Origin of the sequence: Amycolatopsis halotolerans (assembly GCF_042647905.1) — a bacterium.
GTDB classification, from domain to species: Bacteria; Actinomycetota; Actinomycetes; order Mycobacteriales; family Pseudonocardiaceae; genus Amycolatopsis; species Amycolatopsis halotolerans.
This window is the reverse complement of the sequence record NZ_JBHRWI010000048.1, coordinates 1-56,406: the sequence shown is the minus strand read 5'-3', so window position 1 is coordinate 56,406 and position 56,406 is coordinate 1. Positions and strand designations below refer to the sequence as shown.

Genomic DNA, 56,406 nt, shown 5'->3' with positions numbered 1-56,406 from the left:
CCAGCCACCGCACCCACCACGACAGCACAACCCAGAGCAGCCTAAGTTCCTGGCATTGTGACTCAGCGTCCGTGAGGGTTCCCCTCACGGACTCGGCGATGCGGGCTTGGGCGACGCAGCTTGGGCTTTGGTCAGGACAAGCCGAGGTGGTCCCGCAGAGTAGGCCCGCTGTAGTCCTCCCGGAAAACCCCACGCTCTTGCAGCCTCGGCACCACCTCGTCGGCGAACCGGTCCAGCCCGCCCGGCGTCACATGCGGGACCAGGATGAACCCGTCCGACGCGTCCGCCTGCACGAGTTCGTTCATCGTCGACGCGACAGTCTCGGCAGAACCGATGAAGTTCTGCCTTCCGGTGACCTCGATGATCAGCTCCCGGCTCGACAGGTGCTTCGCCTCCGCCAGCTGGCGCCACTCATGAGCGGTCGCGACCGGGTCGCGGTGCATGCGGACGCTCGCGCGGCCCTTCGAGATCAGATCGCCGACCGTCGGGTCGAAGGACGGGAGCGGGCCGTTCGGGTCGTGGTCGCTGAGGTCGGTGTTCCAGAGCTGTTCGAGGAACTTGATCGCGGTCTGCTCGCTGACCTGCTGCAACCGGACCTCGTGGGCGAGTTCGTGTGCTTCGGCGTCGGTGTCGCCTAGGACGAAGGTGGCGGCGGGCAGGATGACCAGCTCGTGCGGGGCGCGGCCGTATTTCGCCAGGCGGCCCTTGACGTCCTGGTAGAACGCTTGGCCCGCTTCGAGAGTGCCGTGGCGGGTGAAGATGGCGTCGGCGGTCGCGGCGGCGAATTCTCGGCCTTCTTCGGAGTCACCGGCCTGGATGGTGACTGGACGGCCTTGCGGGCTGCGCGGGACCGGGAAGCGGCCGGAGATGGCGAAGTGGTCGTCGTGGTGGGCGAAGTCGCCGCCGTCGGCCAGGAAGCGGCCGGATTCCTTGTCCGCCAGGAGTTCGTCGCCGCGCCAGGAGTCGAAGAGTTCCCACGCCGTGCGCAGGAAGGTTTCGGCGCGCGAGTAGCGCTGGTCTTGCGGCAGGAAGCCGCCGCGGCGGAAGTTTTCGCCGGTGAAGGCGTCCCAGGACGTGACGACGTTCCAGGCGGCCCGGCCGGCGGAAAGGTGGTCCAGGGAGGCGAATTGTCGGGCCACCTCGAACGGTTCGTTGAAGGTGGAGTTGATGGTTCCGGCCAGGCCCAGGCGGTCGGTGACGGCCGCCAAGGCGGACAGCACGGTGAAGGTGTCGGGGCGGCCGACGACGTCGAGGTCGTAGATTTCGCCGCCCTGTTCCCGCAGCCGCAGGCCTTCGGCGAGGAAGAAGAAGTCGAACTTCGCGCGTTCGGCGGTCTGGGCCAGCTTGACGAACGAGCTGAACTCGATGTGGCTGCCCGCTTCGGGATCGCTCCACACGGTGGTGTTGTTGACCCCGGGGAAGTGCGCGGCGAGGTGGATGTGCTTGGCAGTCATGGAGAATCTCCCGGGAATCAGGCGGCGTAGCGGTTGGCCGGGCGCGGCAGGCCGAGCAGCTCGCGCAGGGTCGAGGCCTCGTATCCGGAGCGGAACGCGCCCCGGTCGCGCAGTTCGGGGACCAGCGCGCGGGTGATGGCGGTGAGGTCGTGCGGCAGGGCCCCGGGGCGGAGCCGGAAACCGGTCAGCCCGGCGGCGTGCCAGTCGAGCAGGAGGTCGGCGAGCTGGGCCGGGGTGCCGGTGAAGACGTGCGCGTCGGAGGCGAACTCGGCGCGGTCGTCCAGCCGGGCCTTGCGGTCGGCGGCGGCCTGCGAGATCTCGTCGAGGAAGACCACCAGGTCGGCGAAAACCTGAACGGGCGCACCGATTTCGTCGATGATCGACGCGGCGTGCGCGCGGTCGTTCGGGGTCACGTACACGACGTCGGCCTGGCGGGCGGCGAGGCGGTAGGCGTCGGGACCGTGCGCGAGTGCGGCGACGATCGGCTGGCCCTGCGGCGGACGCGGCGTGATGGACGGGCCTTTGACGGAGAACCAGCGGCCCTCGAAGTCGATGTAGTGCAGTTTCTCCCGGTCGATGAACCGGCCGGTGGCGACGTCGCGGATCTCGGCGCCGTCCTCCCAGCTGTCCCACAGCCGGCGCAGCACCTCGACGTAATCGGCGGCTTCCTCGAACAGGTCCGCGACCTCGGGCGGCGTGCGGCGGCCGAAGTGCTGGAACTCCTCCGGACTTCCGGAAACCTGCACGCGGACGCCTGCGCGGCCGGTGCTCACGTAGTCCAGCGTCGCGATCGCCTTCGACAGGTGGAACGGCTCCGTGTGGGTGACCACGGCGGTCGGGATCAGGCCGATGTTCGACGTCAGCGGCGCGATCCGCGAGGCGAGCAGCACCGCGTCGAGCCGGGTTTGCGCGCGGTCGGCGCGAGCAGCCGGTTCGGCGGGGTCGCGCAGGGAGAGGAAGTCCTCGAAGGTGACGAAGTCCAGGTGCGCGGCTTCGGCTTCTTGGACCAGCTCAGCCCAGTATCCGGCGGTGAGCAGGTCGGCCGGGCGGGCGTCCGGTTCGCGCCACGCGGCCGGATGCCAGCCGGCGCCTTCCAGCGCGACGGCGAGCCGTGGTCCGGTGAGCCCTGTCATGCTGCGTCCTTTCCCCGTGGATGCCAGCAGTGTGGCGCGGGAGCCGGGACCGGGGCGACGGTAACCAGCGTCTGGGACAGTCGGCGGGAACGGGAATAAACCGGTTGCCCGCTGTCGCGCGGACGCGGTTTGCTCGATGCCGATGAATCGGATGCACGCGGACGAAGCGGAAATCGACGACGACCTCGTTCGTCGCCTCGTCGCGGCCCAGTTTCCCCGGTGGGCCGGACTGGCGGTCTCGCGGGTCGCTTCGTCGGGGACGGAAAACGCGATGTTCCGGCTCGGCGACGAACTGGTGGTCCGGTTGCCCCGGCTGGAACGCGGGGCCGCCGAGATCGGCCACGAGCAGCGCTGGCTGCGGTGGCTCGCGCCTCGGCTGCCGGTCGCGGTGCCGGAAGTGCTCGGCGAGGGACGGCCTGGCGAGGGCTTCGAGTGGGACTGGTCGGTGCTGCGTTGGCTGCCCGGCGTCAACCCGGATTTCGGCGACGCTCAGGTGGCGCGGGATCTGGGCGGATTCGTGAAAGCGTTGCGCGGCCTGGACATTTCCGGTGCGCCGGAGGTCAGCCGGGGGCGTCCGCTGCGCACGCGCGACGCGCCGACCCGGGACGCGATCGCACAGCTCGGTGGTGATCCGGCGTATGTCGCGGCGTGGGAGAAGGCTCTTGCGGCACCGGAGTGGGCGGGGGGACCGGTGTGGCTGCACGCGGATCTGTCGCCGGGGAATGTGCTGGTCGACGACGGCGGGCTGACTGCGGTGCTGGACTTCGCGGGGGTAGGGATCGGCGATCCGGCGGTGGACGTGATCCCGGCGTGGAACACGTTCGCGGCGGCTGAGCGGGAGGTCTTCCGGGAGGCGGTGGAGGTGGATGACGCGACCTGGGAGCGCGGCCGGGGCTGGGCGTTGTCGATCGCGCTGATCCAGCTGCCGTACTACCGCGAGACTAATCCGGCGCTGGTGGCGAATTCGCGGCGCACGATCGAGGCCGTGTTGTCCGACGGCTAGCCGAGGTCGATCCGGATCGTCAGCAGGTCGGTGCCGAACGCCTGCACCGCGGTGCTGTTGAAGCGCGGCAACGACTTCAGCCGCGCCCGGGCGTCGTCCTCCGGAAGCAGGTGCGCGACCCCGCGCAGCCAGTGGCCGTGCAGGCGCAGCCGGACGTTCGGGTCGGCCTGGATGTTGCGCACGTACTGCGACCGCTCGCCGAATTCGGACACCAGCCAGAACTCCTGGCCGACCCGCCGGCCGCCGATCGGGGTCTGGCGGGGGAGACCCGAGGTGCGGCCGGTGGTTTCGAGCAGGGTCTGGCCGGGGAGCCGCGACAGGACGGGGTTGCCGAGCCGTCGCTGGAAGGTCGTGACGAGCTGGTGCTGCAGATCGCCGGGCCGCGAGGCACCGGCCGCGTGTCGTAACCGGGCCGGGATGACGAGTTCGTGGATCGGCACCGCCAGCGCCCACAGCTGGCGGGCCGGGAACCGGTCGTAGCTGACTTCGGTGGTCCAGTACACCCGGTCCGCGTCGAGGCGCACGATGTTGCGCGTCGTCATCAGCGGCGACGGGGCTTCGAGCACGACCCGGTCCGGCGTGGCCGAAGCGACCGTCCAGCCCAGCACCCGGTCGGGAGCCAGGCGAGTGGTCAGGCCGAGGCCCAGCCACCCCGCGCGCAGGAACGTCCGCATCGGCGGCGGAGCTTCTTCCCAGACCGCGCGGGCCCACTGCAGTGCGTCGCGCTGGTCCCCGGCGGGACGGGCAATGTCCACTGTGGACGTGAAATCCGGCACCCTGCCACGCTAGCACTCGCCGCCGGTCACGACGCCGGTTTCCAGCCCAGCTCCGGGCCCAGCCGGGTGGCCAGGTCGGTGAGGATCTGCACGTAGTCCTCGTGCTCGAAGGTGAACGGGAGCGCGAAGGCGACCTCGTCGATCTCCCGGAAGGCGGCGTGCTGGTACAGCTGCGAGGCGATTTCGGCAGAAGTGCCGACGTAGTCGCGCGAGAACAGCAAACCACCCGGACCTTGCGGGGTTTTCGTGCGCGGCAGGCGTTTTGCCGCATAATCCTCGTACTTCGCGCGCTGCTCAGCCGTCGCGCTGTCGGTCGGAATCACCACCAGGCCTTGCGAAACCCGAGCCTGCGCGCCGTCGGGATGATGCTCGCGAAACGCCCGCACATGCGAGAGCTGGATCTTCTCGAAGTCCGTCGAGCCCTCCTCGGCGCGGACGACGCTGCTGGTCAGGTAGTTCATCCCGGCTTGCCCGGCCCAGACCGCCGACCGGGTGCTCGCGCCGCCGTACCAGACGCGGCTGGCGAGGCCGGGCGAATGCGGCTGCACGCGGTCGGAGAACGTTTCGATGCCTTCGACCCCGCTGAATGTCGACGCGCGCTCGCCGCGGACCAGCGACAACAGCCGCGAGACCCGGTCGTAGCCGAAGTCTTCCTGGTCGCCGGTGTCCGGGTAGAGCGCGCCCCGCACGTCGTCGTAGTGCATCGGCGGGCTGACGCTGACGCCCGGGTTGAGCCGTCCGCCGGACAGCACGTCGACGGTCGCCAGGTCTTCGGCGAGGCGCAGCGGGTTTTCCCAGCCGAGCGGGATCACCGCGGTGCCGAGTTCGATCCGGCTGGTGCGCTGGGTGGCCGCGGCGAGCACCGCGACCGGCGACGAGATGCCGTACTGCAGGTGCCGGTGGCGCACCCACGCGCTGTCGAACCCGAGTTGCTCGCCGAGTTCGAGCACCCGCAGCGTGGATTCGTGCCCCGGGCGCGGGTCGTCGCCGTCGAACAGGCCGATCGTCAGGAAACCCAGTTTGCGCAGCGATTGCGTTTCGGTCGGCACGGCGCGTCCTTCCTCGGGTGAACTAAGCCGGAATAACCGCCGCGTGGCGTAGGTTGTTCCGGCTCGCTGAAACAAACGCAGAACACTGGGGAGTACGCACGATGCGCGCTTTGTCCATCACTCGCTACGGCGGTCCCGAGGTCCTCGAGGAGATCGAGGTGCCCGAGCCCGTTCCGGGGCCGGGCGAAGTGACCATCACGGTCTCGCACGCGTCCGTCGGGCTGATCGACGCGCTGATCCGCCGCGGCACGCTCGCCGAGTACGACTACGCGCCGAAGCCGCCGCTCGTGCCCGGGCTCGAGGTAGCGGGCACGATCCGCGCGGCCGGTCCGGACAGCGGCTTCTCGGTCGGGGACGAGGTCGTCACGCTCACGCTGCCCGGAATGGGCGGTTACGCCGACGTCAAGCTCGCGCCCGCCGCTCTCGTCGTGCCGCTGACCGGTACCGGAGTGGAGCGCGCGCAGGCGGTCGCCGGACTGGCGAACACCGTGACGGCCTACCTTTCGCTCACCGAGGCGGTGCGGCTGCCGAAGGACGCGCGCGTGCTCGTGCACGGTGCGCTCGGCGGTCTCGCCTCGGTGTATCCCGAGGTGGCGCGGCTGCTCGGCGCGCGCGAGGTCGTCGGCACGGTCCGGCGGCCCGAGCAGGTCGAGGCGGCGAAGCAACTCGGCTTCGACCGCGTCGTGCTGTCCGGGGAGCTCAGTGGCCTGGGCGAGGAGCGGTTCGAGGTCATCGTCGACCCGGTGGGCGGCGACCTGCGCATCGAGTCGCTGGACCTGCTCGCGCCGATGGGCCGGATGCTGGTCGTCGGCAGCGCGGGCAGCGAGACCGCGCCGCTGGTGGACTCGAACGCCGTGTGGGGCAAGAACATCGGCGTGATCGGCTTCAACGTGGGCGGTTTCCTGGCCGCCGGCCCCGCGCCCGCCCGCCCCGCCGCGGACGCCGTGCTCCCGCTCTACACCGACGGCCGGATCCGGCTGCCGGTCACCGTCCTGCCGATGGCGCAGGCGCGCGAGGCGCACCGCCGGATGGACGCGGGCGAGGCCGTCGGACGGCTGGTGCTCGCCAACTAAGGCTGATGCCAGGACCTGAAGCCGCGTCGCTTCCCGGCGGTTCGTGAGGGGAACCCTGAGGGACTCTGAGTCCCTCAGGGTTCCCCTCACGGACGGCACCTCCGCTCCACCTGCCCGCTGGCCGGGAGCGCGGTCTCGGGTGTCCGGCAAAGCGGCTGACCTCACGCGCGCACCTGCTCGCCGCCGGGGATCGCGGCCAGCAGGTCGCGGGTGTACTGCTCGCGAGGACGCAGCAGGACGTCGTCGGCCGGGCCGAGTTCGAGCAGCTTGCCCTGGCGCATCACCCCGACCTGGTCGGCGATCTCCCGCACCACGGCCAGGTCGTGGGTGATGAACAGGTACGTCAGGCCGAGTTCGTCCTGCAGTCGTACGAGCAGGTTCAGGATCTGCGCCTGCACCGAAACGTCCAAAGCGGACACCGGTTCGTCCAGCACGACGAGATCCGGGCGGAGCGCCAGTGCGCGAGCGATCGCCGCGCGCTGGCGCTGGCCGCCGGACAGTTCTGCGGGCTTGCGGCGCAGCACTGACGACGGCAGTGCGACCTGGTCCGCCAGCTCGGCGACTCGTGAGGCCCGGCCGCCGACGCGGAACGCGCGCAGCGGTTCGCCGATCACGTCGGCGACGGAAAAGCGCGGGTTCAGCGAGGCGTACGGGTTCTGGTAGACGAGCTGGAACCGGCGGCGGAGCCTGCGCAGTTCGGCGGCCGGGAGCCGGGTGACGTCCTGGCCGTCGAAGCTGACCGTGCCCGCGGTCGGGGTTTCGAGGCCGACCGCCATCCGTGCGGTGGTCGTCTTGCCGGAGCCGGATTCGCCGACCAGCGCCAGGGTTCGGCCGCGAGTGAGCTGGAACGACACGTCGTCCACGGCTCGCACCGAACCGGCCCGGGACGAGGCGAAGGTCTTCGAGACCGAGTCGACGGACAGCAGGACTTCCGGGCCTTCCGCGCGGCGAGGCCGGAGCGGTTCGCGGCTGAGGCTCGGTGCGGCGGCGAGAAGCCGTCGCGTGTAGTCCTGCGCCGGGGCGGCGAGGAGTTCTCGGGCCGGTCCTTCTTCGACCAGGCGTCCTTCGGACATGACGGCGATCCGCGCGGCCCGGTCGGCGGCCACGCCCAAATCGTGCGTGATGAGCAGGACCGCGGTGCCGTCGTCGGCGGCCAGTTCCGCCAGATGGTCGAGGATTTCCTTCTGCACGGTCACATCGAGCGCGCTGGTGGGCTCGTCGGCGATGATCAGCCGCGGTTCGCCCGCGAGCGCGATGGCGATCAGCACTCTTTGCCGGAGACCGCCGGACAGCTCGTGCGGATACTGCCGCGCGCGCAGCTCCGGCCGGTCGACGCCGGCCCTTCGCAGCAGCTCCGCCGCGCGGGCGGCGACCTCGCTCCGGGCCGCGAGCCGGTGGATCAGCAGCACCTCGGCCACCTGCTCGCCGATCCGCCGGACCGGGTTGAGCGACACCGTCGGATCCTGCGGCACGAGGGCGATCCCGGTGCCGCGCACCTTCCGCCAGTCCTTTTCGGACAGTGTCGTCAGGTCGCGTCCGTCGAAGACGATCCGTCCCCGACGGACCAGCCCGCCGCGCGGCAGCAGCCCGATCGCGGCGTGCGCGGTGGTGCTCTTCCCGGAGCCGGATTCGCCGACCACCGCGACGATCTCGCCCGCCCCGACCCGCAGGCTCACGTCCCGGACGGCCGGCACCACGCCGCCCGAGGTGCGGTATGAGACCGCCAGTTCGCTGATCTCCAGCACTTGTCAGCTCCGTTCGCCGTCGAGAGCCCGGGACACGCGGTTCGCGGCCAGCACGACGGCCGCGACGGTCAAGCCCGGGAACGTGGTCATCCACCAAGCGGTGGCCAGGAAATTGCGTCCGCCCGCCACGAGCGCGCCCCATTCCGGCGTCGGCGGGCTCGCGCCGAACCCGAGGAAACTGAGCGCGGACACTTCGAGCACCGCGATCCCGACCGTCACCGTGGCCAGCACCAGCACCGGTCCGAGCGCGTTGGGCAGCACGTGCCGCCCGAGCACCCCGGCCCAGCGCACGCCGGACGCCCGGGCCGCTTCGACGAACACGCCGGAGCGCACGCGCAGCACCTCGGCGCGCATCAGCCGGGCGAACGAGGCGAGGTGCGCGACCCCGACGGCGATCGCGACGTTCGTGGTGCCGAATCCGAGCGCGGTCACCAGCGCCAGCGACAGCAGGATCGGCGGGACTGCCTGGAGGACGTCGACGATCCGCATCACGACCGAGTCGAGCCAGCCGCCGCGGAACCCGGCGAGCAGCCCCAACGCGGACCCGGCGACGAAAGCGACGAGCACCGCGAGCACTGTTGCGCGCAAGGACAATCCGGCGCCGTGGACGACGCGGGCGTAGACGTCGCGGCCGGTTTCATCGGTGCCGAAAAGGTGCGCGAGCGAGGGACCTTGGAGCCGTTCGGACGGGACGCCGGTGATGGGGTCTTGGCCGGTGAACAGGGTGGGTGCGAAGGCGGCGATCAGTACCGCGGTGAGTACGAGCACGGAGAGGAGCAGGCCTGGTCGGCGGATGAGGAACCGTTGGGGCAGCACAGCTTCAGACATGCGCGGGCACCTCCTTGCGCACGGACACCCGCGGGTCGAGCAGCGGGTACACGAGGTCGACGGCCAGGTTGAGCACCACGAAGAAGAACGCGGCGAGCACGATCACCGCCTGCACCACCGGCACGTCCTGCGCGGTCACTGCCGACGCGGTGACCCGGCCGAGACCGTCGCGCGAGAACACGGTTTCGGTCACCACCGAGCCGGCCAGCAGGTTGCCCGCGACTACGCCTACCAGCGTGAGCGCGGGCAGTCCGGCGTTGCGCAGCGCGTGTCCGAAGTGGACTCGACGGCGGCTCGCGCCCTTCGCCCGCACCACCTCGATGTACGGCTCGGCGAGCTGCGTTTGCAGGCTCTTCGCCAGCACCTGCCCGATGATCGCGCCGGTCGGCAGGGCGAGCGTGACCGCCGGAAGGACCAGCGACGCGAAGCCGGTCGACCCGAGCGCGGGGAACAGTCGCAGCTGGAACGAGAACAGCTGGATCAGCAGCAGTCCGACCCAGAACGTCGGCAGCGAAGTGCCCAGCGGCGGCAGCGAAAGCAGCAGTTGGCTCACCCAGCGGGTGCGGGTGAAGGTGCCCAGCACGGCGATCCCGCCGCCGAAGACGATCGCGAGCACCAAGGCCAGTCCGGAGACGGCGAGCGTCGGCGGCAACGCGGTGAGGACCTGGTGCGTCGCGTCGTCGCCGGTGGCCACCGAGGTGCCGAAGTCGCCGTGCAGCGCGGCGAGGAGGTGCTTGCCGTACTGCACGATGACCGGATCGTTCAGCCCGTACTCGGCGCGCAGGGCGGCGATCTGCTCCGGCGAAGCGCTGGGACCGCCCTCGGCCGAGCCGAGTTTGGTCAGCACGGCGTCGCCGGGCAGCAGGTACAGGATGACGAACGACAGCGTGAACGCCGCCCACAGCACCACTACCGCCTGCAGGATGCGGCGAAGCAGCGGAAACCCTTTCACGAGCCCGAAACCCAGGCGTCGGACAACTGCAGCCGCGAGGAAGCCTCGAAGCCGACGTCATGCGCGTTCGGGCCGACGCCGAGCACCTGTGTCAGCTCGAACACCGGGATCGAGTAGGCCTGCTCCACAATGGTCCGCTGCGCCTTTTCGGCCGCTGGCTTGCGCTTCGCGGCATCGACGGTGGCCGACTGTTCGGTCAGCGACGCGTCGAGCGGGTTGTCCGCGGGCAGCTTGCTCCGGTTGTTCGTCTTCGTCGAGAACTGCTGGCGGAGGATGTCCGGGTCGGCGCGGGTGACGTTGTACCAGAGGAAGTCGTAGTCGCCGGCCTGCTGCAGGCGGGTGACCTCGGCGTTGGTGTGCAGCTCGATCTTCAGGTCGAAACCGATCTTGCGCAGCTGCTGCTGGAGCAGCTCCAGCACGCTCTGATTCTGGTTGAACACCGCGGAGAACAGCACGGACGCCGACAGCCGCTGCCCGTTCTTCGTCCGGATGCCGTCCGGGCCGGGGACCCAGCCGTCGGACTGCAGCAGCGCCTGCGCGCCCGCCGGGTCGTAGGCGAGTTCCTTGGACAGATCGGTATACAGCGGGGTCGCGGAGCCGAGGATGCTCGTGGCGGGCTTGTAGTTCGGGGTGAGCACGGTGCTGGTGACCTCGGGCCGGTTCACGCCCTTCGACACCGCCTGGCGCACCTTCTGGTCGGTGAGCACGCCGCGGGTCACGTTCGCGTGCAGGTTGAACACGATGCCGGGGTTCGGCCGCACCGGTTCGGCGAACCCGTTGCCGGAGAACTGCGGTTCGTCGACCGGCTGCACGTCGGTGATCGCGTCGAGCTGCCCGGACGTCAGGCTGCCGGACCGCACGCCCGGCTCCGGCACCACGCGGAAGTCGATCTTGTCGACGTACGCCTCGCCCTGGTGCCGCCACAACGGCGAACCCCAGCGGTAGCCGGTTCGCTTGCCGAGCACGATGTTCTGGTTCGGCTTCAGGCTGGTGAACACGAACGGACCGGAGCCGATCAGGCCGGTGCCCTGGCAGCGCTGTTCGGCGGTGTGCCTGAACGCGGCCGGCGCGAGCACGCCGAGCGACATCGTGGAGCTGGCCTGCAGGAACTGTGCGCTGGGCTGGCTGAAGTCGAGTCGGACGGTCGCCGGGTCGACGTCGGTCGCACCGCGGTAGGCGGCCAGGTAGCTGGACCCGAGCAGGGCCTTCGCGCCGAGGGCCTTGATGCCGTCGAAGCTGGTCTTCACCGCGGCGGCGTCCACGGGGGAGCCGTCGGAGAAGGTCGCGCCGGACCGGAGGTGGAAGGTGAAGCTCGTCGAATCGGGGCTGACCGTCCAGCGGTCGGCGAGCCACGGCGTGATCGCGCCGGTTTTCGGGTCCTGGTCGGTGAGCGAATCGACCAGCTGACGGCCGACGTTCACCGAGGCGTTCGTGCTGACCTGCTGCGGGTCGATGCAGTCCGGGTTGGACGAGATGCCGAGGCGCAGCGTGCCGCCCGGGCGCGGGGGACCGGCGTCCTGCGGGCTCGCGCCGCCCGCCGTGCCGCAGGCGGCGAGCAGCAGCGGAAGGGCCAGCGCGAAGGCGAAACGGGACCGCGCGCGGGCAGGACGGCCGAGTCGGGGCGGGGTGTGGCGGGGCACGGAGTTCCTCCAGCGGGGACGGATCGGATGCGTTCAGCTCAACCGTTCGGAGCGGTTCGCTGAAGCCCGTCCCAGCAGGTGAGCGGCTGTCCCGCGATCCGGCCGGGAGGATGGATTCCGGTTGACGCGCAAGGGAAAGCGTGGCCCGCGCCCGCGTGATAACCGGCGCGGTTTTGTTCGGCGAGAATGTCCGGAGAGCGGGAGCGCACGGCGGTGTGCTGGGGAAAACCGGTTGCGCGGCGGGGGACACTGGCGGACATGGCGGGGTGGGGTGGGAGCGGGTCGGCTTGGGTCCGCCTGCAGGCGGTGGCTGTGTCCGGTTCAACCGGTGAAGGGCTTTTGCTTGCCGCGCTGCCCTTGTTGGCCGTCTCGATCACCACCGATCCGCGGGCGGTGTCCCTGGTGAACGTCGCCGGGCAAGCGCCGTGGCTGCTGCTTTCGCTGTTCGCCGGAGTGGTGATCGACCGGGTCCGGCGGACGACCGTGCTGGCTTACGCGTACGCGGTGCAGATCGTCGCCGCGCTTTCCTTGGCGCTGCTGGGTTCCACCGGTTCGCTGAGCCTTCCCGCGCTGCTGGTGGTGGCGTTCGTGCTCACCACGGCGCAGGTCTTCGGCGACGGCGCGGCCGGCTCGGTGGTCCCCGAGGTCGTCGCGCCGGATCAGCTCAATATGGCCAATTCCCGGTTGCAGGTGATCGACCGCGGCATGGTCCAGTTCGTAGTGCCGCCCGCGACAGGGTTGCTGATCGGGATCAGCGCGGGACTGCCTGCGTGGCTGGCGGCCGTCGCCGCGCTCGTCGCGTTGCTGCTCGCGCGCGGGATCCCGTCCGCGAAGCCGGTGCACACGCCCGCGCATCCGTTGAAGGACGTCACGGCCGGACTGCGCTACCTGGTCGGGACGCCGTTGCTGCGGTCGATCACCTTCACAGTCGCGCTGGGATCGTTCGCGGCGGCCGCGGGAAACTCGATGCTCGTCCTTTACGCCACGAAGGAACTGCATCTCGCGCCGTTCGGCTACGGCGTGCTGCTGGCCTGTCTGGCCGTCGGGTGGGTGGCGTCGTCGTTCTTCGTGGACCGGTTCGTACGGCGGTTCGGCTACTCGACGGCCATGCGGATCGCGCAGGTGTGCGGGGTGGTGAGCCAGCTGCTGATCGCGATCGTGCCGCCGTGGCCGGTGCTCGTCGGTGCGGTGCTGATCTTCCTGACCGGGACGACGTTGATCTGGAACGTGTGCTCGCAGTCGAGCCGCCAGCGGTTCACGCCGTCGGAGCTGCTGGGGCGGGTGCTGACCAGTCACCGCGCGCTGGCTTGGGGATTGACTCCGCTGGGCGCCCTCGCCGGTGGGTTTGTGGCGGTGCACTGGAGCTTGCGCGGCGTCTGGGTGATGGCGGCGGCGGTGCAGTTGCTGGGGACGGCGCTTGTGTGGCGTCAGTTGTCCCCGGCGGCGTTCCGCGACGCCGAGGCCGCGATGGCGCGCTGAGCGCCAATGCCAGCAACTTAAGGCTGTGACGTGGACGCGCTGCTGGCGTGTTTCCGCAGCTCGGCTGGTTCGGTCCGGTCGAGCGCAGGTCGCCGCAGGCCCCGGACCCGGAAGCCGGGTTGTGGTACGTGAGGGGAACCCTGAGGGAATCTGATTCCCTCAGGGTTCCCCTCACGTACTTCAAGTCCCGCTCACATGGTGGCAAATCGGGCATTTCGATGCCGTCGGCGTCCTTTGTGGACGATCAGCGGGCTGAGGCCGACGCGGCTTAAGTTTCCTGGCATTGGCGCTGAGCGCGTCAGGCGCGCTTCGGCAGCTTCCAGCCGGGGCGCGGGAAGTGGCACGTGTACCCGTTGGGGTAGTGCTGGAGGTAGTCCTGGTGCTCCGGTTCGGCTTCCCAGAAGTCGCCGGCAGGGGTGACCTCGGTGACGACTTTGCCGGGCCAGAGGCCGGAGGCGTCGACGTCGGCGATGGTGTCTTCGGCGATCTGTTTTTGCTCGTCGGTGGTGTAGTAGATGGCGGAGCGGTAGCTGGCGCCGATGTCGTTGCCTTGGCGGTTCTTCGTGCTGGGGTCGTGGACCTGGAAGAAGAATTCGAGCAGGGCGCGGAAGTCGGTGCGGGCGGGGTCGTAGGTGACTTCGATGGTTTCGGCGTGGGTGCCGTGGTTGCGGTAGGTGGCGTGGGGGACGTCGCCGCCGCTGTAGCCGACGCGGGTGGCGGTCACGCCGGGCTGGTGGCGGAACAGCTCCTCCATGCCCCAGAAACACCCGCCGGCCAGGATTGCCTTTTCCGCTGCCATGTCGCCTCCTCCGTGCTCGAACCCGCCTCGACCGCCATGCTAGTCGGCGCGCAGCAGCCCGAGGACGAGGGCGAGCGGCGGCCACGCGTCGCGCCCGCGCCGGGTGCACGCGTAAGCCCGCAGCCGGACGTCGGGGCCGGTGAGCGGCAGGACGGTGACGTCGGGCCGGGTCGGCCACGATTCGGGCAGCAGGCCGACCCCGCCGCCCGCGGCGATGAGGTCCTGCACCAGGTCGAGGTTGTCCGCGCGGTGGGTGAAGCGCGGCGAGAACCCGGCCATGGACGCCAGCGTCCCGACGACCGTCTCGTCCGCGCCGTTGCGGGAGTTGCCGATCCAGTCGTGCTCCCGGAACGCCGAGACAACGGCCAGTGCGCCGGTGCCCCGCACGCGGTTCGCTTCCGGGCGCGGCACGGCGAGGCCCCACGGCGCCGTCCACAGCGGACGGACGGCGAGCGAGGGATCGTGGGTCGCGGGCGCGAGGCCGTAGTCGTAGGTGAGCGCGATATCGATGTCGTCGGTCCGGAGCTGAGCCAGCGCTTCCGCGGGTTCGTGCTCGCTGATCACCACGCGGACCCGCGGATGCCGCTGCGCGAGCAGGTCCGCGACCGGGAGCACGGCGTGCCGCACCCCGGTCCCGAACCCGGCGACGCGCACGGTTCCGGCCGGTTCGGCTTCGGGATCGAGATCGACGCGGACGGCCTCGACGGCGGCCAGGATCGTCACGGCGTGCTCGGCGAGCCGCCGCCCGGCGGGCGTGAGGCGCACGCGGCGGCCGTCCGGTTCGAGCAGCGCGACGCCGGTTTCCTTGGCCAGCACCGAGATTTGCTGCGAGACGGTCGACGTTGTGGTTTCGAGCACGTCGGCGACCGCGCGCATCGAGCCGAGCCGTGACAGTTCGAGGAGGAACTGCAGCCTGCGAGTCTCCATCCGCCTATTGTCCAGGATATCCGGACGGCACGTCCAGGATTGGCATGTGGACACGAACGGTCCCGATGAGTTCTCCTGGACAACGTGCTTCCCTCCACTCCCCGCGTCGGTGTCGCCCTGGCTGTCGGAGCCATGCTGTCGGTCCAGCTCGGACTGGCGGTTTCGGTCAGCCTCGCCAATCAGATCGGGCCGACCGGCGTCGCGTGGCTGCGGCTCGCGTGGGCCGGCGTGCTGCTCCTGGTTCTCGTGCGGCCGAGGCCGTCGGCGTTCCGTCGCCCGGCGTTGCTGACGTGCGTGGTGCTCGGCTTCGCGACGGCCGGGATGACGATCCTGTTCATGGTCGCCGCGACCCGGCTGCCGCTCGGCACGGCGAGCGCGCTGGAATTCCTGGGCCCGCTGACTGTCGCGATCGTGCGCGGCCGCGGCGGAAACCGGGTCTGGCCGGTGCTCGCGGCGGCCGGAGTCGTGCTGCTGACCCAGCCGTGGCAGGGCGGGACCGACCTGATCGGCCTCGGCTGCGCGCTCGCGGCGGCGGTCTGCTGGGGCGCGTACATCGTGCTGACCCAACGGGTCGGCGACGAGGTGTCGGGCCTGCGCGGGCTGGCGGTGTCGATGCCGGTGGCGGGTCTGGTCGCCACTGTGGTGCACGCCCCGGCGGTGGTCGGCGACCTGACGTGGCCGCTGGTGCTCGCCGGGCTCGGGCTCGCGGTCCTCGTGCCGGTGGTGCCGTTCAGCCTGGAAATGCTGGCGCTGCGGCGGTTGACGGCGTCGGCGTTCGGGACGCTGATGAGCCTGGAACCGGCGATCGCGCTGGTGCTCGGGCTGATCGTGCTGCACCAGGTGCCGAATCCCGCCGCGGTGGCCGGGATCGCGTTCGTGGTGGCCGCGGGCATCGGCGCGGAACGCACGGGGGCGCGGGAGCCGGTGAAGACCGCCGTCTAGGGCAGGTCTGCTGAAGCTTCCTGACCAAGGGCAGAACCTCAGGTCGTCCGCTTGCCGGGCTTCCGCTGGTGTCGGCTGTGCGGCAGCGAGACCGCTGATCGGCTGAGCTCGACTGGAACCGCGGCACCTTCGGCAGCCTCCCGGCAACCGAGCCGGACTTTCCGGCACGCCCTCGGCGGCGCGTTCTACGCTGGCGGCATGCAGGTGGAAATCTGGAGCGATGTCGTGTGCCCGTGGTGCTACCTCGGGAAGGCGCGGTTCGAGAAGGCGCTGGCTGGGTTCGAGCACCGGGACGAGGTGACCGTGACGTACCGGTCCTTCGAACTGGACCCCGGGAAGACCGGGACCGAGCCGTTGCTGGACATGCTCACCGCGAAGTACGGGCCGCAGGCCGGCGAGATGGAGCAGCGGGTCGCCGGGCTCGCGGAGGCGGAAGGCCTCGGCTACCGGACGGACCGGGAGATCGGCAACACCTTCGACGCGCACCGTCTGCTGCACCTGGCGCGCGAGAAGGGGTTGGAGACCGAGATGGTGTCGGCATTGTTCCGCGCGAATTTCGCTGAGGCTCGGGCGGTGTTCACCAGCGAGGTGCTCGCGGACGTAGCCGAGGAAGCCGGATTGCCGCGCGCGGAGGCGGAAGCGGTGCTGGCCGATCCGTCGCGGTATGCGGACGCCGTCCGGGCCGAGGAGCGCGAGGCCGCGGAGCTGGGCGCGGGCGGGGTGCCGTTTTTCGTGCTGGGACGGCGGTTCGGGGTTTCCGGCGGGCAGTCGGTGGAGGTGTTCGCGCAGGCGCTGGAACAGGCTTGGGAGGCTTCCGCCGGACGCTGAGGTCTTGGCGGTCTTCGCCGCTGAGATCGGCCCGGCCGCCGGAAAGGCGGCCGGGCTTCCCTCCCGGAGCGGTTACTCGGACCAGGTGCTGAGGCGGTTGAGAAGCCGTTCGAGCACCTGCGGGTCCGCGGTGACCGGTTCGCCGGAGACGGGCTCGTCCACGAGCGTGCGGCGGTCGCCCCGGCGCGGCAGCCGGACCTGGCCCGCCGAAATCCCGCCGGGCAGCGCCAGTTCGCACCACGTGGTGCGGCCGCCGCGCTCGCCGGGGCGCACGCCGATCCGCTCGTCGCGCGGCGGGGTCGGGGCGATCAGGTCGTCGTCGACCTCGATGACGAGCCGGTCGCCGCGCAGCTGCAGCCGGACAGTCACGAAAGCGGGCGCGGACGGGCTGCTCTGGTCGACGACGTCGCCGACCAGCCGGACGGCGGCGTTCGTGACCTGGTCCAGCATCGGCATCAGGGACCAGTCGGTCAGGATCAGGCGGACGAACAGCTCGGTGCACGGGACCGCGCTCGGCTGCGCCACCAGCCGGAGGTCGTCCACCTGGGTAGTGCGCGTGCTCAAGCGTCACCCTCCTCCTCGGCGAGCGGTCCGATCGGCCGGGACCGTGCGGGCATCATGCCACCGTCGCCGGACCGCGCTGCGGCGGGAGGGCGGTGTCCGGGAGAACCGCAGGTCACAGGTCCGGGCGCGGGTTCGGGATCCGGAGGCGCTTTTTGTCCCGCCGTTGTCCACAGTGGAACTCCTATGCTGGCCGGATGTCGGCAGACTCGGCCCGGTGGGCGATCCAGGACCTGATCATGACCTACGCCGCGTGCATCGACGCGGGCGATCTGGCCGGGGTGGGCGAGTTGTTCCGCGAGGGAACCCTGCACAGCGGCGGCGGCCGGACCGGCCGGGACGCCGTGGAGAGCTGGTTCCGCGACATCCTGATCCTCCACCCCGACGGCACGCCGAGGACCCGGCACGTGACGACGAACGTCCGGATCACGGCCGAGGAGGACACGGCTTCGGCACACAGCTACTTCACCGTTTTCCAAGCGACGGCGGACTTTCCGCTGCAGCCCATCGCCGCCGGGCACTACGACGACCGGTTCGTCCGGCGCGGGGACGAGTGGCTGTTCGCGGAGCGGACGCCGGTGCTGCAGATGACCGGGGATCTGACGCGGCATCTCCGGCTGGACGTCGTGCGGGCGGCCAGTTCCGGGCAGTGACTCGCGGTCGCGTCGTGACGGCGTGCGGGGCTGAGACCGGCAGTGCGGCCTTCGGAACCGGCGGCACGGACCCCGGCCGGTAAAGGCGACGGTGCGGCTCCAGTTTGGAGCTTGGCCGCGGCAGGCCGTTCCCCGGTGGACGCGGACCGCCTCATGAGGGTTTTCCGTAGCGCGCGGGGGTTCTCGGCCCCGTCTGCGGGCCCGGCGCGCTATACCGAGGTCCGTGAAGGGCTCCTTGAGGGAATCTGGTTCCCTCAAGGAGCCCTTCACGGACTTCTGCGGGGAGGCAGGGAGGTCGCGGGGCCGTCCGGCGCTCCGCATCGCCGAAGCAAAGCCGCACACAGCTGCTGCTGAAAAACCCCGTGCCGTATGAGTCCATACGGCACGGGGTGGTGGTCGGGAGGCGGCGGTCAGTCCTGTTTGCTGAGCTTCCGCCGCACACCCCGCCCGGCGGCGAGCGTCGGGAACGCCAGCAACGCGCCCGCCCCGAGCGGGATTCCCTGTTGCCACGCGGGGGCGCCGAGCGCTGCGGGTGCGGCTTGCGGGTCGTGGTCGCTGACGCCGCCCCACCGCGACGGCGGCAGGACGATCACGCGGGCCTTGCCGATGACGTCGTCCACCGGGACGGTCCCGTTGACCCCGCCGCCGCCCTGGCAGCGGGAGTCGCACGAGTTCTCGCGGTTGTCGCCCATCACCCAGAGGCTGCCCTTCGGGACGGTGACCGGGGGGAACGTCTGCCGCACCGACGGCGGCTGGTCGAGCCAGTGGATGTAGGGCTCGTCGAGAGGCTTGCCGTCGACCAGGACGCGGCCCTTCGGGTCGCAGCACTGGACGGTCTGCCCGCCGACGGCGATGACGCGCTTCACGAAGTCGCGCTCGTCCGGCGGCGCGAAGCCGACGAGCGAACCGAGGCCGCGCAACGCCTTCGTGAAGACGTTGCCCGACTCCTGCGGGGCGATCTCGTTCGCGGTCCACGGCTGCGGGCCGCGGAAGACGATGACGTCGCCGGGCGCGGGATCGGTGAAATCGTAGGTGACGCGGTCGACGACGACCCGGTCGCCGAAGCAGCCGTCGCAGCCGTGCAGCGTCGTCTCCATCGACGCCGACGGGATCAGGAACACCTTCGCGACGAACTGCTGGATCAGGATCGTCAGCACCAGCGCGATCCCGATCAGGATCGGCAGCTCCTGCCAGAACGGACGCTTGCGCCGGCCCTTCTTGGGCGGCTCGTCCGCGCCGGGACGCTCGGATCCGGGCTCGCCGGGGGCGGGGACTGGGGGGATCGGGTCGGCCACGTCGCCAGGCTACCCAGATCCGCCCGCCGGACGGCGCACCGCGGGCGGCCACGATCGGGGGGTCGTGCCGGTGAGCGGGACGGCAACCGGAGGTTTCGCCCGCGGGGAAGGAAAACGGGCCGGAACCGGGGGAGCGATTCGGAATCCGGCCGGGGAAGCTGCCCCGACGCGGGATCCGGTGGAAGCCGCAGTGCCGGGGGCGAGGTGAAGTGGATGTGAAGCGGCGCAGCGGGTTTGCTGTGTCGGGTAGGGCGCGTGCGGGGTTCAGCGGACGGCATGCGGCGGGGGCATGGCGTGCCAGGCGGTGGGGATCGGCGAATCAGGCAGGGACGGCGAGGAGGAGGCCGACGTACTGCGCGCGGGTCCCGGTTTCAGCGAATCGGTGACACCGCGGTGACGGTGCTTCTGCTAAACCCGCCCGATGGCAGAACACCTTCGTCCGCAACGCCGGGCTGCTCCCGAAGCGGTCGACGGGGTCCTCTGCCAGCCCGGAGAGTCGCTCGACCTGCGGATCCGGGCGTGGCTCGAACCGCGCTTCGATCAGGACTTCAGTCAGGTCCGGGTGCACACCGACCACGTGGCCGCCGAATCCGCCGATGCCCTCTCGTCGCTGGCCTAAACGGTGGGCAACCACATCGTCTTCAACTCCGGCCAGTACGCCCCGGAAACCCAGGAGGGCCGCCGTCTCCTCGCGCGCGAGATGAGCCACGTCGTGCAGCAATCCGGCATGCCCGAGCCAGTGCGCCCGGCGCTCGGCGGCTTTCGGGCGAAGCCCAACAGGCGGTCGAAGAGCTGAACGGCTACAGCATGCGCGACATCGCCGCCGTCCTCAAACTGATGCGCGCGCACGGACAACTCGCCGAACTCCGGAAGTGCGCCTCCGTTCGGCCGCTGATCGAGGTCGCGAGCAAAGCGACCGACGACCCCGCCAGCGTCACCGACGACGACATGACCAAGGTCGACAAACAGCGGTGGCTGGATTTCCGGCTCCCTTTCCACCCGGTCGAGAACAGTTTCCTGCCCGCGCTGGAATCCGCGTGCCGGGACGTCGGTTGCCGCCCGCTCGACCTGCTCTCCTGCATGACGGCCGAAGGAGGCGTCGGGCAGGGGAGCGTGAACCCGGAGTCGCACGCGGTCGGCCACCGAGCAGATGGACTACGTGCGGAAGTTCCTGCTGCCGGGCAAGGGCACCTTCACCAGCGCCGGCCGCATCTACCAGTTCATGTTCCTGCCGTCGACGATGGATTCCGCGAAGGCGTCATCGCCACTGCCGACGACGCGGACGAACGGCTGAAGAGGGCCTACGCGAAAAACGCCGGACTCGATGCGAACAAGGACGGCACGATCACCATTGACGAGCTCGAGGCCCGCGCGCGCCAGCACCGGGCCGCCGCGCAGCACCTGCTCGGCGCCCTCCGGGCTCGCCCCCGACCGCGGCCAGTTGCTGAAGGAACTCCGTGACCCGATGACTCCAGGTGTACCGGCTGCGCACCAATTCATAAGCATTGTCCCGGATCGTGTCCGCCAGAGCCGGGCTGCTCTCGAGACGGCGCAGTCCTTCGGCCAACGCCTCGGGCGAACGCGGCGCGGCGAGCAGCCCGTTGACGCCGTCGTCCACCAGCGTGGCAAGCGGACCGACCGCGGCGGCGACGACGGGAACCCGGTTCGCCCACGCTTCGAGCAGCACTGTCGGGAAGGCGTCGTTCGGGCTGGTCGGGCAGAGCACGAGCGATCTGGCGCTGCGGAGAGCCCGGAACTTCGCGTCGCCGCTGAGGTTTCCGGCGAAGGTGACGTTGTCCGCGATCCCGAGTTTTCGGGCGAGCGCTTCGTATCCGGGACGTGCGGCCCCGTCGCCGATCACCAGGAGACGAGCCGACGGCGCGGAGCGGGCGAGGTAAAGGCGCATCGCGTGAAGGAGTTGATCCAGGCCTTTCCACGCGTGGGTCGGGGCGAGCCGGGCGAGGAAGGCAGTGGCGTAGGGACGGCCCGCCACCGCGCAATCAGCTAACACTCCGGGAGCGATCGCGTTTTCCAGCACCCCGACTTTGCCGCCGTAGCGGGGACGGAAACTGTCGGCGACATAATCGGAAACACCGAGAATCAGGTCGGCCCGCCGGAGCATGAAGCCCTCGGCCCCGGCATAGGCGCGCGCGACGGTGTTGAAGACGGGATGACCGTCCTTGGCCAGAGCGGCGGCGTGATAGGTCACGACGACGGGGACGCGACCGGCGACCATCGTCGCGGCGTCGGCCAATCCGGGCACGGGTGTGTGCACATTCAGGTAATCGGCCTGTTCGGTGCGCAGGATGCGGCGGATCTGCGTCGGCCAGCGCGGGTCGAGCGGGGTGTTGGAGAGCTTGGCGAGCGCCGGGAGCCGGTAGACCGGGAAGCCGTCGCCGGAGCGGGCGTTGGTGCTGGCGGTGACGACGACGGGCCGCCATCCGGGTACTTCCCGCAGCGCGGCGGCCAGGCTGTGGACGTAGGTTTGCACGCCGCCGACGTCCGGCGGGTAGTACGGCGTCACGAAAACGACGGTTCGTTCGCGGCTCACGGAGGCTCCTGTCCTCATTGGTCCGGTTGGCTGGGCGCGTGCGGATGTGATGGTCTGGTTCCGGGACACGGGGGAATTCGAGGAGGCGCAGGATGTCCGGGATCCGGATGGCGTGGGCGACGGCGCGCTGCCGCGCGTGCGGCCACGACCGCAGCGAGCACCAGCATTTGCGCGGCGGCACCGACTGCGGGCGGTGCGGCTGCCGCCGGTTCAGGTGGCTGAAGCGGGGCTGACCCCGGGTCAGGCGGCACGGAGCAGCGGGCTCAGGTCGCGGGCCCGGCGCGCGTAAGGGGGAAGCACCTCGCGCAGGTGCCGCCGGTAGTCGTCGCGGTGGTCGATGAGGCGGTCGAGGAGCGCGGGCAACGTGGTGTCCCGGACTTCTCCGATGCCGACGACCCACTGTTCGAGCCCGAGGTCGCGCATGATGCCCGCGGTTTTGTGCTCGTACTCGACAGCGAGGCACGGGACGTGCGCGGTGAGGGCGAAGATGACGGAGTGGAAGCGGGTGCCGACCACGAGGTCGGCCTCGGCGTAGAGGGCGCGGGCGTCGCGGTGGTCGAAGGTGTCGTCGCCGAGGACGCGCAGCCGGGGGTGGTCGAGGCCGGCGGCGAGACGGGTGTTGACCCTGCGGTCGTCGTCGCCTTGGAACGCGCAGGTCACCTGGGGGACCAGGACGACGTGGTACCCGCGGCCGAGCAGGTGGCGGATGCCCGCGGTCAAGGCGTGTTCGTACCGGTGCTGTCCGGCGTCGTCGAGCCACTGGCGGGCGGTGACCATCGCGATCCGGGCGTCGGCGGGGATGCCGAGAGCGGGGCGCCAGTCGCGGTCGGAGCCGGTTTCGCAGGCGAAGGCGCTGTCGACGCCGCGGGTGAGCAGGCGCGGCGGCAGCCCGATTTCGGTGAGCCGGTCGCGGCTGATGTCCTCGCGCACGAGGACGGCGTCGACGCGGCCGAGGACGTGGCGGACCAGCATGCGCTGGACGCGGCGGGGAAACGGGCCGTAGGACTGCGGACCGGTCACGACCCGGACGCCGAACCGCTCGGCCAGCCACAGCGGCAGCAGCAGGAACAGGATGTTCAGGTCGGACGCGAAATCCGGACGTCCGTGCAGGAAGCCCCCGCCGGTGGAGACGACGAGGTCGGCGGTCGCGAGGGCGTGCAGTTCGCGGCGCGGTTCGGCGGGCAGCAGCCGGGCGAGGGCCAGCAGGAGGCGGCGCGGAAGCCGGGCGGCGGCGAGGGCGACGACGGGCAGCAGGCTCAGTTTGCGCAGGATCCGCCGGTGCCGGGGGATGTTCTCCTCGCCCGAGTACCGGCGGAACGAACCGAGGTTGGGGACGCCCTCGAACTCCGGCCATCGCGCGGGGTGCTCGAAACCGGCGATCGCGATCCGCGCGCCGGGCAGTGCGCGGCGGATCTGGTCGAGCAGGACGCTGAGCAGGGCCGCGTCGCCGCGGTTGCCGCGTTCGAACGCGTTGACGACGAGGACGCGGGTCATCTGCGGGCCTCCTGGCGGGGGTGCTCCGGCGGGACTGGCAGGGTGCGGTGCATGGCGGGCCTCCTGGCGTGGTGGTTCGGGGAGAGCGGGCTGAGCAGGCTGCGGGGCGGCTAGAGCGGCTGCACCTCCTGGTAGTGCTGCTCGAGCCGGTCGAGGAAGGTGCTGAGGCTGTGGCAGCACGCGAGCCCGGCCGATCGCGCACCCATCGCCCGGCGCAGTGCTGTGTCGCCGAGGAGCCGGGAGAGTGCGTCGGCGAGGGCGCGGCGTTCGCCCGGCGGGACGAGCACCCCGTTGTGGCCCGGGCGGACCAGTTCGGGGATGCCGCCGACGTCGGTGGCGGCGACCGCCCGCCCGACGCAGAGGGCTTCCAGCGCGACAGTCGGGAAGTTCTCCGGCCACACCGACGGGATCACCACCACCGAAGCGGCGCGGTACGCGGCCGCCAGTTCAGGCCCGTCGAGCCAGCCGGCGAACCGGACGCGGTCGGCCACACCGTGTTCGCTGACGGACTTTTCCAGTACGGCCCGTTGGGTGCCGTCTCCGGCGAGCGTCAGCCGGGCGTCCGGCAGGCGGCGGGCGACGGTCGCGAAGGCGTCCACGAGCACGTGCGCGCCTTTCACCAGTTCGAGCCGTCCGGCGAACAGCGCGTGGGCGGCGTCGGGGACCGGTTCGGCCGCCCGCAGCGGCACGCCGTTCGGGACGACGTGGATCGGTGTCCGCGGCAGATCGTGCAGTACGGCGTCGGCGAGGAACCGGCTCGGGGTGAGCACGCGGTCGACGGTGCGCAGGCGGCGCAGGTAAGCCGGTCGCTGCAGGAAACGCAAATAGGCCAGCCGCGCAGTGTCCATTGTAGACAACCTGGCGCGGCCTTCGGTGCGGCTGCGCAGGTTCCACGACAGCAGCTGTCCGGTCCAGTCCTCCGGACCGTGGACGGTGAGCACTCGCGGATAGGCCGCCGACGCGCTGAGCACGGCCGGGCTGAACTCGCCGATGGTGTGCAGGTGCACCACATCGGGCCCGAAAGACCGCAGCGCGGCGGACACCTGCCGGTAGGCGGGGCGGTGCCAGAAATACCCCGCGAAGCGGCGGGCGGCACCGCCGCGGATGGCGGGCACCAGGACGTCGGCGAAGACTTCCCGGTCGCTGACGGCGGGGTCGTCGAGCAGGTGGTCGGTCGCGATGACGAGGACCTGCTGCCCGCGGCGGCGCAGCCCGTCGGCGACGAGGCGGACGCTACGCTCCGCGCCGCCGGCCTCGAAGCCGACGTTGACGATGTGCGCGATCTTCATCCGAACCTCCCTTGTCGCTCGGAGCCAAGCGGAACCCGCGCAGTGCCAGCGCGGCGACCGCGACGAGCCCGGACGCGAGATTGCCGACGCCCCAGGCCGCCGCGATCCAGACGAGGCTGTGCCGCGCCCCGAGCGCGGCGAGGCCGACCGTGACCACCGCGTAGACCAGATTCGACAGATTCATCGCCGGCAGCTGCCGGGTCACCTTGAGCAGAAACCCGGACCACGTGTTGAAAGCGACCGCGAACGCGGAGACCGCGAGGACCACGAGGCAGTTCCGGGCGTCGGCGGCGTAGCTCGCGCCGAACAGGGTCAGCACGGGTTTCGCGAGCGCGGCGGTGATGCTGACGGCGGGCACCACGATCGAGAGGATGAGCAGCGCCGACCGTTTCGCGAGGTGCTTGAGGTCTTCCTGCTCGTGCGAGCCTTCGGCGAACAGCGCCTCGCCGACCGCGAACGGCACGGCGTTGACGAAGTTGGCGATCTGGAACGCCACGAAGTAGGCCGCCGACGCTTCCGGGCCGAGCGAACGCAGCACGAGCAGCGGAATCACCAGCAGCGGCACCAGATTCAGGCAGCTGGACGCGTAATTGCCGAGCGAGTACGACAGCGTGGAACGCAGCGTCGCCGGGTACAGGCGGGGCCGCACCGGGATGCGCAGGCGCTGGCGGATGACGACAACGCTCGCGATGGCGGCGACGGCGGAGGCCACCGTGCTGGACAGGAAAATCCCGATCGCGCCCGCGCCGACGAAAACGATCGGCAGGCCGATTTTGACCACGCTCATCAGAACGCCGTTGAGGAGCATGTTGTACTTCGCCGCGCGCAGGGCGACGAACACCGAGTCGGTCAGCAGGTTCTGCGAGACCGCCATCGCCAGCAGCGCGAACAGTGCGACCTCGGGGAACGACCCGCTGAGGAACGACAATCCGGGCGAGACCAGCGGCGCGACGAGGGCGAATCCGGCCCCGAGGACGGTGCCGGTGACGGCCACCGACGTGAGCGCGGTGCTGACGTGCGCGCTGCGGGACAGCGTCGTGGGCAGGTACCGGACGAGGCTGGAGCTGAGCCCGAGCCCGCTGAAGTAGCTCAGCAGCGTCACCGCGGAGAGCAGCGAACTCGCCCAGCCCACCTCGGCGGGCGGGTACAGCCGGGCGACGACGATCCAGAACACGAACCCGGACCCGGCGCCGAGCGCGGTCGTGGCCATCAGGAAGAACGAGTTGCGCACCAGCGGGTCGGATTTCAGCCGGGCGGCGAAGGACGGCACGGGCCCGGCGAGTGCGGTCATGCCCGGACCTCGGCCGGGTCGAGCGCCTCGCGGTAGGCCTGTTCGAGGCGCTGGACGTGTTTCGGCCAGGAGAACCGCGCGGCGGCGAAACCGGCGGAGTAGCGGCCCATGGCTTCGCGGCGCGCGGGATCGGCGGCGAGGGAGCGCAGTGTCGCGCGGAGGATGGCCGGGTCGCGGCGGATGAGGGCGACTTGGGTCCGGTCGAGTCCGTAGGAGGCGTATCCCGGGTCGTCGGTGGTGACGACCGGGAGGCCCGAGGCCATGGCTTCTTGGACAGTCAGGGGGAATCCTTCCGCGGTGGAGGGCAGGGCGAAGACGTCGCAGGCGCGGTAGAGGTCGCTGATCTCGGCGGGGCTCAGCGCGCCGAGGTGATGCACGGCGAGATCAGCGGGGACGTGCCTGGGCGGATCACCCGCGAACACCAGGTCGTAGTCGTGGTGGCGGGCGGCGAGGAGCAGGTCGTATCCCTTCTTCGGCACCGGCCGTCCGACGAACAGCACCAGGACCCGGTCGTCGGGCAGCCGCCAGCGTTTCCGCAGCAGCGCCGGTTCCCCGGCCGAGGCGGGGCGGTACTGGCCGGTGTCGACGCCGTTGGGGAGCAGTTCCACGGTGCTGCCCCGGAATCGGCGGACGAAGGCGGCGACCGAATCGTTGACCACGAAGACCTCGCGACCGGCCCGGAACAGCCGCCGCCCGACGGACCGGTACACCGCGTGCTGGACGGCCCGCACCAGCGCCGACGGGTGCTCGACGACCCCGACGTGCTGGGTCAGGAAAAGCGGCGTGCCGGTTCGCGCGGCGCGCAGTCCCGCGCTCCAGGAGGACTGATAGAGCGTGTCGTGCAGGTGGACGACATCCGCCCACCGCACCCATTCGCGGACGGCGCGGCCCAGCCGGGGCCCGAACACCGGAAACGGCACCCCGGTCCGGTTTTCCACCCCGTTGAAGGCCGGAACGCGCACGACCCGGACACCGTCGTCGGGAAGCGGCGGCCCGGCGCTCGTCAGCACGGTGACCTCGGCGCCGCGGGCGGCGAGCGTCCGGGCCTGCTGGGCGGCGACGTTCTCGATCCCCCCGACGTGCGGCGGGTAGTAGTGCGAGACGAGCAGGATCCGGAGCGGACGGGAAGACGTCATCGGTACACACTCGTTCCGTTGCTGCTGTAGACCTTGTTTTTGGTGGCGTCGAGAAACCGCAGCGGATAGCTGTAGGTGACGAGATCGCCTTGGTAGAACACGGTGACCTCGTCTTTGCGGACTGTCGGGTAGCCGAGGAGGACGAACGAGCCGGGCTGCACGAGCGTCGGATAGATGTCGTCGCCAGGGCGCCCGTCGATGAGCGTCTGGAGCCGGCTGAGCGTGTAGCGGTCGGATTGGATCCGCTGTGCGGCGGTGTGCTGTTCGAGCCAGGCGATGGCGGCGCGTTCCTGGGGATGGGCGTAGTAGATGTCGTAGTACTGCCCGGCGTTGTCGAGGTGCAGCTGCGCGGGATAGCCGCCGAACAGCCGGGGCAGCGCACCGGTGAGGTCGAGGAACAACAGCAGTGCCACGGTGGTCGCGGCGGGCATCCGCCACCGTTTCCTGAGCCACGACAGCGCCCAGACCGACCCCATCGCGATGAACGGGGCGAACCCGAACAGCCCCTGCTGGAAGGTGCGCAGGAGCCCGTAGTCCACCGAGAGCTGCGGCACGGCGATCTCGGCGGCGAGCACGCCCAAGCCGCCGGCGGCGAGCACGAACAGGTCGTGCGTCGGGCGGAACAGCGTCGCGGTGGCGATGAGCGTCCCGGCCAAACCGAGGATCAACAGCACTTGCAGCCCGTCCGCGCACAAGGTGCGGAGCAGGCCGTTGATTCGGGGGACGTCGAGGCCGAGCCGGTCGAGGGCGGAACCTGCCGCGGTGAGCGGCAGATTGTCGGCAGGGGCGACCTGGGCGGTCGCCGAGCTCAACGCGGTCGGGGGTTCGCCGCCGGTGCGGGACCGGGTGGAATCGGCGTAGTCGCGCAACCGCTGCTGCGGGCTGACCCGGGCGGAGCTGAAGATGCCGTAAGCGGTGTCGGAGGAACCGCGTTGCACCTCGCCCGGGTGGAACAGGTCCTGTGCGGTGGCCGCGGCGGTGTGCTGGAGCTGATGCCAGGTGCCGGTGACCGGCCCGGTCCACAGCGCCGAGCACAGGACCGCGATGCCGATCATCGGCCAGGCGACGAAGTCGGTGGCTTCCTTCGGCGCCCGCTCGGCGAGCCGGCGCCGCAGCGGCGGGACGACCCGGATGACGCCGCTCGCGAGCTTGCCCAGCAGCAGCACGCCGATCAGCACGTAGGTAGTGGAGTAGTGGGACAGCACAACGCCCGCGAACAGGACGGTGAACGCGATCCGCCGCGCCCGTCGCGGGGCGGAAAGGTCGCTCAGCGCCAGGACCGCGCAGCCGAGCAGGAGGAACGCGATCTCCTGACGGCCGAGGAACGGCATGTCGGTGAAAAACGTGGGGAACGCGAGGAAGTAGACCGCGGCGAGGAGCGCGACCCGTTTCGACGTGAGATTGCGCGTCGTGCGGTACACCGCGACCGGCGCCGCGGCGAACAGCATCGGCAGCACGACTTTGAAGATCGCCAAGCCGGGCAACGCGGTCAGCTTGGCCAGTGACGTGGGCAGCAGGGTGATGCTGAGGCAGGCGTTGTACGCATCGGGATAGCCGGAGATATCCCAGTAGCCCTTGGTCGAGGTCAGCTGGAAGAGCAGGTACTCGCGCTGGATGTCGTGTCCGCTGACGTACCAGCCGCGCAGCGAGGTCAGCAGCAGCAAGGCCGTTGCCGCGCACAGGATTCCGAACGCGATGGCCCCGTCGCCGTAACGGCCCGCCTTGAGCACCAGGAACCCGAGCAGCGCCGCGACGAGGACCAGTGCGATCAGGCTCGTCGCGCCGGTGAACCCGTTGTTCAGGCGGACGGCCCCGGCGATCGCGACCACCAGGGAAAGAACTCCGAGGACAGCGACGGGCGCGATGTCGCGCACCGGCATCAGCCGCAGCGCACGCACCGGCGGCGAGGCGCCGGTGAGCCGTCGGTCCAAGAATGCGAGCCCCGCCGCAGTCAGGGTCTGGGCCACGGCGAGGGACGCAGTCGTGAGAGGGCGCGAGACGCCGAACCAGGGGAGCACGGTGTTGACCGCCAGTGCGGCCACCATCGCGGCCAGCACCGCGAAACCGAGGCCCAGCAACCATTGGGCTTCCCGAGCGGAGACGATCCTGGTGGCAATCCGGCGGCACAGCCAGGCCGGAGCGCCGATCAGCAGCCAGAGACCGGCGACGGTCACCAGCACGGCCGGTCGCCACGGACTCAGCTCCACGGCGCAGGCGACGAGCACCGATCCGAGCACGACGGTGCGCTGGCTGGGTCTCGTCACGGCAGAACCTCGGCATAGACGTCCTCGACCCGCTGCGCCACCTCGGCCCAGGTGAACTTCCGCGCAGCCGCCGCGCTGGCCGCGGCGGTCCGCTGCCGGAAGTCCTCGTCCGCCGCGAATTCGTCGATCGCCGCGGCCAGGGCGGCGGGATCGGCGGGGGCGAGGGCTCCGACGCCGCGCAGGAGTTCGGAGTTCCCGGGAACGTCGGTCGCGAGCACCGGCAGTCCCGCGGCCATGGCCTCGAGCGCGGCGAGCGACATCCCTTCGCGATCCGACGGCAGCACGAACAGATCGGCTTGCTCGTACCGCCGCAGCAGCTCGCCGCCGTGCAGACGACCGTGGAACCGCACACCCGGAATCCCTTGCCGCCGCACGGTTTCTTCAAGCTGCTGCCGCTGTTCCCCGTCCCCGACGACGTCGAGTTCGACCGGCTGGCGCACCAGGGCCAGCGCGTGCAGGAGCCGGGCGAGGTTCTTCTGGGGGCTGAGTCGTCCGACGAACAGCAAGCGCAGCAACGGTTCCGGTCGCGCGCGTGGCGGCAGGAAGAATTCATCGGACACCCCGTTCGGCACCGCGAAAACCCGCGCCGGATCGACCCGGTAGGCGGTGCGGACGAACTCCCGCTGCGCCTCGGTCAGCACCAGCACCCCGGCCGCAGCCCGCAGAACGCGGCTGAAGACGTGCTTTTTGTAGTGCGGCAACAGCCATCCCAGCTTCCCGGACTGGTCGACGTCCAGGTGGAAATGCAGCAGGAACGGCTGACGGCGCGCGGCCGCGGCGAGCGCGACCTGCTCGGGCAGCACCGCGTGTGCGGCGTGCAGATGCCACACCGACGTCTTCGGCGTGCGCAGCAACGCGGGAACGAGACCGGGCGACACCGGCGTGTGCGCGACGTCGAGCGCGAGCGCCCGAATGATGTCGACGTCGCGCACCCGCTCGCGCCGCGGCGAATCGCGGGCGCCGACGGTCGTGGTGAGCACGGTGACGTCGTGCTGGCGCGCCTGCTCCACCGCCAAGTGCTGCACCACCGCTTCCATCCCGCCCAGATGCGGCGGGTAGTAGGGCGTGATCTGGACGATCCGGCGGGGCGTCACGGTCTGCCTCTGGTGGCGGAAGCGTTGCCCGGCAAGCGGAAACGGAGGTTCTCCATGCCGCCCGCGACATTCACCGCGATCGCGTCCACGACGTGCCCCGGCGGGACCGGCAGGCGGAAGTCGAGCGTGGTGAACTGGCCGGGTTCGAGGGTCACGCGCCGCGACACCCCGGCGAGCCGGTCCGCCGACGAGGTCTCCAGCGCGGCCACCACGGTGTAGTCCGCGTGCGCGGGACCGTGGCGCACGAGCGCGACCTCGGCGGTGACAGTTCCGTCCCGGAACGTGGGCGTGCCGACGAAATACAGCTCGGTGTAGGTCTCGGGCTGCTCGGTGAAGGACTGCCGGAACAGCACCCGCGCGGCCGGCCACACCAGGACCGTCACGACCCCGAGCACCACCACCGCCGAAACCGCGCCGGCGAACTTCAGCCAGCCGCGGCCGTTTCCCCGGTCTTCTCCCGCGGAGTCGTCCACGCTCAGTCCGCCATCGCCAGCACGCACTCGGCTTCGCCGGTGCAGAGCACGTTCGCCGGCCCGCGGACGGTGCGCGCCCGGTGGGCGGCCAGCTGCGAAAGGTTGCGCAGTCCGTCGCGCACGGCGTGCAGTTTCACTTCGCCGCCGCGGATCCGGTACTCGATCGGCGTTTCGCCGCACCGGAAACCGCGGATGTACGCGTCGTTCTTGATCTCCTGCGAGAACGGCATCCCGCCGGACCGGATGTCGAGGTGCTGCCACACGTGCCGCCGGAACACCCACATCCCGGACTGCGAGTCGCGGAACGGCGAGCGGAAGAAGAACCGGCTGATCAGCGTCAGCACCCGGTTCCCGATCAGGTGGGAGGGCTTCATCGCCTCGCGGTTCTCGTGGCCGAGCCGGTTGGTGGAAAGGAAATCGAGCCGCCGGTCCGCCATCGTGCACAGCAGCCCGGGCAGGTGGTCGAACGGGTAGGTGCAGTCCGCGTCGCCGGTCGCGATCACGTCGCCGGTCGCGGCGGCGAAACCGGCGTGATAGGCGTGCCCGTACCCGCGACGCGGCTGCAGGACCACCCGCGCGCCGAGGGCGGCGGCGACCTCGCCGGTCCCGTCGGTCGAGGCGTTGTCGACCACGATCACCTCGATCTCGTAGCCGAGGGAAGCGAGCCCGGAGTGCGGGATCGTGGCCAGCACCCGGGGCATGTTGACCCGCTCGTTGAGGGCGGGGATGACGATGGACAGGGTCCGCGGGCCCGGTCTTGCGCCGCAGGCGCCGCGGCTGGCGACCCGGAGGCCGCAACAGGGACCGGAAGCCGCGCGGGGAGTGGTGTCGTCCGACGGCGAGGAGCTGGAACGCTCGATGTTCGACGTCATGGAAGAACCTCGGTTCTTGTCTTGTGCTCGGCGGGGGAAGAGAGCAGAAGAGCACGGGAGCACGGCGGGATCCGGAGGCGGGAAGCACCGATTGCCCGGCCTCGTCAGGCCGGGTGGTCGGCGTCCGCCGGCGGAGAGCCTGCCGGCGACGGGTCGGGGGGCGGGGGTTGCTGTTGTAGAGGCGGGCGGTGCGAACGGCCTCGCGACCGTGCGAGCGCGCTTCGGCGCCCGGCCTCGTATCTGTATCGATGCCGAGGGCCTGGGCGCTACGTGCGTTTAGCGAATTTTTCGTTCACTCGATCGGGGGAGTGCTGAATGCGACCGCGATTATGAACGGTCGTCGCAGGTAATGGTGACCGGTGCGCAAAAAACCGAAAGGGATTCGCGTGCGGTTTCACTCGTTCGGCCTAGTCCGGAAAAAGCGGGTGACCGGGCCGAAAGGACGGCATCGAGCCGTATGCCTGCTATGTCCGCATGCTGTTCGGGCCTGCTTGGACGCGAGTATATGCCTTGCTGTGCAACGGTAATCGGACGCGACTAGTTCCCGAACGAGCCGTGTCTGCCCGCGCCCTCGGCGAATCGCGTCGCTCCCGCAATGGTGTCGGCATTCAATGACTGAATCCCGTGCCGGAATTCGTTTTCCCATGCGGATTCCTCGGTCAAGGACTCGCTTTCCAGCAATGCGGCGCGGTCCTCGCGCAGGCAGGTCCGCGGAAACGCCGCGAGTTCCCGGCCCAGTGCGATCGCGGCGGGCAATGCCTGCCCGGAAGGCACGACGCGATTCGCCAATCCGATCCGATGCGCTTCTTCCGCGCCGACCGGACGTCCGGTCAGCACCAGGTCCATCGCGTGGCTCCGCCCGATCAGCCGCGGCAGCCGGAAAGTGCCGCCGTCGATGAGCGGAACGCCCCAGCGGCGGCAGAAGACGCCGAATACCGCGGTCTCCTCCACGATCCGGAGGTCCGCCCAGATCGCCAGTTCCAATCCGCCCGCGACGGCGTGCCCGGACACCGCCGCGAGCACCGGCTTGCGCAACCGCAGACGGGTCGGCCCCATCGGACCGTCGCCGTCCGGCTCGGTGCGGTTGCCGCGGCCTTCGCTCACCGCCTTGAGGTCCGCGCCCGCGCAGAAGGTCCCGCCGACGCCGTGGAGCACCGCGACCGAGGCGTCCGAGGCGTCGAATTCCCGGAAGGCGTCGGCCAATGCCTCGGCGGTGGCGCGGTCGACGGCGTTGCGCCGCTCCGGCCGGTTGATGCCGATGGTGGTGACCGGACCGTCGTGCTCGACCAGCACAGTGCTCACGCGGTGCCTCCTGCCGAAGTAGCGGGTGTCCGGGCAGCATGCCATGCCCCGTAGGCTCCGGCCGGCAGATCGGCACGGGAAGGGAGCTGCGGGATGGACGCCGAAAGCCTGGCCGCGTTCGGGTTCGAGCTGGGAGTGCTCAAGCGGGTCCGCCGCGCGGGCTGGTGGCAGGCGGGGGTCCGCGACCCCGAATCGGTGGCCGAGCACAGCCTTCGGGCGGCGCAGCTGGCAGCGCTGCTCGCCGCCGAGGAAGGCGCGGTTCCCGAGCGCGCGGCGTTTCTCGCGCTGTGGCACGACACCCAGGAGACCCGCACCGGGGACCTGCCGCACACGGCCGCGCCGTACCTGACGAAGCCGGAACCCCGGGCCATCACGGCGGACCAGACCGCGGGATTGCCGCGCGCGTCGGCGGAAACCGTGCGGGCGGCGGTAGACGAGTACGAAACTCGCGAGTCGCCCGAAGCGCGCTGCGCGAAAGACGCCGACAAACTCGAAATGCTTTTCCAAGCGCTCGAATACCGGGCGACCGGAGTCTCCACAGTGGACGAATGGGTCGCGTCCGCGCAGGCCGGGCTCTTCACCGAAACCGCCCGGCGGGTCGCCGAGGCCGCGCTGGCGACGTCGCCGCTGGCCTGGCGGTCTCGTTAGGGATCACCCACATGGGCGCACTTCTGGTTTAAGACTGTCCTCTCTGGGAAAGATCCAGAGTACGACCATCTCGGGGAGGCACAGGATGAACCGGAAACTCACGGCAATGCTGGCCAGTATCGCGGCGATGGCGGCGACGATCGGATTCGCGGCGAGCGCGGAGGCGGCGGGACCTCCGTGCGGCGCGCAGGCGAAAGCGTGCCTGAAGCTGTCGGCGAACACGGCGTGGCTGATGAACAACGGCAAGGTCACCCGCGGCGGCGTGCGCGTGACTGTCGGCAAGCCCGCGTACCCGACGCCGGTCGGCACGTTCCGCGTGCAGTACAAGGATCTTCACCACTACAGCAAGCAGTTCCACGGCCCGATGCCGTACTCGGTCTTCTTCACCAACACCGGGGTGGCGTTCCATCAGGGCAGCCTGAAGGTCCAGTCGCACGGCTGCGTGCACCTGTCGCACGCGGACGCGGTGGCGTTCTTCAACACGCTGCAGCCGGGCGATGTGGTGCAGGTCGTGCGGTAATCGCGATTGCGAGGCCTGAGGTCCGTGAGGGGAACCCTGAGGGAATCAGATTCCCTCAGGGTTCCCCTCACGGACGTGTGGCCCGCGCGCAGGCCCTTCGACTCGGGTAAGGGTCCTTGCGCTGATCACCCGACGGGCATCGGCCGTCGCAGCGCTTGCCTGCGCAGGCGGCCGAACCCCCTCGGATTGTTGAACCCGAACACGGCCACGGTCTGGCCGTCGCGGTGATAAGTGGCGAGGAAGGACTCGTCGTCCGGGCCGCCGTCGGCGAAGCGCACCTCGTCGCCGGGGGAGGGGTGCCCGGCGAGCTGGAGCGTCCCCGCGTACTGATCCGACCAGACGTAACCGCTCGGCTGGTACTCCCGGACCACCTGCCCGGCCAGCAGGTTGGCGATCGCGACTGAGGCCTGCTCGGTGGCGTTCGTCCAGTGCTCGTGCCGAGTCCCAGCCGGCCCGTACGCCGCGACGTCGCCCGCCGCGACCACGTTCGGCAGAGACGTGACCAGGCCGGTGTCGGTACGGACGCCGTTGCCGATCTCCAGCCCCGAGCCATCGAGCCACTCGACTGCCGGGACCATTCCGATCCCGGCGACGACCACGTCGGCGGGCAGATTCTCCCCGGTGTCCAGCTGCACTCCGGTGACCCGGCCGGACAGCGTGGAAAGCCCGGCGACTGCAGTGCCGCAGCGGAGCGTGACGCCGTTCCGCCCGTGCAGACCCGCGCAGATCGAGCCGAGTTCCGGGCCCAGCACGCGCGCCATTGGCGTCGGCAATGCCTCCAGGACCGTGACATCGAGACCCAAGCCGGAGCACGTCGAAGCCACCTCGGCCCCGATGAATCCGCCGCCGACGATCACTGCCCGTGCACCGGGGACCAATTCCTCGCGGAGGGCGAGAGCGTCGTCGAGGGTGCGCAGAACATGAACTCCGGCAACGGATTCCGTGCCGGGCAAGGCGCGAGCCCGGCCGCCGGTCGCGAGGATGACGCCGTCGGCGGCGAGTTCGCCGCCGGTGAGGACGAGGCGGCCGGTGGCCGCGTCGAACCGTTCCGCGCGCGTGCCGAGCCGGACGTCCAGCGAAGCGAGGTCGTCGGCATCGAGCAGGTCGAGCGATTCGCGCGACGCGGTTCCGGTGAGGAAGGCTTTCGACAGCGGCGGCCGGTCGTAGGGGAGGTGCGGCTCTTCACCGATGAGCACCACGCGACCGTCGAACCCCTGTGCGCGCAGCTCCTGCGCGGCGCGGGTGCCGGCGAGCGAAGCGCCGACGATCGCGACCGTTTTCACGCAGCGTCCTCGGCGGCGTCGGCGAGCACGTAGATGACGCCCTCGTCGACCTGCACCTGATACGTGCGCACCGGCTGCTTCGCGGGCAGGCAGGACGGCAGGCCGGTGCGCAGGTCGAAGAGCGCCGCGTGCAGCGGGCACTCCACGAAGCAGCCTTCGAGCCAGCCGTCGGCCAGCGACGCGTCCTGGTGGGTGCAGGTGTCCCCGATCGCGTACAGCTCGCCGTCGGCGTTGAAGACGGCGATGGGCTCCGGCCCCGCGATCCGGACGGACTCGCCCGGGGGCAGTTCGTCCACTGAGCACGCGCGCAGCATTGATTCCTCCGAAGCTGGGGATTGTTGCGTATTGAGGAACACTCGACGTGATACGCAACAGAGTTTGAGCGCGCCGGAGGGGTGCCGTCAAGAGGTTCCGGGGTGGAGTTTTTCGGAGCGCCGTTCCGGGTGAAAGCCGTGGTCGAAGGCGGTTCCGGCGAACGGGTGCGGCACCGGGGAGAGCGCTTGACAGCGCCCCGGCTGAGCCTCATCTTGTTCCGGAGAGGGCAACAAGACGCGTAATACGCAACATCGAAGGTGTTCGAGAGGAGCCCTGCCGGTGACCGCTATCGACCTCCCGCAGAGCCTGCTGCCGACTCTGCCCGGGCCGCACTACACCGACCCGGCGATCTTCGCCCGGGAGCAGGAGCGGATCTTCGAAGCGGGCTGGTTCTGTGCGGTCCGCAGCGCCGACCTGCCGTCGCCCGGCTCGTTCGAGACCGTGCAGGTCGGCCGCGAAAGCGTGCTGATCGCGCGCGGTCGCGACGGGGCTTTGCGCGCGTTCCTGAACGTGTGCCGCCATCGCGGCGCGCGGCTGTGCACCGACGAGAAGGGTTCGGTGAAGCGCGCTTTCCAGTGCATGTACCACGCCTGGACCTACGGCCTCGACGGAAAGCTCGTCGCCGCACCGAATCTGACCGGGATGCCCGACATCGACCGCGTCGAGTACGGCCTGACGAAGGTGCATCTGCGCGAATGGCTCGGCTACGCCTGGGTTTGCCTCGCCGAGGATGCACCGTCCTTTGCGGACACTGTGCAGGCCGACGTGAGCGAACGGCTCGGCGGGCCCGGCGAAATCGAGGCGTACGGCATCGAGAATCTGTCGCTGGGCCGCCGCATCGAGTACGACGTGCGTGCGAACTGGAAGCAGATCATCGAGAACTTCATGGAGTGCTACCACTGCGCGACGATCCATCCGGAGCTCACCGAGGTGGTCCCTGAGTTCGCGGACGGCTACGCGGCGCAGTATTTCGTCGGCCACGGCGCGGAATTCGGCTCCGACGTCACCGGGTTCACTGTGGACGGCGGCGACGGCCTGCAGCGGCTGCCGGGCGTCGGCGAGCATCAGGACCGGCGGTACTACGCGATCACGATCCGGCCGCAGGTGTTCGTGAACCTGGTGCCGGACCACGTGATCGTGCACCGGATGTTCCCGCTGGCCCCGGACCGCACCCTGGTTCGCTGCGACTGGCTGTACCTGGCCGACGTGGTCGAGTCGGGCGCGGACCTCGACCGTTCGGTGGAGCTGTTCCACCGGGTGAACCAGCAGGATTTCGAGGCGTGCGAACGGTGTCAGCAGGCGATGGGATCCCGCGCTTACGCCCGCGGCGGCGTGCTGGTGCCGAGCGAACACCACATCGGCGAGTTCCACGAGTGGGTGCGGGCGAAGGCCGGGGACTAGATCAGCGCGCGGATCGCTTTCTCGAAGCCGGTCACGTGGTCGAGCGTCAGCTCCGACGCCTTGTCGGCGTCCCCCTCCACGATCGCCGTCAGCAACGGCGAATGCTCGTCCACGTGTCCGGCCATCCCGCGCAGCCGGGGAAGGAACACGCACCAGATCCGGGTCGCGAGGTTGTCGTAATGAATCAGAGTGTCCTCGAGGAACGGATTGTGCACACACTGGTAGATCGCGCGGTGGAGCTCGAGGTCGATGCGCAGGAGGTCGGCGTTTTCCTTTTGTGCGGCCGAATCCAGCTGATCGCGCAGCTCCGCCAGCCGCGCACGGTCCGCGTCGGTCGCGCGCGTGGCGGCGGACGCGGCGGCCTTCGGTTCGAGGGTGCGCCGGACCTCGGAGATGTGCGCGAGGTCGGAGATGTTGACGTCGGTGGCGAACGTGCCGCGGCGCGGGTACGCCACCACCAGGCGTTCGGTCTCGAGCCGTTTCAGCGCTTCGCGGATCGGCGTGCGGCCCATCTCGAGTACGCCGCCCGCCCATTCCTCGTTGATCGGGTCGCCCGGCTTGATGTCGAGCATGACGAGGCGGTCGCGCAGGAACTCGTAGGCGCGCTCGGCCAGCGACGGGGCGGCGGCCGGGATGACGTGGTTGACCGGGGTGCTCACCCGGCCTACTCTACCGCGAAGATTGATATATCAGTAGTCGACCAGTTGTCCGATACGGGAGGCCAGCCGGAATGACCACGACGGACCAGCCGCGTCCCCCGGGCGCGGACCTGCCGGACCACCCGGACTTCCTGTGGCGGGACCCGGAGCCGCAGCGCGCGTACGACGTCGTCGTGGTGGGCGGCGGCGGGCACGGCCTCGCGACCGCCTACTACCTCGCCAAGGTGCACGGCATCACCAACGTCGCGGTGCTGGAGAAAGGCTGGCTCGCCGGCGGGAACATGGCCCGCAACACGACGATCATCCGGTCCAACTACCTGTGGGACGAAAGCTCCGGCATCTACGAGCACTCGCTGAAGCTGTGGGAGGGCCTCGAAGAAGACCTCGGCTACCCGATCCTGTTCAGCCAGCGCGGCGTGCTCAACCTCGCGCACAGCCTGCAGGACGTCCGCGACAGCGTGCGCCGGGTCAACGCCAACCGGCTCAACGGGATCGACGCGGAGTGGGTCGACGCGGACGGGGTCAAGGAACTCTGCCCGATCGTGAACACCTCGCCGGACGTCCGCTATCCGGTCCTGGGCGCGACCTATCAGCCGCGCGCCGGAATCGCCAAACACGACTACGTCGCTTGGGGTTTCGCCCGCGCGGCCGCTGAGATGGGCGTCGACCTCATCCAGAACTGCGCGGTCACCGGCATCGAGACGCGCGACGGCAAGGTGGTCGCGGTCGAAACCAGCCGGGGCCGGATCGCCGCCGGGAAGGTCGCGTTGTGCGCGGCCGGGCACAGTTCGGTGCTGGCGAAGATGGCCGGGATCGACCTGCCGCTGGTGTCGCATCCGCTGCAGGCGCTCGTGTCGGAGCTGCTCGAACCGGTGCACCCGACGGTGGTGATGTCGAACGCCGTGCACGTCTACGTTTCCCAGGCGCACAAGGGAGAACTCGTGATGGGCGCGGGCATCGACTCCTACGCCGGCTACGGCCAGCGCGGCGCGTTCCACATCATCGAGGACCAGATGGCCGCCGCGCTGGAGCTGTTCCCGGTCTTCGCGCGGGCGCACCTGCTGCGGACGTGGGCGGGCATCGTCGACGTGACCCCGGACGCCTCGCCGATCGTCGGCCTGACCCCGGTGGAGAACCTGTACCTCAACTGCGGCTGGGGGACCGGCGGGTTCAAGGCCACACCGGGCGTCGGCGACTGCTTCGCGCACACCGTCGCGAAGGGCAAACCGCATCCGTACGCCGAACCCTTCACCCTCGACCGGTTCACCACCGGCGCGCTCGTCGACGAGCACGGCGCCGCCGCCGTCGCGCACTAGGAGCCACTGTGCAGCTGATTCCCTGCCCCTGGTGCGGTCCCCGCGAGGAGACCGAATTCCACTACGGCGGCCAAGCCCACGTCGCGTACCCGCAGGAGCCTGCCGCGCTGTCCGACGAGGACTGGGCGAAGTACGTGTTCTTCCGCGCCAACCCGAGCGGCCCGCTCGCCGAGCGCTGGACGCACAGCGCGGGCTGCCGCCGTTGGTTCAACGCCGTCCGCGACACCCGCACCCACGAACTCGCGGCGGTTTACCGCCTCGACGAACCCCGGCCGGTGATCCCATGACCTTCCGCCTCCCCAGCGGCGGCTACGTCGACCGCGACACCCAGCTCCAGTTCACCTTCGACGGCCGTGTCCTCAGTGGGCACCCGGGCGACACGCTCGCCTCTGCGCTGCTCGCGAACGGTGTGCACCAGGTGGCGAGGAGCGTGAAGCTCGGCCGTCCGCGCGGCATCATGGCAGCGGGCGTCGAAGAGCCGAACGCGGTGGTGCAGCTGGAAAAGCCGTTTCCCGAGCCGATGCAGACCGCCACCACCGTCGAGCTGTTCGACGGCCTGGTCGCGCGCAGCCTTTCCGGACAAGGCCGATTGGCGACCGAACCGGACCCGGCGCGGTACGACGCGAAGCACCTGCACTGCGACGTGCTGGTGATCGGCGCGGGACCGGCTGGGCTCGTCGCCGCCCGCACGGCGGCCCGTGCCGGAGCGCGAGTCGTGCTGGTGGACGACCAACCGGAACCCGGCGGTTCGCTGCTCGGCTCGAACGAGTACGTGGATCTCAAACCCGCTGTCGAGTGGGCCCGCGCGATCGCCGACGAACTCCGCGCGACCCCGGACGTGCACGTGCTCGACCGGACCACCGCGTTCGGCGCGTACGACGACGGTTTCGTCCTGGCCGTGCAAAACCGGACCTCCGGCGCGGCCCGGCAGCGCGTGTGGCGGATCCGCGCGAAGCAGACCGTCCTCGCGACCGGCGCGCACGAACGCCCGATCGTGTTCCCGGACAACGACCGCCCCGGCATCCTTCTCGCGAGCGCCGCACGGACTTACCTGCACCGGTACGGCGTCCTGCCCGGCCGCCGCGCGGTCGTGTTCACCATGGACGACTCCGCCTACGCCACCGCGATCGACCTCGCCGACGCTGGCGTGGAGGTCCCGCTGGTGGTCGACGTTCGCCCGGCCGCCCCGGAGAACTGGGCAGCGGTCTGCGCGGAACGGGGGATCGAGGTCCGCACCGATGCCGCGGTGACCGGAACCGCGGGCACTGAGCGCGTCACCGGCGTACGAGTCGCCGGGGAACTCATCCCGTGCGACACGCTCCTGGTCTCGGGCGGCTGGACCCCCGCCGTCCACCTGTTCAGCCAGCTGCGCGGCGCCTTGCGCTACGAACCCGCCCTCGGCGCGTATCTCCCCGACGGAGAACTCCCGAACGCACGGGTGGCAGGCAGCGCGAACGGTACCTTCGACTTCGCCGGTTGCGTGCGGGAAGGCCGCGCCGCCGCCGCGAAAGCACCAGTGGAGATCCCGCTCCCGGTCTCCGACGCTCGACCGCGCGAGCTGGCCCCCGCCGTCGAATGGCAGATCCCCAGCCCAGAGTCCGATGTGGACACCCGTTTCGTGGACCTGCAGCGCGACGCCACCGTCTCCGACGTGCTCCGCGCGACCGGCGCGGGTCTCACCTCGCTGGAGCACGTCAAGCGCTACACCACCATCGGCACCGCGCACGACCAGGGCAAAACCTCCGGCATGCTCGCCGCCGGGATCACCGCCGAAGCCCTCGGCGTCGACCTCGCGGACCGCCGCCCGACCACCTACCGCCCGCCGTACACGCCCGTCGCCTTCGCCGCGTTGGCCGGACGGAACCGCGGCGAACTGCACGACCCGGTCCGCGTGACCGCATTGCACTCCTGGCATGTCGAACACGGCGCGGAATTCGAGAACGTCGGCCAGTGGAAGCGCCCCTGGTACTACCCGCGGCCAGGCGAGGACCTTCCCGCGGCGGTGCGGCGGGAGTGCCTTGCCGCCCGCACCGACGTGGCGATGATGGACGGCTCCACCCTCGGCAAGATCGACGTCCAAGGCCCGGACGCCGCCGAGTTCCTCGACCTGCTCTACACGAACCTGATGAGCACGCTGAAGGTCGGCCGAATCCGGTACGGCGTCATGTGCGGCGTCGACGGCATGGTCATCGACGACGGCACCGTCATCCGCGTGGCCGAGGACCGCTTCCTCGTCACCACTACCACCGGCAACGCCGCGATGGTGCTGGACTGGATGGAGGAGTGGCTGCAAACCGAGTGGCCGCACCTGCGCGTGTTCGCCACCTCGGTCACCGAGCACTGGGCCACCGTCCCGCTCGTCGGCCCGCGTTCGCGCGAGATCCTCGCCGGGCTCGCGCCGGAGCTGGACGTCAGCAACGACGCGTTCGGCTTCATGGCCTGGCGCGACGCCGAGGTCGCCGGAATCGCCGCACGGGTGTGCCGGATCAGCTTCTCCGGCGAGCTGGCCTACGAGATCAACGTGCCGTCCTGGTACGGCCTGGCGCTCTGGGAAGCGTTGGCGGAGCGGGGAATCACGCCGTACGGCACCGAAACCATGCACGTCCTGCGCGCCGAGAAGGGCTACCCGATCATCGGCCAGGACACCGACGGCACGGTCACCCCCCACGACCTCGGCATGAGCTGGGCGGTGTCCAAGAAGAAGGCCGACTTCCTCGGCAAACGGTCCTTCTCCCGGGCGGAAAACCTGCGCCCGGACCGGAAACAACTCGTCGGCCTGCTGCCGGTCGATCCCACTGTGCTGCTGCCGGAAGGCGCGCAGATCATCGAAACCGCGCACGTCCCGCGCCCGCCGGTGCGCATGCTCGGCCACGTCACCTCCAGCTACCCGAGCGCCGCGCTGAACCGGACCTTCGCGCTCGCGGTCGTCCGCTCCGGCCAGGAGCGGATCGGGGAGACGCTGTACGTCCCGGTCGGCGACGAGGTCGTGCCGGTGACGGTGACCGAAACCGTGCTCTACGACAAGGAGGGGACCCGCCGTGACGGCTAAGACCCTGTCTCCGCTCGCGGAGCACGCGGGCCTGCTCGCCAGCAGCGCTCCGGCCGTGCTCGCCGAAGAACGCCCGTTCGTCTCGCAGCTCAACGTCCGCATCCGCGAAGGCCACGACGCCGCGGCAGCCGTGCTCGGCACCGAACTGCCGGACGTCTGCCAGTTCACCAGCGGAATCGGCGACGTCCTGTGGCTCGGCCCCGACGAGTACCTCGTGCTCGGCGCTCCCGAAGGCACCGAAGCAGCGCTGCGAGAAGCGATCACCGTCGGTGCGGTCACCGATGTGTCCGCTCAGCGCACCACCGTGCAGCTCGGCGGACCGGCGGCCCGCGACGTCCTGGCGCACGGCTGTGCGATCGATCTCCACCCGAAGGCCGCTCTGCCGGGCACCTGCGTGCAGACGTTGCTCGCCCGCACCGGAATCGTCCTGCTGGTGCGGGAAACGGACGAGTTCACCGTGCTCGTGCGCCAGTCGTTCGCCCCCTATTTCGCCGCCTGGCTCGCCGACGCGGCACTGGAATATCGAGAGGAGGAGTCTTGACCCAGTTCACCTTGACCCTGCACTGCCCCGAGCGCTCCGGGATCGTGCACGCCGTGACGACGTTCCTCGTCGGCAACGGCTGCGACATCGTCGAGCACCAGCAGTTCGACGACGACGTGCACGGGGAACTGTTCCTGCGCACCGAATTCGCCTGCGCCGGACCGGCCACAGCGGACGATCTCACCCGCGAGTTCGACCTCGTCGCCCGCGATTACGCCATGCGGTACCGGTTCTCCGACCGCACCCCGGACCGACTGCTGGTGATGGTGTCGAAGGCCGGGCACTGCCTCAACGACCTCCTCTTCCGCTGGCGCGCGGGCGCACTCGGCGCGGAAATCGCGCTCGTGGCGTCGAATCACGAGGACCTGCGCCCGATGGCCGAGGCCGCCGGACTGCCGTTCGTGCACATCCCGGTGACGCCCGCGACCAAGCCGGAGGCCGAACAGCGGCTGCTGGACCTGGTGCGGGAGCACGACATCGACCTCGTCGTACTGGCCCGGTACATGCAGGTCCTCTCGGACGAGCTGTGCCAGAAGCTGCAGGGCCGCGCGATCAACATCCACCACTCGTTCCTGCCCGGCTTCAAGGGCGCGAAACCGTACGCCCAGGCCTACGACCGGGGCGTCAAGTACGTCGGCGCGACCGCGCACTACGTGACCCCCGAACTCGACGAAGGCCCGATCATCGAGCAAGAAGTGCAGCGGGTCGACCACTCGCACTCGCCGCGCGCCCTGGCGACCGTCGGCCGTGACGCCGAAGCGCTCGCCCTTTCCCGCGCGGTGCGCTGGCACTGCGAGCGGCGCGTCCTCCTCAACGGCACCCGGACCGTCGTCTTCCGCTGACCTACCCCAGGGAGTTCTCATGACCCGTGTCGTGATCATCGGCGCCGGAATCGTGGGCGCGAACCTCGCCGACGAGCTGACCCTGCGCGGCTGGACCGACGTCACCGTGCTCGACCAGGGCCCGCTGCCGTTGACCGGAGGCTCGACGTCGCACGCGCCGGGACTGGTGTTCCAGACCAACCCGTCGAAGGCGATGACCGAGTTCGCCGGCTACACCGTCGCGAAACTGCTCGACCTCGGCTGTTTCGAGCAGGTCGGCGGCATGGAGGTGGCCAGCACCGCGGCGCGCTGGGAGGACCTGAAACGCAAGCACGGCTGGGCGACGTCGTGGGGCGTCGAGGCGCGGCTGATCGACCCGGACGAATGCGTGCGCCGCTGGCCGATGCTCGACCAAAACCAGATCTACGGCGCGCTGTATGTCCCGACCGACGGGCTCGCGGTCGCTTCGCGCGCGGTGGACGAGCTGATCAAACGGGCTTCCTCGCGTGGCGCGCGGTTCGTCGGCTCGACCCGGGTCACCGGCATCCAGCAGGCGCACGGCCACGTCACCGGCGTCGAGACTGCCGACGACGTGATTCCGGCCGACATCGTGGTGTCCTGCGCCGGATTCTGGGGCCGGGAGATCGGCGAAATGGTCGGCATGACCGTGCCGCTGCTGCCGCTGGCCCATCAGTACGCGAAGACCGGTCAGCTCGCCGAACTGGCCGGAGCCGACCCGGTGCACCCGGCGCTGCCGATCCTGCGCCACCAGGACCAGGACCTCTACTTCCGCCAGCACGGCGACCGGCTCGGCATCGGCTCGTACGCGCACCGCCCGATGCCCGTGGACAAATTCGCCGAACCCGGCGAGGTCACCGCGTCCGCGATGCCGTCGATGCTGCCGTTCACCGAGGACGATTTCGCGCCGTCGTGGGAGGAAAGCAAGCTCCTGCTGCCCGCGCTCGGCCAGACCAAGGCGGAGGAGGGCTTCAACGGCATCTTCTCCTTCACCCCCGACGGCGGCTCGCTGGTCGGCGAATCCTCCGACGTGCGCGGATTCTGGATCGCCGAGGCCATCTGGGTCACGCATTCCGCGGGCATCGCGAAGGCCGTGGCGGAATCTATTGTGGACGGTCGCTCCGAGACCGACCTGCACGAGTTGGACGTGCACCGGTTCGAGGACATCCAGCTCGCCCCGGAGTACATCCGCGAGACCGCGCAGCAGAACTTCGTGGAGATCTACGACGTCCTGCACCCGCTGCAGCCCCGGCTTTCGCCGCGCGACCTGCGGGTCAGCCCGTTCCACGCGCGGCAGCGGGAGCTGGGCGCGGTGTTCCTCGAGGCGGGCGGCTGGGAGCGGCCGCAGTGGTTCGAGGCCAACGCGTCGCTGCTGAAAGACCTGCCGCACGACTTCCTCCCGCCCGCGCGCGACGCCTGGGCCGGGCAGTTCCACTCGCCGATCGTGGCGGCCGAGGCCTGGCACACGCGAAACCGCGTCGCGATGTACGACATGACCCCGCTCAAACGCGTCGAGGTCAGCGGACCGGGTTCCCTGGAATTCCTGCAGGGGCTCACGACGAACCAGCTGGCGAAGTCGGTCGGCTCGGTGACATACACGCTGATGCTCGACGACGCCGGGGGAGTCCGCAGCGACATCACCGTGGCACGGCTCGAACCGGAGCTGTTCCAGGTCGGCATCAACGGCACCATCGACGTCGCCTACCTGCGCAGCCGAGCTCCGGAAGGCGTCCGGGTCGAGGACACCACCGGCGGCACCTGCTGCATCGGCGTGTGGGGTCCGCTCGCCCGCGACCTGGTGCAGCCGCTGTCGGCGGAAGACCTTTCGCACACCGGGCTCAAGTACTTCCGCGGCCGCCGCGCCCGGATCGCCGGGGTGCCGGTGACGATCCTGCGACTGTCCTATGTGGGCGAACTCGGCTGGGAGATCTACACGTCCGCGGACAACGGCCAGCGCCTGTGGGACGCGCTGTGGCGCGCCGGGCAAGCGTTAGGCGTCATCGCGGCCGGGCGCGGCGCGTTCAACAGCCTCCGGCTGGAGAAGGGCTACCGGCTGTGGGGCACCGACATGACCACCGAGCACGACCCGTACGAGGCAGGAGTCGGGTTCGCGGTGCGCCCGGCGAAGGGCGAGTTCGCGGGCCGGGCAGCCATCGACGGCCGCAGCGAAGAAACCTCGGCCCGGCGGCTGCGCTGCCTCACCGTGGACGACGGCCGGACTGTCGTGCTGGGCAAGGAACCGGTGTTCGTGGACGGCGCCCCGGCGGGATACGTCACGAGCGCGGCCTACGGCTACACAATCGGCCGTCCCATCGCGTACGCCTGGCTGCCGGGCACGGTCGCGATCGGCGACACCGTGGAGATCGAGTACTTCGGCAGGCGAGTCCCCGCGACGGTGGCCGCGGAACCGCTGGTCGACCCCGGGATGGAGCGCATCCGGCGCTGAGCGGAAGGAAACCAGCCATGCGGGACCAGATCGTGAGCGACTTCCTGAAAACCCTCGCCCGGCCCGCGCTCCCGGCTCCGGCCGGGGCAACGGTCGCGGCCCTCGCCCTCGCGCAAGCCGCAGCGTTGCTAAGCCGGGCCGCTGGTGGCGACGCCGAGGCAGACCACCTCACCCGGCATGCGTTGCGGCTGGCGGAGATCGACGCACACGCCGTCACCCACGACGTGCCCGACCGAGCCCAGCCCGCCGCGGACGTCGTGGCGGCGGCGGGGGAAGTGGTCCGAGTGGCGGAACGCTTGCTGTCCACTGTGGACCCAGCGGCACTGGTCGACGTGTCCGCAGCCGCCGAAATGGCCGGTTCCTCAGCGCGGACAGCGTCCGTCGCGGTCGAATCGCGAAACGGTTTCGCAGCCGGTGCCGATGCGGTGGCCGAACGGGCCGCACGAGTGACGGAGGCGGTGCGCTCGGGCGCGCACAGCGGGGTGTGAAAGCGGCGGCGTCCGGGGAATGGCAAGATCTGCGGTGTTCTTCAGGAGACCCGTTCCCCGGAACACCGCAGACACCGCAGTGAGGATCGCCGCATGGCTGTGCCGCCCCTGCTCACGCTGAACAACTCCGTCACCGTCCCGCAGCTCGGACTCGGCATGTACCAGGTCCGGCCGGACCAGGTCGCGAAGGTCGTCGCGACCGCGTTCGAAGCCGGGTACCGCAGCATCGACACCGCCGCGATGTACGGCAACGAGGCCGAGGTCGGCACCGCCGTGCGGGAGTCCGGGCTGCCGCGCGAGGACATCTTCGTCACCACGAAGGTCTGGAACACCGACCACGGCTACGACAACACCCTGCGCGCGTTCGACCGCAGTGCCGAAGCGCTCGGGGTCGGCCCGGTCGACCTCTACCTGATCCATTGGCCGAAACCGGAACTGGACCGCTACGTCGAAACCTGGCGCGCGCTGGAACTGCTGCTGAACGAGGGCCGCGTCCGGGCGATCGGCGTGTCGAACTTCGGCATCGACCACCTGCGCCGGCTGCTCGACGAGACCGACGTCGTGCCGGTGGTCAACCAGGTCGAACTGCACCCGTGGCAGCAGCAGGCCCCGCTGCGCGCGTTCCACGCCGAGCACGGCATCGCGACCGAAGCCTGGAGCCCGCTGGCCCGCGGCAGGCACCTGAACGACCGGGTGATCACGTCGCTGGCCGCGAAGTACGGAAAGACGCCCGCCCAGCTCGTGCTGCGGTGGCATCTGCAGCTGGGGATCATCGCGATCCCGAAATCCGCGACGCCCTCGAGGATCCGGGAGAACGCGGCGGTGTTCGACTTCGAACTCGCCGAGGACGACCTGCTGGCGCTGGCCGAACTCGACTCCTGAGCGGCGACGCACACGAGCCAGCACGGGCAGGGCCTCGTGAGTGTTTATGCCGGTTCTAACCGGGATTGCCACCCACGACGCGGTCAGGGAAGCACGCATCCCCACCGCCGCGAAGCCGACAGCCGGGCCGTTAGCTCCCGCCCGCGCGCCGGAGCCGTCCGGCCAGGGCGCGGTCAGGCGGCGTGCCCCGGAAACACGACAACCGCCCCAGTTCGACGCGGACTGAGGCGGCACGAGGTTCCCGCAGCCGCGAGGGCAGGCGGCGGCAAAATCGGCCGCGCCCCCAAGCCGCCCTTCCCGCCTGCCCCGAAAACACAACACCGCCCCAGCCCAAGCTTGGACTGAAGCGGTGCCGGGAACGAGAGATCAGGAAGCGCGAATCCCCGCCGCCGCGAAGTCGGCCAGCTGGGCCGGTTCCTTGAGGAACGCCCGGAAGCTCTGCGTCCCGCGCTGCTGGACCTCGTCGATCGACGTGCCGGACAGGCCGACGAACGGGTAGTCCGCGGGCGGGCCGGAGCCGATCGGCATCGCGGGGGAGCCGATGACGTCCGGCTTCGCCTTCGACAGCTGGGAGACCCAGTACGACGACTCGGGGATCCAGCCGTCGGGGAGGCCGCCGATGGAGTCGAGCGAGGACTTTCCGGTGAGCGCGTTGAGCACGTCGGACGCGGGCTTGCTCTGCACGGCCACGTGCACGCAGCTGCCGTGCACCTGGGTGAGGTCCTGGTTCCAGCGCGCCGCCGCGGCCTCGACCGGCTTGGTGATCTGCGGGGTCACCACGATCCGGATGTCGGTACGGCCGCCGTTGCAGCTGGCGGCCTGCGCCTCGGCCCGGTTGTTGAGCACGCTGTCGGCCCAGTTCCACCCGACGACGCCGAGCGTCGCCAGCACCACGAGCCCGAGTGCCACGAGAGGCCACTTCGCGATCCGCCTGCGGGGAGCCTTCTTGGCGACGATCCGGTGCGATCCGGTCGTCTCGCTGCGGCCGACGGGCCGCTTCGGCGGATCGAGGGGGTGCGGCACCGGCTCCTCGGGCAGGTTGTGACGCCCCATCGTTGTCCTTTCGTGATGTGCACAACACGCTCTGTCATGCAACCAAACCGTTATCACTCTATCAGGCCAGCGACCTGCAGTGAATATTGTTACGCAGAGTTGTCGGCTCAGTATTCGGGCGACTCCGGCGGCTTCGCCGGGTCGGCGAGAAGCCCGCGGCAGAGGCCGATGAGACGGGCCCGCAGCGGCGCGGCCCGCTCGGCGAATCCGGCCTGGGCGCGGGCGTAGGAGGCCCGCCCTTCGGGGGTCTCGATCGGCACCGGCCGGTAGCCGTAGTCCGCTAGATCGTACGGGCTGGCCCGCATGTCCAGTTCACGGACGTCCGCGGCGAGCGCGAAACAGTCGCCGACCAGTTCGGCGGGCACGAACGGATCGAGCTTGTAAGCCCATTTGAACAAATCCATAGTGGCGTGCAAGCAGCCCGGCTGTTCCAGTTCGACCTGCGATTCCCGCGTCGGCGCGAGGGTGTTGCGCGGCCGCGCCGGGTCGGTGAAGAACCGGAACGCGTCGTAATGCCCGCACCGGATGTCCGTCGATTCCACGACCTCGTCGGTCCCCGCCGAACCGAGTCGCAGCGGGACCTGCGCGTGCCGCACCGAGTCCGCGGGCTCGCGGTAGACCATGGCCCATTCGTGGAGCCCGAAACAGCTCAGCCGCGGCGACCGGGACGCCGTGGCCGACAACAGTTTCAGCACGAACTCGGCGGTGCGCGCGCGGCGGCCGGTGAAGGCCGCCGGGTCGAGCATCACCCCGGCCTCGGTCTCGACGTAAGCCGGACGTTCGAGGAACCGCCGCGCGGACTCGCCCGCGAGCGCCACGCCCGGACCCGGCTGCCAGCGTTCGACATGCCCCGGCCGATGCGAGTAATAGGTGAACAGGAAATCCAGCACGGGATGTTTCTCGTCCCGCGCCCGGCGTTCCTGGTGCGGCCCGGTCCACGCGCGCATCCGCTCGGCGTGCGCTCGCTCCCGGGCCTGCCAGTCCGCCTCGGCGAGCACGACCTGCGCGCTCATGCCGCCACGTGGGTGCCGTCGCGAACGGTCCCCACGTACTCCTCGACGAGGTCCTCCAAGGCCACCACGCCGACCGCCGCGCCGGAAGCGTCGAGCGCCCGCGCGAGGTGGCTGCCTTCCTTACGCATGGCCGAAAGCGCGACGTCCAGCCGAGCGTCCGACCGCAATTCGGTGAGCGGCCGCGTCTTGTCGTCCGGCACGACCGTGCTGGGGTCCTGGCCGACGAGATCCAGAACGTCCTTCACGTGGATGTAGCCGGTCAGCGAACCGTCCTCTGTGCACACCGGGAATCGCGAGAACCCCGTGGTGGACACCGCTCGCTCGACATCGCCGAGCGTCGGCCCGCAGGGGAGCGTCGTCAGTTCCGAAGTAGGCACCAGCACGTCCGCGACAGTCTTGGCGACCGACGACAGCGTCTGCGAAAGCCGCTGATGCTCGGACTGCTCGAGCAGCCCTTCCTGGCGCGATTCGCTGAGCAGTTCGGCGAGCTCGTCGGAGCTGTACGCGGTCTCCAGTTCGTCCTTCGGCTCCACCTTCATCAGGCGCAGCAAGGAATTCGCGACGAAGTTGAGGAACGCGATGATCGGGTTCGCCACTTTCACCCACGCCACGTGCACCGGCACGAGCCACAGCGCCAGCCGCTCCGGTTCGGCGATCGCGAGGTTCTTCGGCACCATCTCGCCGATCAGCACGTGCAGCATGGTGATGAACGCCAGCGCGATCGCGAACGAGATCGGGTGCAGCAGCTGGTCGGGCAAGCCGAGCAGGTCGAAGAACCCGGACAGCCGGTGCGCGACCGCGGGCTCGCCCAAGCGGCCGAGCAGCAGCGAGCAGATCGTGATCCCGAGCTGGGCCCCGGCGAGCATCTGCGAGACGTGCTTGCTCGCGTTGATGACGATCTGCGCTCGCGTCTTTCCCTGCTCCAGCAACGCTTCCAGCCGGTCGCGGCGCGAGGAGATCAGGGTGAATTCCGCGCCCACGAAGAACGCGTTGGCCAGCAGCAGGACCACGACCAGTGCGATGTTCAGCCAGTCGCTCACGCGGTCACCTCGCGTTCGGCCGGGCGCACCTGGACCTCGGCGACGCGGTGCCGGTCCATGCTGGTGACCGCGAGCCGCCAGCCGTCGACCTCGACCTCGTCGCCCTCGGCCGGGATCGCCCCGAGCCGCTCCAGGATCAGGCCGGCGATCGTTTCGTAGTCGCCCTCGGGCATCCGGAAGCCGGTGATGTCGCGGACCTCGTCCGCGCGCAGCTGCCCGGACACGAGCCAGCGGTCCGCGCCGAGCTGCTGCGCGGCCGGGGCCTCGCGGTCGTCGTGCTCGTCGCGGACGTCGCCGATGATCTCCTCGACCACGTCCTCCAGCGTGACCAGCCCGGCGGTGCCGCCGTACTCGTCGACCACGATCGCGAGCTGGTAGCGCGAATCGCGCAGCCGGTTCAGCAGATCGTCGCCGGGCAGCGATTCCGGCACCGTCGGCACCGGGCGCATCGCCGAGCGGATCCGGGTGGTCGCGCGGTCGGCGGCCGGGACGGCGAACGCCTGCTTGACGTGCACCGCGCCCTGGACGTCGTCGAGATCCTCGGTGTAGACCGGGAACCGCGAGAACCCGGTGCGCCGCGAGATGTCGATCAGGTCGTCGATCGTGTCGTCCACGGTGAGCGATTCGACCTGCACGCGCGGCGTCATCAGCTCGTCCGCGGTGCGGTCGCCGAAGCGCAGCGAGCGGTCCAGCAGCTCCGCCGTGGACGTGTCGAGCTTCCCGCTTTCCGCGCTGGAGCGGACGATCGAGCCCAGCTCCTGCGGCGAGCGCGCGGACCGGAGCTCCTCCTGCGGTTCGATGCCGAACTTGCGGACGAGGAAGTTCGCGCTGTTGTTCATCAGCGTGATGAGCCAGCGGAACAGCGCGGAGAACCGGGCGTGGTAACCGGAAACCGCGCGGGCGGTCGGCAGCGGCCGGGCGATCGCGAGGTTCTTCGGCACCATCTCGCCGAGGATCATCGACAGGAAGGTGGCCAGCACCAGCGCGACCGCCACCGCGACCCCGGACGCCGCCGATTCGGGCAGGCCCATGGCGTCGAGCAGCGGGCGGACCAGGTCGCCGATGAGCGGCTCGGCCAGGAAACCGGTGATCAGCGTGGTGAGCGTGATCGCGACCTGCGCGCCGGACAGCTGGAAGCTCAGCGTGCGGTGGGCCTTCTGGACGGTGCGCGAACGCTTGTCACCGACCTGGCGGACGTCCGCGTCGACGGTGCTGCGCTCGAGCGCGGTCAGCGAGAACTCGGCGGCCACGGCGAGGCCGGTGCCGATCGTGAGAAGAAGGAAGAGCAGCACGCCGAGCACGGAAAGCAGGACGTGGATCACAGCGCACCGTCCGGGACGCTGGAACGGACGGCGGGCGGGAAGCCGGGTCGGGCGGGACCCGGCCCGGTACTGTCACCGGGCGATGGCGCAGCGCGCACGGATGGAAGTCACTCCTCGGCATAACTGGTTTGTAGTGCGACGATGCCGACAATCCTACCGGGTCGCGGCAGCCGGGCCGCGACAGGACGCGAACCTGGCGCCGGATTTTCGCTCACATCACCGCGAGGGCCGCCGCTCGGCCAGCGATGTTTCGGCCCGGACGCGGTGCCCGGCTCGGCCTGGGCGGTGCGGACCACCCCAATGCCACATTGGGTGCGTGGGACGCACCGAACGCCGCATTGGGTGCATCTGACGCACCCAATGCCACATTGGGTCGCTCTGTCCACTGTGGTGGTTCAGCGCGGACGGCGGCCGAGCAGAGCGACGAGCCGGTCGGGAGCCGCGGCGGTGCGGCCGACCGCGACCGGCGGGTCGAACAGCCCGAGCCCCTGCCAGTCGTCGATCATCGGCCGCAGCACGTCGAGCAGCCGTCCGGCCAACGGGCCCGGCACCGGATTCGGGCGGCCCAGCGCGGTGGCGAGGTCCCAGCCGTGCACGGCGAGGTCGAGCGTCATCTGCCAGCAGTACTCCTCGGCGGGCACCAGCCCGAACGAGACGTGCACGGTGCGGCGCAGCGCACCGGGGGAGAGCCACGCCTCGCGAGCGGCGGCCGAGGCTTTCTCCCAGGCCGAGAGCGGGTCGTCGCCGAGGACGTCGCCGTCGTAGCGGGTGCCGACCTCGTCGAGCGTCGCCCCGGCGAGCAGATGCGGTACCCAGAGTTGTTCGACGGCCAGATGGTTCACCAGATCGCGTACTGACCAGTCGGTGCACGGCGTGGCGCGGGTCCAGTCGCCGGAGCCGGCGGCGCGCACGGCTGCGTCGAACACGTCCAGTGCGCTGCCGTGGGCGGCGAGGAGATCCACGGGGCACATTGAACACGAACCTGCCCGATCGCGTCGGAGGCTAGGTCCGCGCGCCCGGCCGGTGCCGCCGCACGGTCTCCTCGACCAGGTCCAGCACCGGGCCGAGATCGTCGCCGGGAAGCCCCATCGCGAGGTGCGACACGAGCCCCTCCAGCACGAGTTCCAGGAACGCGGTCAGCACGCTGACGTCGACGTCGTCGCGCAGGTTGCCCGCCTTGCGCTGCCATTCGAGACGGTCGCGGGTCGCCTCGGTCAGCTGCTGCGAGCGTTCCGCCCACCGGCCGCGGAACTCCGGGTCGGTGCGCAGCCGCCGGGACACCTCCAGCCGGGTGCCGAGCCAGTCCGCCGGGTGCTCGCTGTTGCCCGCCAGCAGGTCGCGCATGACCTGGACCAGGCCCTGTTCGGCGACGACGTCGGCCATCCGCACCGCGTCGTCCTCGGCGAGGGCGAGGAAGAGCGACTCCTTGTCGCGGAAGTGGTGGAAGATCGCCCCGCGCGACAAACCGGTGGCTTCTTCCAGGCGGCGAACCGTGGCACCCTCGTAGCCGTAGCGTGCGAAACACACGCGCGAGCCGTCGAGGATCTGGCGCCGGCGTGCGTCGAGGTGATCCTGGCTGACCCGTGGCATCCTGAAATCCTGACATCGAGGACCGGGTTCTCGCAATCCGTACGTACGTACTGTGACGAGACGGCGGAACGCATGCGCGCCGTCACACTGCCGGGTTCCCGGCTGACACGACCGGGCCGGTTGACTACGCTGTGCACATCGCGACTGGCGTGTCACGACGTGAGTACCGGGAAAGGGAGCGGCCTTGGTCATCGGCGAGTCGGGCCGTGCGCGGGGCGGCTTCGCCATGGACGCGGCGGAGCTGACCGCCGTGATCCGGCTGTGGGAGGACCAGCTCGGCAAGATCGGGGCCGACGGCCGCGCGATCGACGAGATCCTCGCGGTGTTCGCCGCCCCCGGCTCCGACCCGGCGAGCGCGGAGTACGCCGCCGCCGGCGCGGATTCCCTGCGCACGCTGCGCGACCAGAACGAGGCGCTGCGCCGGTACGCCGCCGGATACCTCGAGAAGCTGCGCGCCGCGCGGGACCGGACGGCCGAGGCGGACCAGGCCGGCGCCGATCTCGGCCGCGGCCGGTAAGCGGACGACCCCGGCTGCGCACGAAGGGAACCAGGTGGACGGCAAGCAGATCTTCGACAACTTCCGCGGCGGCGACACGTCCGGCCTGCGTGCCGCCGCGGCGAAGGTCCAGGAGCTTTCCGCGGCCTACCTGGAGCGCGCACAGAGCGTGAAAGACCTGCAGGAGCGGATGGCGCGCTCGTGGACCGGCGACTCCGCGGACGCGGCGAAAGCGGGCGCGGGACCGGTCGAGGCCGGGTTCCGGGAGTCCGCCGACCCGCTCGACCTCACCAGCGCGTCGATGGACACCCAGGCCAGCAGCTTCGAAAGCTCCCGGCATTCGGTCGTCGACGTGCCGCCTCGCCCGGAGCGGCCGCAGCCGTGGGCCGGGCCGCTGCGGGCGGTGCTGCCCGCGTCGGCCGCGCCAGTGTCCTTTCAGGACGGAATCGACCGCTTCCACGGCGCGAACGAGAACAACGTCCGGGTGATGGAGCAGTACCACGGCGTCACCGCGAACACGAAACGCGTGCTGCCCCGGCAATACGGCCCGATCGTCCCCGACAGCGCCGCGATCCGCCGGACCTGTTCGGACAGCACGAGCACGCAAGCCGCCACGGGCCACGACCGCAACGGCCCCGGTCCCGCCGTGCTGCCGACCCCGATGAGCGAACCGGCCCAACGCGGCTCCGGCGCGGCGGTCGGCGGCGCCCCGGTCGCTCAAGGCGGCCTGGGCGACGGCCTGCACCGACGGCCGGACTACCTCCTCGAATCCGATCCGGAGGGCGCTTTCGGCGTGGACGGTTCGGCGACCCTGCCGGTTCTCGGCGACGAGGAGGAGTAGCCGGTGGCCGATCCGGCGGGACGAGTGGACGTCCCGGTCGAAGCGCTCGCGGCGCTGGCCGAACGCGAGCAGGTGGGCCGGCTGCACGTGACGCTGCGCCCGGATCCGGCGTGGCTGTCGGAAACCGAACGCGACGAAGCGGCCAAGCGAGTGGACGACGCGCTCGCGCTGGCCGGCCTGGTCGACTCGCGCGGCCGGGCCACAGTGGACTTCCTCGACTGGCTCCCGCTGCTCGTGCGCCCGGTAATCGAGTACTACGGCTGGGTCGCGACCGGCGATCGGACGTATGGAGTGCTCGCCGCGGCCAGCGGATTGCAGGCAGTGCTGGCGGTCTCGGACGGAGAACACGTCGGCGTCCAGGAGATCGACCGCGAACGCGTGCTGGAAACGCTGGTCGCGCAACTGCCCGCAGTCGGCCCGGGCGGCGGGCATGTACGCACCGTGCGCGTCGCGGACCTCACCGAAGCCGCGCGCCGAGGCGAGGACGCTTTTCCGTTGGACCCGGTGTTGTCGGACGTGCTAACTCTGGTGCAGCGTCCGGTGCACGGCAGCGGAGAGTTGTATGCGGGACGACGCGACGACGTCGGCCGGTACGTCCGGCTGGAAGAACCATTGCACTACGCGGACACGGACTGGGGCCGGTACCTGAGCTACACCGTCGGGGCCGGGCCGGACGCGGAAATCCGGATCGGGCCAGCAGGCCCGGCCGAGCTGTGCGGTGCGCTGCGGTCTCTGGAGCGCACCCTGAACTAGGGGAACGCTCTTGCGCTATCCGGAAATCGAACCGTACGACAGCGGCCTGCTGGACGTCGGCGACGGCCACCACGTGTACTGGGAAACCTGCGGCAACCCGGACGGCAAACCGGTCGCCGTCCTCCACGGCGGCCCAGGAACCGGCTGCGGCGAAGGCATGCGCCAATTCTTCGACCCGTCGCGCTACCGAATAGTCCTTGTAGACCAACGAGGCTGCGGCCGCAGCACCCCTCACGCAGGCGACACCGTCGAAGCACTGAAGGCGAACACCGCCAGCCACCTGATCGCGGACCTGGAACTGCTACGAGAAAACCTGGGCATCGAACGCTGGCAACTCTTCGGCGGCTCGTGGGGCTGCGTACTGGGCCTGGCCTACGCGGAACGCCACCCCGACCGAGTGACGGAAATCGTCATGATGGGCCTGGCCACCGACCGCCAGCTGGAAATCGACCTGCTGACCGGCGGCCTAGCCGGAATGTTCCCCGAGGCTTACGCGCGATTCCGTGACGGCGTACCGGAAACCGAACGAGACGGCGACCTGGCAGCGGCCTACTACCGCCTCCTCACCAACCCGGACCCAGCAGTCCACGAGCCCGCCGCACAGGCCTGGAGCGACTGGGAATCCGCCATGCTCCCCGGCGTCCCGCCGTCCCCGAAATTCGAAGAGCCCCGCTTCAAACTGGCCTTCACCCGCCTGGTAACCCACTACTTCTCCCAAGGCTGCTTCCTGGAAGACGGCGGAATCCTCCGCAACGCGGGCAAACTAGCCGGAATCCCCACAGTCCTAGTGCAGGGAATCCTGGACCTGAGCAGCCTCGTAGGCACCCCCTGGCTGCTGGAACGCGCAATCCCGGACGCAGAACTGATCCTGGTAGGCGGCGCAGGCCACACCACAGCAGTCCCGGACATGGAAAACGCCCTAATCGCAGCCACAGACAAATTCGCCACCCGTCCGTGAGGGGAACCCTGAGCTTGTTGTTTAACCAGGTGGCGGTGGTGCGTGGGCCC

General features: G+C 70.3%; 53 protein-coding genes and 1 pseudogene. 23 read left to right on the top strand and 31 right to left on the bottom strand.

The window, feature by feature from the left end; all coding sequences use genetic code 11:
* Positions 1–131: 131 nt before the first annotated feature.
* Positions 132–1,454, bottom strand: coding sequence for an NtaA/DmoA family FMN-dependent monooxygenase (locus ACFORO_RS33715; protein ID WP_377874725.1), 1,323 nt, complete (start codon positions 1,452–1,454; stop codon positions 132–134).
* A gap of 17 nt (positions 1,455–1,471) precedes the next feature.
* Positions 1,472–2,587 (bottom strand): LLM class flavin-dependent oxidoreductase, encoded by a 1,116-nt coding sequence (locus tag ACFORO_RS33710; protein WP_377874727.1) that lies wholly within the window; start codon positions 2,585–2,587, stop codon positions 1,472–1,474.
* Positions 2,588–2,723: 136 nt separating this feature from the next.
* Between ACFORO_RS33710 and ACFORO_RS33705 the strand changes: the two genes are divergently transcribed.
* A complete protein-coding gene (locus ACFORO_RS33705) occupies positions 2,724–3,590 on the top strand; it encodes an aminoglycoside phosphotransferase family protein (protein WP_377874729.1) in 867 nt (288 codons plus the stop codon).
* Here the strand turns inward: ACFORO_RS33705 and ACFORO_RS33700 are convergent.
* Positions 3,587–4,366 carry a nitroreductase/quinone reductase family protein gene (locus ACFORO_RS33700; RefSeq protein WP_377874731.1) on the bottom strand — a complete coding sequence of 260 codons (780 nt, stop codon included), beginning with the start codon at positions 4,364–4,366 and terminating at the stop codon, positions 3,587–3,589. The two genes, ACFORO_RS33705 and ACFORO_RS33700, sit on opposite strands and share 4 nt — an antisense overlap.
* Before the next feature lie 26 nt (positions 4,367–4,392).
* Positions 4,393–5,415, bottom strand: coding sequence for an LLM class flavin-dependent oxidoreductase (locus ACFORO_RS33695; RefSeq protein WP_377874733.1), 1,023 nt, complete (start codon positions 5,413–5,415; stop codon positions 4,393–4,395).
* A 101-nt stretch (positions 5,416–5,516) separates the two neighbouring features.
* On the opposite strand from ACFORO_RS33695, the gene ACFORO_RS33690 reads away from it, so the two are divergent.
* Positions 5,517–6,488 carry a quinone oxidoreductase family protein gene (locus ACFORO_RS33690; RefSeq protein WP_377874735.1) on the top strand — a complete coding sequence of 324 codons (972 nt, stop codon included), beginning with the start codon at positions 5,517–5,519 and terminating at the stop codon, positions 6,486–6,488.
* Between the two features lie 161 nt (positions 6,489–6,649).
* Here ACFORO_RS33690 and ACFORO_RS33685 read toward each other — a convergent pair whose 3' ends face one another.
* Genes ACFORO_RS33685 through ACFORO_RS33670 form a run of 4 tightly spaced genes read right to left on the bottom strand, consistent with a single transcriptional unit; the run spans position 6,650 to position 11,587 of the window.
* Entirely contained in the window at positions 6,650–8,233 is a 1,584-nt protein-coding gene (locus tag ACFORO_RS33685) for a dipeptide ABC transporter ATP-binding protein (protein WP_377874737.1), read from the bottom strand.
* A gap of 3 nt (positions 8,234–8,236) precedes the next feature.
* A complete protein-coding gene (locus ACFORO_RS33680; RefSeq protein ID WP_354742047.1) occupies positions 8,237–9,061 on the bottom strand; it encodes an ABC transporter permease in 825 nt (274 codons plus the stop codon).
* Positions 9,054–10,013, bottom strand: a complete 960-nt coding sequence (locus tag ACFORO_RS33675; protein WP_377874740.1) for an ABC transporter permease — start codon at positions 10,011–10,013, stop codon at positions 9,054–9,056. Before ACFORO_RS33675 ends, ACFORO_RS33680 begins: the two co-directional genes overlap by 8 nt.
* Complete coding sequence (locus tag ACFORO_RS33670; RefSeq protein WP_377874744.1) at positions 10,010–11,587, bottom strand: ABC transporter substrate-binding protein; 1,578 nt, start codon at positions 11,585–11,587, stop codon at positions 10,010–10,012. Before ACFORO_RS33670 ends, ACFORO_RS33675 begins: the two co-directional genes overlap by 4 nt.
* A gap of 324 nt (positions 11,588–11,911) precedes the next feature.
* Between ACFORO_RS33670 and ACFORO_RS33665 the strand changes: the two genes are divergently transcribed.
* Positions 11,912–13,132: an MFS transporter gene (locus ACFORO_RS33665; protein ID WP_377874742.1), complete on the top strand. Its 1,221-nt coding sequence runs from the start codon at positions 11,912–11,914 to the stop codon at positions 13,130–13,132.
* Between the two features lie 298 nt (positions 13,133–13,430).
* On the opposite strand, the gene msrA is transcribed toward ACFORO_RS33665, so the two are convergent.
* Positions 13,431–13,931, bottom strand: a complete 501-nt coding sequence (gene msrA / locus ACFORO_RS33660) for a peptide-methionine (S)-S-oxide reductase MsrA (RefSeq protein WP_377896708.1) — start codon at positions 13,929–13,931, stop codon at positions 13,431–13,433.
* 39 nt (positions 13,932–13,970) lie between these two features.
* A complete protein-coding gene (locus ACFORO_RS33655; protein ID WP_377876268.1) occupies positions 13,971–14,858 on the bottom strand; it encodes a LysR family transcriptional regulator in 888 nt (295 codons plus the stop codon).
* A gap of 84 nt (positions 14,859–14,942) precedes the next feature.
* Between ACFORO_RS33655 and ACFORO_RS33650 the strand changes: the two genes are divergently transcribed.
* A complete protein-coding gene (locus ACFORO_RS33650; RefSeq protein WP_377876266.1) occupies positions 14,943–15,800 on the top strand; it encodes an EamA family transporter in 858 nt (285 codons plus the stop codon).
* A gap of 198 nt (positions 15,801–15,998) precedes the next feature.
* Positions 15,999–16,628 carry a DsbA family oxidoreductase gene (locus tag ACFORO_RS33645; RefSeq protein ID WP_377876264.1) on the top strand — a complete coding sequence of 210 codons (630 nt, stop codon included), beginning with the start codon at positions 15,999–16,001 and terminating at the stop codon, positions 16,626–16,628.
* A gap of 72 nt (positions 16,629–16,700) precedes the next feature.
* Here the strand turns inward: ACFORO_RS33645 and ACFORO_RS33640 are convergent, their stop codons facing one another.
* Positions 16,701–17,192: an ATP-binding protein gene (locus tag ACFORO_RS33640; RefSeq protein ID WP_377876262.1), complete on the bottom strand. Its 492-nt coding sequence runs from the start codon at positions 17,190–17,192 to the stop codon at positions 16,701–16,703.
* Between the two features lie 194 nt (positions 17,193–17,386).
* On the opposite strand from ACFORO_RS33640, the gene ACFORO_RS33635 reads away from it, so the two are divergent.
* Complete coding sequence (locus tag ACFORO_RS33635) at positions 17,387–17,842, top strand: nuclear transport factor 2 family protein (protein WP_377876260.1); 456 nt, start codon at positions 17,387–17,389, stop codon at positions 17,840–17,842.
* Positions 17,843–18,252: 410 nt separating this feature from the next.
* Here the strand turns inward: ACFORO_RS33635 and lepB are convergent, their stop codons facing one another.
* Positions 18,253–19,137: a signal peptidase I gene (lepB, locus tag ACFORO_RS33630; protein ID WP_354741480.1), complete on the bottom strand. Its 885-nt coding sequence runs from the start codon at positions 19,135–19,137 to the stop codon at positions 18,253–18,255.
* A gap of 421 nt (positions 19,138–19,558) precedes the next feature.
* Between lepB and ACFORO_RS33625 the strand changes: the two are divergent.
* Positions 19,559–19,933: pseudogene (locus ACFORO_RS33625) on the top strand (eCIS core domain-containing protein).
* An 11-nt stretch (positions 19,934–19,944) separates the two neighbouring features.
* Positions 19,945–20,598, top strand: coding sequence for a hypothetical protein (locus tag ACFORO_RS33620; RefSeq protein ID WP_377876257.1), 654 nt, complete (start codon positions 19,945–19,947; stop codon positions 20,596–20,598).
* Here ACFORO_RS33620 and ACFORO_RS33615 read toward each other — a convergent pair.
* The 10 genes from ACFORO_RS33615 to ACFORO_RS33570 all read right to left on the bottom strand — a co-directional run bounded on the left by ACFORO_RS33615 (position 20,483) and on the right by ACFORO_RS33570 (position 32,903).
* Positions 20,483–21,688 carry a glycosyltransferase family 4 protein gene (locus tag ACFORO_RS33615; RefSeq protein ID WP_377876254.1) on the bottom strand — a complete coding sequence of 402 codons (1,206 nt, stop codon included), beginning with the start codon at positions 21,686–21,688 and terminating at the stop codon, positions 20,483–20,485. The genes ACFORO_RS33620 and ACFORO_RS33615 overlap by 116 nt on opposite strands.
* 240 nt (positions 21,689–21,928) lie before the next feature.
* On the bottom strand, positions 21,929–23,182 hold the full coding sequence (locus ACFORO_RS33610) for a polysaccharide pyruvyl transferase family protein (protein WP_377876252.1): 1,254 nt from the start codon (positions 23,180–23,182) through the stop codon (positions 21,929–21,931).
* Between the two features lie 110 nt (positions 23,183–23,292).
* Positions 23,293–24,471 carry a glycosyltransferase family 4 protein gene (locus tag ACFORO_RS33605; protein WP_377876250.1) on the bottom strand — a complete coding sequence of 393 codons (1,179 nt, stop codon included), beginning with the start codon at positions 24,469–24,471 and terminating at the stop codon, positions 23,293–23,295.
* Complete coding sequence (locus tag ACFORO_RS33600) at positions 24,416–25,762, bottom strand: oligosaccharide flippase family protein (RefSeq protein WP_377876248.1); 1,347 nt, start codon at positions 25,760–25,762, stop codon at positions 24,416–24,418. The genes ACFORO_RS33605 and ACFORO_RS33600 overlap by 56 nt, the downstream gene beginning before the upstream one ends.
* A complete protein-coding gene (locus ACFORO_RS33595) occupies positions 25,759–26,898 on the bottom strand; it encodes a glycosyltransferase family 4 protein (protein ID WP_377876246.1) in 1,140 nt (379 codons plus the stop codon). Before ACFORO_RS33595 ends, ACFORO_RS33600 begins: the two co-directional genes overlap by 4 nt.
* Positions 26,895–29,162 carry a DUF2206 domain-containing protein gene (locus ACFORO_RS33590; RefSeq protein WP_377876244.1) on the bottom strand — a complete coding sequence of 756 codons (2,268 nt, stop codon included), beginning with the start codon at positions 29,160–29,162 and terminating at the stop codon, positions 26,895–26,897. The genes ACFORO_RS33595 and ACFORO_RS33590 overlap by 4 nt, the downstream gene beginning before the upstream one ends.
* The gene (locus ACFORO_RS33585; protein ID WP_377876242.1) at positions 29,159–30,256 is read right to left on the bottom strand and encodes a glycosyltransferase family 4 protein; all 1,098 of its coding nucleotides are present in this window, start codon (positions 30,254–30,256) and stop codon (positions 29,159–29,161) included. The genes ACFORO_RS33590 and ACFORO_RS33585 overlap by 4 nt, the downstream gene beginning before the upstream one ends.
* A complete protein-coding gene (locus ACFORO_RS33580; protein ID WP_354741502.1) occupies positions 30,253–30,729 on the bottom strand; it encodes a hypothetical protein in 477 nt (158 codons plus the stop codon). The genes ACFORO_RS33585 and ACFORO_RS33580 overlap by 4 nt, the downstream gene beginning before the upstream one ends.
* Before the next feature lie 2 nt (positions 30,730–30,731).
* A complete protein-coding gene (locus ACFORO_RS33575) occupies positions 30,732–31,601 on the bottom strand; it encodes a glycosyltransferase family 2 protein (protein WP_377876240.1) in 870 nt (289 codons plus the stop codon).
* Positions 31,602–32,138: 537 nt separating this feature from the next.
* Positions 32,139–32,903, bottom strand: coding sequence for a crotonase/enoyl-CoA hydratase family protein (locus ACFORO_RS33570; protein WP_354741506.1), 765 nt, complete (start codon positions 32,901–32,903; stop codon positions 32,139–32,141).
* Between the two features lie 93 nt (positions 32,904–32,996).
* On the opposite strand from ACFORO_RS33570, the gene ACFORO_RS33565 reads away from it, so the two are divergent.
* Together ACFORO_RS33565 and ACFORO_RS33560 are read left to right on the top strand one after the other, a co-directional pair.
* Complete coding sequence (locus tag ACFORO_RS33565; protein ID WP_354741508.1) at positions 32,997–33,551, top strand: HD domain-containing protein; 555 nt, start codon at positions 32,997–32,999, stop codon at positions 33,549–33,551.
* 85 nt (positions 33,552–33,636) lie between these two features.
* Entirely contained in the window at positions 33,637–34,071 is a 435-nt protein-coding gene (locus ACFORO_RS33560) for a L,D-transpeptidase (RefSeq protein WP_354741510.1), read from the top strand.
* A 125-nt stretch (positions 34,072–34,196) separates the two neighbouring features.
* Here the strand turns inward: ACFORO_RS33560 and ACFORO_RS33555 are convergent, their stop codons facing one another.
* Entirely contained in the window at positions 34,197–35,354 is a 1,158-nt protein-coding gene (locus ACFORO_RS33555) for an NAD(P)/FAD-dependent oxidoreductase (protein ID WP_377876235.1), read from the bottom strand.
* Complete coding sequence (locus ACFORO_RS33550) at positions 35,351–35,668, bottom strand: bifunctional 3-phenylpropionate/cinnamic acid dioxygenase ferredoxin subunit (protein ID WP_344273947.1); 318 nt, start codon at positions 35,666–35,668, stop codon at positions 35,351–35,353. The genes ACFORO_RS33555 and ACFORO_RS33550 overlap by 4 nt, the downstream gene beginning before the upstream one ends.
* Before the next feature lie 280 nt (positions 35,669–35,948).
* Between ACFORO_RS33550 and ACFORO_RS33545 the strand changes: the two genes are divergently transcribed.
* Positions 35,949–37,070 carry an aromatic ring-hydroxylating oxygenase subunit alpha gene (locus ACFORO_RS33545; protein ID WP_377876233.1) on the top strand — a complete coding sequence of 374 codons (1,122 nt, stop codon included), beginning with the start codon at positions 35,949–35,951 and terminating at the stop codon, positions 37,068–37,070.
* On the opposite strand, the gene ACFORO_RS33540 is transcribed toward ACFORO_RS33545, so the two are convergent.
* The gene (locus ACFORO_RS33540) at positions 37,067–37,729 is read right to left on the bottom strand and encodes a GntR family transcriptional regulator (RefSeq protein WP_377876231.1); all 663 of its coding nucleotides are present in this window, start codon (positions 37,727–37,729) and stop codon (positions 37,067–37,069) included. The two genes, ACFORO_RS33545 and ACFORO_RS33540, sit on opposite strands and share 4 nt — an antisense overlap.
* Before the next feature lie 71 nt (positions 37,730–37,800).
* On the opposite strand from ACFORO_RS33540, the gene ACFORO_RS33535 reads away from it, so the two are divergent.
* From ACFORO_RS33535 to ACFORO_RS33500, 8 genes are all read left to right on the top strand, one after another.
* Positions 37,801–39,045, top strand: a complete 1,245-nt coding sequence (locus tag ACFORO_RS33535) for a sarcosine oxidase subunit beta family protein (protein ID WP_377876229.1) — start codon at positions 37,801–37,803, stop codon at positions 39,043–39,045.
* Positions 39,046–39,053: 8 nt separating this feature from the next.
* Positions 39,054–39,332: a sarcosine oxidase subunit delta gene (locus ACFORO_RS33530; protein WP_370937280.1), complete on the top strand. Its 279-nt coding sequence runs from the start codon at positions 39,054–39,056 to the stop codon at positions 39,330–39,332.
* Positions 39,329–42,094, top strand: coding sequence for a 2Fe-2S iron-sulfur cluster-binding protein (locus tag ACFORO_RS33525; protein WP_377876226.1), 2,766 nt, complete (start codon positions 39,329–39,331; stop codon positions 42,092–42,094). The genes ACFORO_RS33530 and ACFORO_RS33525 overlap by 4 nt, the downstream gene beginning before the upstream one ends.
* A complete protein-coding gene (locus ACFORO_RS33520) occupies positions 42,084–42,635 on the top strand; it encodes a sarcosine oxidase subunit gamma (protein ID WP_377876224.1) in 552 nt (183 codons plus the stop codon). Before ACFORO_RS33525 ends, ACFORO_RS33520 begins: the two co-directional genes overlap by 11 nt.
* Entirely contained in the window at positions 42,632–43,477 is an 846-nt protein-coding gene (purU, locus tag ACFORO_RS33515) for a formyltetrahydrofolate deformylase (RefSeq protein WP_377876222.1), read from the top strand. Before ACFORO_RS33520 ends, purU begins: the two co-directional genes overlap by 4 nt.
* A 19-nt stretch (positions 43,478–43,496) precedes the next feature.
* Positions 43,497–45,920: a GcvT family protein gene (locus ACFORO_RS33510; protein WP_377876220.1), complete on the top strand. Its 2,424-nt coding sequence runs from the start codon at positions 43,497–43,499 to the stop codon at positions 45,918–45,920.
* A gap of 17 nt (positions 45,921–45,937) precedes the next feature.
* Positions 45,938–46,408: a hypothetical protein gene (locus ACFORO_RS33505; protein WP_354741529.1), complete on the top strand. Its 471-nt coding sequence runs from the start codon at positions 45,938–45,940 to the stop codon at positions 46,406–46,408.
* A gap of 93 nt (positions 46,409–46,501) precedes the next feature.
* On the top strand, positions 46,502–47,290 hold the full coding sequence (locus ACFORO_RS33500; protein WP_354741531.1) for an aldo/keto reductase: 789 nt from the start codon (positions 46,502–46,504) through the stop codon (positions 47,288–47,290).
* 366 nt (positions 47,291–47,656) lie between these two features.
* On the opposite strand, the gene ACFORO_RS33495 is transcribed toward ACFORO_RS33500, so the two are convergent.
* The 6 genes from ACFORO_RS33495 to ACFORO_RS33470 all read right to left on the bottom strand — a co-directional run bounded on the left by ACFORO_RS33495 (position 47,657) and on the right by ACFORO_RS33470 (position 53,308).
* Positions 47,657–48,343, bottom strand: a complete 687-nt coding sequence (locus ACFORO_RS33495) for a hypothetical protein (protein WP_354741533.1) — start codon at positions 48,341–48,343, stop codon at positions 47,657–47,659.
* Positions 48,344–48,450: 107 nt separating this feature from the next.
* The gene (locus tag ACFORO_RS33490; protein ID WP_377876217.1) at positions 48,451–49,356 is read right to left on the bottom strand and encodes a 3-methyladenine DNA glycosylase; all 906 of its coding nucleotides are present in this window, start codon (positions 49,354–49,356) and stop codon (positions 48,451–48,453) included.
* A complete protein-coding gene (locus tag ACFORO_RS33485; protein WP_354741537.1) occupies positions 49,353–50,396 on the bottom strand; it encodes a hemolysin family protein in 1,044 nt (347 codons plus the stop codon). The genes ACFORO_RS33490 and ACFORO_RS33485 overlap by 4 nt, the downstream gene beginning before the upstream one ends.
* Entirely contained in the window at positions 50,393–51,715 is a 1,323-nt protein-coding gene (locus tag ACFORO_RS33480) for a hemolysin family protein (protein ID WP_446681620.1), read from the bottom strand. The genes ACFORO_RS33485 and ACFORO_RS33480 overlap by 4 nt, the downstream gene beginning before the upstream one ends.
* A 398-nt stretch (positions 51,716–52,113) precedes the next feature.
* Positions 52,114–52,680 (bottom strand): TIGR03086 family metal-binding protein, encoded by a 567-nt coding sequence (locus tag ACFORO_RS33475; RefSeq protein WP_377876214.1) that lies wholly within the window; start codon positions 52,678–52,680, stop codon positions 52,114–52,116.
* 40 nt (positions 52,681–52,720) lie between these two features.
* A complete protein-coding gene (locus ACFORO_RS33470) occupies positions 52,721–53,308 on the bottom strand; it encodes a TetR/AcrR family transcriptional regulator (RefSeq protein WP_354741543.1) in 588 nt (195 codons plus the stop codon).
* A gap of 184 nt (positions 53,309–53,492) precedes the next feature.
* Between ACFORO_RS33470 and ACFORO_RS33465 the strand changes: the two genes are divergently transcribed.
* The 4 genes from ACFORO_RS33465 to pip are packed head-to-tail and all read left to right on the top strand — an operon-like array spanning position 53,493 to position 56,356.
* Entirely contained in the window at positions 53,493–53,825 is a 333-nt protein-coding gene (locus ACFORO_RS33465; protein ID WP_377876211.1) for a hypothetical protein, read from the top strand.
* A 34-nt stretch (positions 53,826–53,859) separates the two neighbouring features.
* A complete protein-coding gene (locus ACFORO_RS33460) occupies positions 53,860–54,645 on the top strand; it encodes a WXG100 family type VII secretion target (RefSeq protein WP_377876208.1) in 786 nt (261 codons plus the stop codon).
* Positions 54,646–54,669: 24 nt separating this feature from the next.
* Positions 54,670–55,398: an ESX secretion-associated protein EspG gene (locus ACFORO_RS33455; RefSeq protein WP_354741780.1), complete on the top strand. Its 729-nt coding sequence runs from the start codon at positions 54,670–54,672 to the stop codon at positions 55,396–55,398.
* A 10-nt stretch (positions 55,399–55,408) separates the two neighbouring features.
* Positions 55,409–56,356, top strand: coding sequence for a prolyl aminopeptidase (gene pip / locus ACFORO_RS33450; protein WP_354741548.1), 948 nt, complete (start codon positions 55,409–55,411; stop codon positions 56,354–56,356).
* The last annotated feature ends 50 nt before the right edge of the window (positions 56,357–56,406 follow it).

What these genes read in the sequence shown, in the direction of transcription:
- ACFORO_RS33715 (WP_377874725.1), bottom strand. Translation starts at nt 1,454, where the DNA reads ATGACTGCCAAGCACATCCACCTCGCCGCGCACTTCCCCGGGGTCAAC.
- ACFORO_RS33710 (WP_377874727.1), bottom strand. Translation starts at nt 2,587, where the DNA reads ATGACAGGGCTCACCGGACCACGGCTCGCCGTCGCGCTGGAAGGCGCC.
- ACFORO_RS33705 (WP_377874729.1), top strand. Translation starts at nt 2,724, where the DNA reads ATGCCGATGAATCGGATGCACGCGGACGAAGCGGAAATCGACGACGAC.
- ACFORO_RS33690 (WP_377874735.1), top strand. Translation starts at nt 5,517, where the DNA reads ATGCGCGCTTTGTCCATCACTCGCTACGGCGGTCCCGAGGTCCTCGAG.
- ACFORO_RS33680 (WP_354742047.1), bottom strand. Translation starts at nt 9,061, where the DNA reads ATGTCTGAAGCTGTGCTGCCCCAACGGTTCCTCATCCGCCGACCAGGC.
- ACFORO_RS33665 (WP_377874742.1), top strand. Translation starts at nt 11,912, where the DNA reads ATGGCGGGGTGGGGTGGGAGCGGGTCGGCTTGGGTCCGCCTGCAGGCG.
- msrA (WP_377896708.1), bottom strand. Translation starts at nt 13,931, where the DNA reads ATGGCAGCGGAAAAGGCAATCCTGGCCGGCGGGTGTTTCTGGGGCATG.
- ACFORO_RS33655 (WP_377876268.1), bottom strand. Translation starts at nt 14,858, where the DNA reads ATGGAGACTCGCAGGCTGCAGTTCCTCCTCGAACTGTCACGGCTCGGC.
- ACFORO_RS33645 (WP_377876264.1), top strand. Translation starts at nt 15,999, where the DNA reads ATGCAGGTGGAAATCTGGAGCGATGTCGTGTGCCCGTGGTGCTACCTC.
- ACFORO_RS33635 (WP_377876260.1), top strand. Translation starts at nt 17,387, where the DNA reads ATGTCGGCAGACTCGGCCCGGTGGGCGATCCAGGACCTGATCATGACC.
- ACFORO_RS33620 (WP_377876257.1), top strand. Translation starts at nt 19,945, where the DNA reads ATGCGCGACATCGCCGCCGTCCTCAAACTGATGCGCGCGCACGGACAA.
- ACFORO_RS33610 (WP_377876252.1), bottom strand. Translation starts at nt 23,182, where the DNA reads ATGACCCGCGTCCTCGTCGTCAACGCGTTCGAACGCGGCAACCGCGGC.
- ACFORO_RS33605 (WP_377876250.1), bottom strand. Translation starts at nt 24,471, where the DNA reads ATGAAGATCGCGCACATCGTCAACGTCGGCTTCGAGGCCGGCGGCGCG.
- ACFORO_RS33600 (WP_377876248.1), bottom strand. Translation starts at nt 25,762, where the DNA reads ATGACCGCACTCGCCGGGCCCGTGCCGTCCTTCGCCGCCCGGCTGAAA.
- ACFORO_RS33595 (WP_377876246.1), bottom strand. Translation starts at nt 26,898, where the DNA reads ATGACGTCTTCCCGTCCGCTCCGGATCCTGCTCGTCTCGCACTACTAC.
- ACFORO_RS33575 (WP_377876240.1), bottom strand. Translation starts at nt 31,601, where the DNA reads ATGACGTCGAACATCGAGCGTTCCAGCTCCTCGCCGTCGGACGACACC.
- ACFORO_RS33565 (WP_354741508.1), top strand. Translation starts at nt 32,997, where the DNA reads ATGGACGCCGAAAGCCTGGCCGCGTTCGGGTTCGAGCTGGGAGTGCTC.
- ACFORO_RS33560 (WP_354741510.1), top strand. Translation starts at nt 33,637, where the DNA reads ATGAACCGGAAACTCACGGCAATGCTGGCCAGTATCGCGGCGATGGCG.
- ACFORO_RS33550 (WP_344273947.1), bottom strand. Translation starts at nt 35,668, where the DNA reads ATGCTGCGCGCGTGCTCAGTGGACGAACTGCCCCCGGGCGAGTCCGTC.
- ACFORO_RS33535 (WP_377876229.1), top strand. Translation starts at nt 37,801, where the DNA reads ATGACCACGACGGACCAGCCGCGTCCCCCGGGCGCGGACCTGCCGGAC.
- ACFORO_RS33525 (WP_377876226.1), top strand. Translation starts at nt 39,329, where the DNA reads ATGACCTTCCGCCTCCCCAGCGGCGGCTACGTCGACCGCGACACCCAG.
- ACFORO_RS33510 (WP_377876220.1), top strand. Translation starts at nt 43,497, where the DNA reads ATGACCCGTGTCGTGATCATCGGCGCCGGAATCGTGGGCGCGAACCTC.
- ACFORO_RS33505 (WP_354741529.1), top strand. Translation starts at nt 45,938, where the DNA reads ATGCGGGACCAGATCGTGAGCGACTTCCTGAAAACCCTCGCCCGGCCC.
- ACFORO_RS33500 (WP_354741531.1), top strand. Translation starts at nt 46,502, where the DNA reads ATGGCTGTGCCGCCCCTGCTCACGCTGAACAACTCCGTCACCGTCCCG.
- ACFORO_RS33495 (WP_354741533.1), bottom strand. Translation starts at nt 48,343, where the DNA reads ATGGGGCGTCACAACCTGCCCGAGGAGCCGGTGCCGCACCCCCTCGAT.
- ACFORO_RS33490 (WP_377876217.1), bottom strand. Translation starts at nt 49,356, where the DNA reads ATGAGCGCGCAGGTCGTGCTCGCCGAGGCGGACTGGCAGGCCCGGGAG.
- ACFORO_RS33470 (WP_354741543.1), bottom strand. Translation starts at nt 53,308, where the DNA reads ATGCCACGGGTCAGCCAGGATCACCTCGACGCACGCCGGCGCCAGATC.